Here is a 44,061-nt window from a genome sequence, read left to right as displayed (position 1 = left end):
AACGACGGGGACCAGGAACCCGAAGGGGACCGTCCCGACAACGACGGGGACCAGGAACCGCCCGTGAGTCCGAAGGGCCGCCGGGCACGTGTCCCGCGGCTGACCGAGGACGAGATCGTCGAGCTGGTCCGCCCCCACATCCCCAAGCTGCTGGAGCGGGACGGCAACGAGACCGTCACCCGCGTCCAGCTCAGGGGGATCATGCGCGAACACAAGATCCCCATCCGAAACGACCGGTTGACCCCGGTCCTGGCCCGCCTGCGTACGCCGCAGGCCGCGACCGCGAGGAGCGCTCGATGAAGACCTGTCCGAAGTTCGACCGACTCCGGGCCAAGTACCTGCAGGAGACCGCCTACCTGCTCAACCACGCCGCCCGGCACCAGGGCTCGCACACCGCACGAGCCAGCACCGACCTGGCCAGGAGCAGCAAGCAGCGCATGGCCCGGGGTCTGTCCGGGCACGTCGCGCGCTGCCTCGAATGCGGATAGCCCCAAGAGGGGGGGCCCGGCAGACTGCCGGGCCTCCCCGTTCCGCCCAAGCCGCTCCGGTATCGAGACCGGGGCGGCCCCGTTCTTTCCCGACTCGAAGGATCCGAACACCGTGACGAACCCGCACCACATCCCGGTCCCCGCCGACAGCGAGCAGGCATCCAACTCGGTCTGGCGGGGAGCAAGTTGGGGCGGAAGCGTAGCTTCCGCCGAGCCCGCCCCCGAGGGGACGGGAGAGGACCTGCACCAGGGGGCGCAGGTCCGGGAGGCTTCGACTGGGGGCGGATCGAAGCCGGGGGAAGAGCAGAAGCCGACACCGCGCCGTCGCGAGCGCCGTGCGCGCCAGCGTCCGCGTCAGCCGCCCGCGAAGAAGCGTCTGCGCCAGCCCAACACCCGTTTCAACGAAGACGAGTACGCGCTGATCGTCTCCGCCGCCGCTGCCTGCAACCTGTCCGTCGCCGGCTTCCTCGCCCGTGCCGCGCTCGCCGCAGCCCGCGATCTCGAGCGTACGAGCGCCGAGATCGCCGACGACCGTGAAGTGATCACCGCCCTGTTCGACAGCCGGCGCAAGCTCGGCTGGGCCGGCAGCAACCTCAACCAGGCCGTGAAGGCTCTCAACTCCGGCGCGGACGCACCTCAGCTCCAGACGACCCTCGCGGCCGTACGACGCGCCGCTGAAGCCGTCCATGATGCCGCGACCGCGGTTCTCGAACGGCAGCAGGCGGCATGATCCCGAGCGTCAACGACCCCGGGGACCGGACCATCGGCCTGCTCGCCTACCTCTACGGCCCCGGCAAGCGCGAGGAGCACGTCGACCCGCACCTCGTCGCCTCGTTCGACGGCATGGCCCCCGACCCCGGCCGCGATCCGAACGCGACGTTGAAGGACCTCCAGCAGCTCCTGGACCAGCCCGTCCAGGCGCTGCCCAAGCACGCCCGGCCGGCCCAGCACGTCTGGCATACCTCGGTCCGCACCGCGCCCGGCGACCGGGTCCTGTCCGACGAGGAGTGGGCCGAGGTGGCCCGCCGGATCGTCGCCGCCACCGGGATCGACCCGGGCGACGGGCAGCCTGGCTGCCGCTGGGCCGCCGTACGGCACGCGGACGACCATATCCACATCGTCGCCACCCTCGGGTGCGAGGACGGCAGCAGCCCGGACGACTTCCGCTCCGGCACGCGCGCGCAGGCCGAGGCCAGGCTCATCGAGAAGGAGTTCGGCCTGCACCGGGTCGCGCCCGGCGACGGCACCGCCGCCCAGCGACCCACCAGCGCCGAGCGGCACAAGGCCGAGCGCCAAGGCCGCGAGCGCACCGCCCGCGAGGAACTGCGCGAGACCGTACGGCGGGCCGTGGCCGGCGCCCAGGGCGAGGAGGAGTTCTTCGACCAGCTGGCCGCCGCCGGTCTCCTGGTCAAGAAGCGCATCGCTCCGTCCGGCGACCTGCTCGGCTACAAGGTCGCGCTGCCCGACGACCGCAACGCCGAGGGCGAGCCCGTCTACTACCCCGGCGCCCGCCTCGCCCCCGACCTGTCCCTGCCCCGCATCCGCGAACGCTGGTCCGCAGACCCCCCACACCGAGACGACATCGCGGCCGAGGCGCCGAGGCCCGCCGGGCCGGGAACGCCGGCCGCCGCGCGCCGGCGGACAGCGACGGCGGCCTGGCAGGCCGTTCTGGTCATCGAGCAGGGCGACGACGCGGTCGCCGCCGCGCACATCGCCGCCGCCGGCGAGGTCCTCGACGCGCTCGCCAAGACCTCCGCCGCCCACACCCGGCGGGAACTGCGCGAGGCTGCCTGGGCGTTCGAGCGGGCCTCCCGCTCCCACGTCCGCGCCGTACGCGGGCACGACCGTGCCCTGCGCCAGGCCGCCCGCGACCTCGTCCACGGCGGGCCGGCCCTCGGCCGCGGAGAGGACGGCGCCACCACAGCCATGGCAATCGACATGCTGTTCTTCCTGATCACCGCCGCCGCGCACTGGCACGCCAGGAAGAACCACGCCCAGCAGGCCGAGGCCGCCCACCGGGCCGCCGAGCACCTCCGTACCGCCTACCGCGCCGCCGCCAAACACCCGCTCGCCGCCCTCCACCAGCGCGGCCGGCACCTAGCCCGCCCCCTGCTGCAGCGGCACAGCGCCGTCGTACGCAGGGCGATCCCCCATCTCGCCGAGCAGGTCCTGGCCGAATCAGGCTGGCACGCCCTGGCGGCCACCCTCGCCGACGCCGAGGCCGCCGGCCACGACCCGGCCGCCCTCCTCACCGACGCCGCCGGCCGGCGCGAACTCGACACCGCCGAGCAGGTCAGCGACGTGCTCGTGTGGCGACTGCGGCGGGCCGCGGATCTTCCCGCCGACGCAACCGGGATGAGCCCCGTCAGGCGAGCGTCCTCCGGAACAGCGCGCACAGCGTCCAGGGAGCAGACCACTGCTCGGCGCCCGAACCGATAGGGCCCTGCTCTGACAGCCGCGCTGGTCCGCCTGCCGACCTACCCGCATCAGGACGGGCAGGTCCGCGCGGCTGTCAGGGGCTCATCCGGGGGGGAGCACAGTCGGTGGAGGTGACATTGACATATCTCAGAGTTGAAGCGGAGGGGCGCCTCCGGGCACGATCCTGTCTGCTCGTGACAGACCGGCAAGAGGGGGAACTGTGTTCGGACGCAGGCGTACGGCCCGGCAGTACCGCGAGGCGTGGCAGTCGGTAGAAGAGCTGAGCGCGACACACGTCGAGCCCCCGCTCGCGGCTCCTGCTCAGGCCCGCGAGCAAGTGGCGGGGCTGATGATGCTGCACCCGCAGCCGCTCGTGATCGATGGACAGGTACGGACGTGTGACGGGTGCGGCGCCTACCGCGACTGGATCGTGATCAGCATCCACTGCGCGGTATGGCTGCGCTGTCCTGCCGGGCACGAGCAGCCCGAGCCCCGCCTCGACACTGCCTGGTACGACCAGCACAGCGGCCCGATCACGCACCAGTACGACTCCTACGAGGACGGCCTGCGGCACCTCGGCCACTGACCCACCCCCTGCCTCTACCTGTATCGCCGGAGGAGAACCCGTCCCGGGTCCGGCCCAGTCAGCCCTCCCGACCCTCGAAGGGATCCCCGTGCGCCGTCGCGCCTCCACCACGCTGTCCGCCGCCCTCCTCGCCACGCTCACCCTCTCCAGCTGCGCCGGCAGCAACACCGCCGCAGGAGACCCCGGCTCCTCGCCCACCGCCCCGGGGAAGCCGGCCCCGGTCGCGAAGCCCTCCGTGCCGCTCACCTCGGCGGCCCTGGCCGGGCGCCTGCTGGACGAGACCGACCTCGGCCAGGGCTACACCCGCAAGCCCGAGACCGACAGCAGCCGGGACGACGTCACCGTGATCGGCTGCCCCGCCCTGGAGAACCTCGGCGGCGACGCAGCGGCCGGCGGGAACCTGGACTTCCCCAACAGCGCCAAGGCCACCTTCGCCTACACCCGCGGTACGGACTCGGAGGTGGCAGAGGAGCTGTACAGCGACACCGAGGACAAGCTCGGCCCCGGCACGAAGACCGTCTTCAAGGCCATGACCAGCTGCCCGATCTATCAGGTCGTCGTGGGCGACGCCCCCATCGCCGTCGCCACGCAGAAGCTGCCGGCGCCCGCCCTGGGCGACGAGGCATGGAGCCAGCTGCTCACCTTCACCGCCGGCGGACGCGACACCGTGATGAAGCAGACCGCCGTCCGCGCCGGTTCCGTGCTCGTCGTCGTCTCCGGCTCGCCGGCCCTCGTCGACACGCACCTGACCCGCGCGGTCGACAAAGCCCGCGGCTGACACCGGCTCCCGGACATAGGAAAGCGGCCCCTGGCTCTCGGAGCCAGGGGCCGCCCTCATTCGCCACCCGCGACCGGTACGGAGGCGCGTCCCGCCGCAGGAGCAGTCCGCGCCCCGACGTCCCCTGCCGACGTACTACGACGTGCGGGATTTTGCGCTCATGGCGACCGGCTTCGGACGCAAGAGATGCCCGGACCAAGCAGACCCCGCATGCCCCGGCCGAGCATTGGAAAGAGATCGTCCATGCCCATCATCGGCCCCGGCCCCAACGATCCCGAGAACGACAACTGGGACCCCTCCTGGGAAAACCAGGACACGCCGTTCCGGCGCTGGCTGTACGAAAAGCTCACCGCAGCCAGATGTGAGCACGCGGCCGACGCTGCTCACACCTACGCACCCGCCAACCGGTACAACGGTCTCGACGACACCGAAACGGGCCTCCTCGCCGTCCTCGCCGACGTCGACTTCGACACCGTGCGGGCTGCGCACAAAGCCGACCTCGACGATTGGGCACGTGAACAGCAGCTTCGAGACCACCCCGACCTGGTCGTTCTCGACGCAGACCTAGACCGCATCCGGCGCCGCTCCTGATCTGAGAACAACGGGACAACCGCGCCGCGCCGGCTGATCGTCATAGTGCCGGCGTGACGACGAGGCGGCCGTCGGCGTTCTCTGGCGGGTTGCGGCGCAGGACCGGGACGGGCGAGGCGAGGGAAGCTGCGAAGGCGGCGACGAGGTCGTGGGGGACGCTGGCGCTGAAGGCCGCGGTCCACTGGCAGGGCTCGCCGATCACCGGCTCGGCCCACGCCTGCCAACCGCACAGGCCCGGGCGCGGGTCGCCGTCGCGGACCCGCTCGGGCAGTTCCCCCCAGGCGAAGCCAGCGGACATGCCCGGGTCCCACACACGGCTGCCGGGGGTGTCGATGTCACGGGCCCACCCGAGCGCGCACAGGGCGTCGAGGACGGCATCGCGTCCGCCGTAGTTGACGGCCGGGTCAGTGCGCGCCTCGACGGCGAGGAGGAAGTCGCCGATCGCCTCGGGTGGCGTGCCGGTGGTGAAGTAGGCGTTCCACTCCATCACGGCGCTGCCCGGATGGGTGCGGGCGGAGATGTGCCAGGCGACCGGGAGTTCCCCGAGGAGGAAGTCGTGGGAGCCGCGGACCCACTCGGCGCCGGCGAGGCCCCGGGGGCTGAGGTGCAGCAGTGTGCTGCGTGCCGTCGTCCAGCTCGTCCAGCCGACCTCCGCAAGCACGAGGGAGACGCGGTCAGCGAGTTCGTCGTCGTCGCCGGCCAGGTGGCGCGGGTGCACCCAGTACGCGGGGCGGGGAGGGTAGAGGGGATGGTGCGGGTTCAGGGGCGCCTCCAGGTGAGATCGGTGTGCTGCTGCTTCCCCGCAACGGCGGAACGTCGGCGGCGCGGGGCCTCGGTCGGCTCATGCCAGCCCGCGCCGACGGTCACGGCCGGCGGGACAGGACCGAGCTGCTGGCCGCTCTCCACGACGTAGAGCACGGCGTTGCCGAGCGCGTCGGTCGTGGCAAGGACACCAGCGATGGTGTGCTCCAGCGGAAAGAACGGGTTGACGGCAAGGCGTACGGGGGTGTCGGGGTCGACTGCGGACAGCCGGTCGATGAGGTCGCGGGCGGTGAGAGTGGAGGACAACAGCAGCTCCTGTCAGGTGGGGAAGGGGGATCCGGGATGCGGGCGGGAGGCGGGCGCGGACGTGGTCAGCACGCTGCTGACGGCCGCGACGACGACGGCCGCAGGGGTCTCCCTGTGGAAGGAGACGCAGTAGCCGGGCACATCTGCGGTACCGGTGACCGCGAGTTTCCAGCCCTCTGCGTCGGTGCCGGGCCGACCGTCGGCGAACCAGCCGAGGTAGAACCGACCATCCCGCGAGTTGATGTGTACGTCGGCCCGGTCGTCGATGACGACCTTGAAGTCGGCGTCGGTGAACAGGTTGATGACGTCCATCGGCTGTCCCCGACCAAGCAGCCATGTCCGCAGCCGCAGGTCTGCGACGGTGGTGGAGAAGCCTGGTCTCGCAGCATCGACGGTCATGGGCAATCACCTCTCTGACCTGGTGCTTTCGGGAAGGGGTCCACGGTGACATCCCTTGCCGCCTGTCCACCAGTCCTTCCGCGTTTCTTCCTGTCTGCCTCCGGCGAACTGGAGAGTTCCACTCTGATGTGGGCTCTCAGAGGAAGATCGGACTTAACGTCCACTTAGGACAGTTCCAACAGCTCTGCGCTGATCCGTTCCCATTCCGGCCGGGGACCGTCGATCGGTCGTACGGCTGTAAGCAGCCGACCGTCGAGGTACGTGTCGAGCCGGTCTCCCGTCGGACTGGCCAGTCGCTCGAGCTGGGCACGACGGTCCAGTTCTACGCGCTCGCCCAGGACTCCGAGCAGTACCTCGTGCCGGGCCTCGCCCAGGAGGTCACCGCGGATCCATCGTCCTCGGACGGGTACGCCGGCGAGCATGCCAAGGGTGTCCTCCTCGCGGCTGAAGGCCCGGTCCATCGCCTCCTCGGCCGCCGGCCCCACCCGGTTGATCGCCCTGGTGGCAGCGCCCTCACCGCTGAACGCTGGGAGCGGAAGGTCGACCACGAGGTCCCCGTCGGGCTCCGGGCTTTCCGCGCTGCGGCGATCGGGCCGGGGGACGAGGAACTGCCAGGGCTTCGCGTCGTCTCCCGGTACGTCGATCCATCCGGTTTTGAGGCCCGTCAGCGCGGCCGAGCCATCGGGCAGGAAGATGTCGACGTAGACGCCACCCGCGCCGAGCCAGACCCAGCTCATGAAGTAGGAGTGATCGCCGTGGGCGACGGACCATCGAGCAAGCTTCTCCAAACGGTCCCTCTGGTCCGTGGTGCCCTTACCCGGCGGGAACATCTGCGGGCCGTCCCGTCGCCGCCCCCGTGCCGCTCCGGCGACCGGCCCCGCGGCCAGGTCGTACAGGAGGTCCGGCCGCACACCGGTCTTCGCGTAGACGCCGCGGAGCTTTCCCGGCAGCACGTCAAAGCTGCTCAGGCCGCTGGTCCCGGGCTTCCAGTCAAACAGGGCCTGGCTGGCTGCGCTCATCACGCCGAGCCCGGTGCACTCGCTGACGAAGCGCTTGATGTGGAGGGCACTGGAGTCGAGAGCGGTGCACTCGACTCCGAGCGGTCCCTTGCCCGCATCGCCGAGGATGTAGCTGAGCAGCAGACGGATCTCGTGATCGCGCACACGCTGGTCGACCGTCTTGCGAAGATCGCAGGCAAGGGCGTTGACGTTGACCATCGCGGCCAGGGAGATCGGAAGCGGGCCCTGCCCGATCTCGACAGCCTGGACTGACGGTGTGAGGTCCCGCGAGATCTTGGACAGTCTGGTTCCAGGAGATACTGGACGTCATCAGGAGATGTTGGACAATCGGCGGTCAGTCCCGGGTGCGAGCGGTGGCCCTGAACTGGGTGACCGGCTTGTCGCTGGTCCGGGCGTGTGTCGTCAGCTCGACGTCACCGTCGAGGACGCGGAAGACGGTGTCCTCGATCAGGATGACCACGGTCTTCCCAGCGTGGCTGCGACCGACCCGCAGCCGTTGGCCGGCCACCATCACCACGCCGTCGACAGGTACTCGCCGGTGGGCTCGCAGAGCCTGAGCTGAAGGTGGGATGACGGCGGTGCGAGGAGCTCGAGCGCCGCTGATCTGGGCCCGTCGCTCGACGGGGACTGGTGCGGGCAGGGTCTTGACGACTTTGCCGTCGGCGATGACGTGCATCAGCTGGCCGTCGAGACGAAGGGTGACCTGCTGGCCGGCGAGGTGGGAGGCGAGCTTGACCCTTTCGCCGCTGAGGCCGACGTCACCGTCCCGGCCGACGATCCGGTCGACCTCGACCACTGCGAGGGGCGGTGCTGTCGCACCGGTTGCCAGAGCGGAGGCAGCGGGTTCGGGTCCGGCGATCCGCCCGCCGCGTTTCACGAGGGCCTTCAAGTCTGTCGGGGTGAACTGGGAAGGGCGGGTCCGCAGGAGTTCGCCGTCGAGGAAGACGTGAATGCTGCGGTTGTCGGCCCAGAGGGTCACCGTTCGTCCGCCGAGGGCGGCGGGGAACTTCATCTGCTGGCCGCCGGGCAGGCACAGCCGTCCGATCGGCGACATGAGGGCCTCGAACTCAACGGCCCTGATCTGCGACTCATCGACCGGGAGCCGCGGCGAGGGCAGTAGTGCGGGCAGCCGCGGCGCCATGAGCTCGTCGACCACCGTCGTCGCCGGCTGGTCCGGGACGGGCAGGCAGACCTGGTGCTCCTGCTGCGGCTTCTCCACCGGTGTCGGGCGGAAGACGCTGGCCGGGGTGGCCATGGCCAGCGACTGGTGGGGACGGGTGTGGTTGTAGGCGTGGACCCAGGCGTCGATCGCGGCCTGGGCGGTGCCCTGGTCGGCGAACTGGCCGACATGGTCGAGCAGCTCGCGCCGAAGTGTCTTGTGGAATCGTTCGATTTTCCCGGTCGTGGTCGGCGAGCGGGGTTTGGTCAGCCGGGCGGTGATGCCGTTCTCCCTGCAGACGCGTTCGAACAGCACCTCCGCCGGCGCCGGTTTGGTGAAGCGGCCGGTGAACTGCTTTCCGTTGTCGGTCAGGACTTCCGAGGGCACCCCGTATGCGGTCATGGCCTCGGCGAAGGCGGTGCAGACGGCCCGTCCGGACGGCTCGGCGACCACCTTGGCGATCACGATGAACCTGGAGTGGTCGTCGATTCCGGTGACGAGCTTGCACTCCCGGCCGCTGGCCAGGAACACCCCGCCCATGAGGTCGAGCTGCCACAACTGCATCGGAGCGTCCCGCTGCCAGCGCCGATAGACGCGGCGGTGGTTCTGCTCCTGCTGGTTGACCAGCCCATGCCGGGTCAGGATCCGGTGAACGGTCGAGCGGCCGGGCGCCGGCACCAGTCCGCGCTGGCCGAGCTCGTGGGCGATGCGACGGGCACCCCACCGTGGATACGAGCGGCGCAGTTCGCAGACCAGGGCCTCGACCTCGGCGGCCACCTGGTGCGGTGAGGTATGGGGTCGTCGGGACTTGTCCACCAGAGCGTCCAGCCCTCCGGCGTGATACCGGTCCACCCAGGAGTACACGGACTGACGCGAGGCGCCGGCCTGGCGGGCCACCTGCGCGACCGGTGCCCCGTCGAGCACCTGGAGCACCGCGCGGTACCGGTGCTCTGCCATCCAGCGCCGGTCGTCCACCGGGTCTTGCTCGCGCTCGTCAGCCACACCGGATTCAACGAGCAGCAGCCGTCCAGGATGTGCCGGGACCGTCAAGCATCAACCGTGACGGATCTGTCCAACAACTCGTGGGACTGCACACCGTCAGTGGGCCGACGCGAACGGCCTCAGCAGGGAGCAGGGTCTGCTCCTCGCGTGGGTGGTCGGCGCGCTCGCCTCGGTGGCCGTCATGCGCGTCTGACGCTGTAGCGGAGCTGATCGGGACGGCCTCCGCAGACGTGCCGAAGGCCCCGGGAACCATGGGGTGGTTCCCGGGGCCTTCGGGCTGGGTTGAGGGTGGGCTGATGGGAGACCTACCGGTACCGGGTCTCGTGCCTCAGCGTCTGGCCGTCCCCTCGGGTCAGCTGGCGGTCGTGCTCTCCGCCTCGTCCTCCGCCTTCTTCCGTCGTGCCGCGATCAGCGCCCCGCCGCCGGCCACGATCAGCAGGCCGCCGGCCGCGAGGAGCCAGGTGTTGGAGTCCGCCCCGGTCTGCGCGAGCGAGCCCTTGGTGGGCGGGGTGCTCGGCGTGTCCGTCGGGGGTGCCGGTGCGGTGGAGGTGGACTGGCTCGGGGCCGGCGGGTTCTGGGTGCTCGGCGGAGTCGTCGCAGGAGTGGTGGGCGGAATGCTCGGGGTGACCGGAGGCGTGACCGGAGGCGTGGTCGGCGGCGGGGTCGTCGGCGTGACCGGAGGCGTCGTCGGCGGCGTGGTCGGCGGGGTCGTGGGAGGCGGGGTGGTGTCCTTCTTGGTGTTGGTAAAGGTGGCGGTGGTCTTCGCGGCAGGCTTCGCGGTGATCTTGACCGGGGTGGTGTCGAGCTCGTAGCCGGCGGGGGCCTTGGTCTCGATGCCGGTGTAGGCGGTGCCGTTGCGGGAAGAGACGGGGAGCTTGGTGGTGGCGGTGCCGTCCGTGCCGGTGGTCAGCGTGATCACCTTGCCCGTACCAGTGGTGGGGGTGATGTTGATGACGGCGCCGGCCAGGGGCTTGCCGGTCTTCTTGTCCGTCTTCTTCACCAGCAGCTCGGCGGGCTTGAAGGTGTCGATGATCGTGAGCTTCGCGGTGTGCTCAGGGGTGACGATGACGTCCTGGTCGGGAGCCACCTCGTGGAGGGGGCTGCCGGAATCGGTCTCCTTGAGACGGTAGGTGCCGGGGTGGACGTTCTCGAAGCGCAGGATGCCGTCGGCGTTCGTCTTGCCGGTCAGGGCCTTCGTGCCGTTGAGGGTGTCGAGGAGCGCGAACGCTGCTCCGGCGAGCAGGACGCCGTCCGGGTCCTTCTTGGTGATCTCGACGGCACCGGGCGGGATGTCAGGGGCCGAGGCGAAGGCGGTCGGGGTCCAGATCAGGGAGCCGGTGGCCAGGGTGGTCGCGGCGATCGTGGCCGCGGTACGGCGGGAAGCGCGCATGAAGAAGGGGTTCTCCTGGTTGATGGTGTGGTGTTGAAGCCGCCGCGTGGGCGGAAGTCAGTGGGCGCGGGCGGTGGACCGGACGGATGCAGCCGCCGGGAGGGCCGGGGACGGGCTCGGACGTCGGGCTGCGGGAATGGTGCCGCCGTGCCGCCAGGCGGCTGCTTGGACGAGGGAGCGCTGTTCGTCCAGCGGCATGCCGGAGATCCGGTCGAGGGCTGGGGCGGTGTCGGGGCCGAGTCGGCGTCCGGTCAGCTGGGTGACGGCGGCGGCTTCGGCGAGCATCCCCTGGTCGAGGGGCAGCCCGAGGATATCCATGACGTAGAAGCGGGCGTTGTGGAGGGACTCGGAGACGGTCATGCCGTCGTAAGTGCTGGCCTCAGCGAGGTCGAGCACGGCCTGCGTCGCCTCATGGATCCGGACGAGCGTTGCCGGGTCGCTCGCCCAGAACTCCTCATGCCAGCGGACCGCCCAGAGCGCGGGTTCCGCCTGCGTACGCGGGGTGAGCAGAGCAGGGCACCAGATCCGCGCGAGGGCTTCGACCGCCTGGCGCAGGCCGGAGAGTTCCGCACCTGCCCAGGGCCGGCCGTCCTTGTGCCAGTCACGGATGACGCCGTAGCCGTCGGAGCCGGGATGTTTATCGCGGGCGGTGTCACGCTGGGTGAAGGTGCCGTGATCGGCGAAGGAGAGATGCTGCGTTTCCAGGGCGCCGCGCTCGGCGTGGGTAAGGGTGAGGCGGAGGCCGCCGTACTCCCCTGCCCTGATCGTCCGGGCGAACTCGATCCGCAGCCGCAGCGGCGAGTCCCCCGCCGGGGTGGCGTAGTAGGTATCCCCGACGACGGTGCCGGAGGTGAAGGGGAGAGCGAGTTCGTCGAAGAACTCCTTGACGTGCAGCGGCACGGGAACTCCAGATGGGGCAGGGGGCTGTGGTCACCGCTTGTGTCCAGGTCCGGGCTCGGGTGGAGGCGGGGCAGGACGGGCTGGGGCGTTTCGGCGTGGCAGCAGGACGGTTGAGGTGTAGCGGCGAGCAGCCGTCCGCAGGATCTGCTGCTGCATCCCCGCGGGCATGTCTCCGATGCTGCGGAGGGCCTGCCTGGTGGCGGGGCTGACGTACGAGTCAACGGGCAGATCCACGGATCGGAGTATCCGGTTGACGGCTTCGGCTTCGACGATCGGGCCGTACACCGCGGGCACGCCGAGCAGGTCGGGTGCAAAGGCGTGAGCGCCGGCCAGCGCCTCAAACAGAGGGAAGCCGTCGTCGATCATGTTGTCCGCCAGCTCGAGCCATATCAGCGTCGCGTTGTGCAGCCGGAGGGCGAAGTCGTCATCGGCGAGCCAGAAGCCTTGCGGGCCGACAGGATGCGGGGCTGTGTCGGGTGAGGTGGTGTGGGCCTCTCCCTCGCTCGCTTGGGGCACATAGCCTCCCTAAAACGGCAGCGGGCGGTCGATATCTGTCATTTACGGGCGTGTTCGGTCCCGCTGCGGCGGTTGTGCGTGACATGCGGGGAGGTGCGGTCCGCACAGGTCGACGCCGCTCTCCAGCAGGCAAGGCGGACGGGTTCCGACGAAGCCCTTCGCGTGCGGTGGGACCGGAACGCCCGGTCAGCGGCGTACCGCACGTGCCGGTGTCGGAGCTGCGGCAGCTGGGACAGGGGTGGAGGTGTTCCACCGGGGCACGCTGCGTGTGGTGAGCATCGGCGGCCGGCGCAGGGTTCGCTGGACGTCGAGCGGGGTGGGGGTCGGAGGCTTCGGTGGGGTGACGGGGGTGAGGTGGGCCAGGGCCGCGAGTCGTGGGGAGAGGTGCTCGCGGTAGCGCAGGACCGGGGCCGGGTCGGTGAAGGCCGCCGCGGTGGCGGCGATCAGGTGGGCCGGGGTGCTGGAGGTGAACCGGGCCTCAGCGCGGGTGCCCCAGCCGGGCGGTCCGGCCCACAGCTCGACCGTCTCCTCGTCCGGGTGCTGGCTGAGGGTATCGATGGACACGCCCGCGTTGCCGTCGGGTGCCACGAACTCGATCTCCCCGTGCCGGGAAGGTTCGCGGGTCCAGCCCGCGTCGATCAGGGGCTGGATTTTGGGGCGCCAATGCCACGAGGGCGATTCGAGGAAGCGGTCGTTGCCTTCGACCCAGTCCTGTGCGAGGGCGGTGGTCAGGCCCGCGACGAGTTCGGCGGGGGTGACGTGGTTGAAGTTCGCCGCCCAGCGTGTCGGACCGGAGGCGTCCTCGCAGGCGGTAATCTTCCACAGCTCGAAGTCGTCGCCGTACCAGCCGATGCGGATGCGGCCGTCCGGCGAGCTGACCAGCAGCTGGCAGGGGCCGTCGTCGAAGTCGTGGCGGGGCCAGTGGGCGACGGGGGCGAAGCCGGCATCACCGATGCCGTTGGATCCGGCCAGGTAGCGCGGGGAGACGTACACGTCGCCTTCGGGCGGGTAGATGCGGCGGGGCAGATCGTCCGTCACGCGGCGGCTCCCGCGGCCTTGGTGGCGGGCTGGACGGTGAGGGTGATCTGCCGTGCGGTCTCGGCAAGGCGTTCTTCGACCTTGGCGGCGTCGTAGCCGGTGACGACGTAGAGGCCGGCGCGGGCGACGTCGACGTCGCCCTCCGGGGGCAGGACGATCCGGTCGCCGACGGTGCCGATCCACTGGACGAGGTCGAGCCACCGGGTGCGGTCGATAAAGCCCCGGTCGATGGAGCGGTGGGTGAGGGTGCCGGAGGTCTCCGGGTAGAGGAGGGCGATGCCGGCGGCGCGCAGGCGGGTGCGCTCCAGGCGGGGGGTAGTGCCGCAGGCGAGGTCGGCGGCGATGCGGGGCAGGTCGAGGCCGGTGGCGAGGCGGACCAGGTGGCCGATGAGGTCGCCGCCGATACGGCCGTTGATCTCGATGATCCGCGGGCCGGAGGTGGTGAGGCGCATCTCGACGTGCTGGATGCCGTGGTCGATGCCGAGCGCGCGGATCGCGGCGGCGGCGATCGGGGCGACCCGGGCGAGCAGCGGGTCGGCGGCGTCGACGGTGTGGCCGGTCTCCTCGAAGTACGGCTCGAAGCCGAGCTTCTTGCGGGTGACGGCGACGGCGTGGGTGATGCCGTGCTGGGTGACGCACTCGACGCTGATCTCCGGGCCGTCGAGGTACTCCTCGACCAGGACGTCGGTGTTCTGGCCTCCGGCCAGCGCGGCGCCGGCGGCGGCGAAGTCGAAGGCGGAGGCGAGGTCTTCGCTGTTGTCGACGCGGATGACGCCGACGCTTCCGGCCTGGCCGGCGGGCTTGAGGACGACCGGGTATCCGATGTCCTCGGCCAGGATCGTGGCCTGCAGCAGGTCGACGACGCGGCCCGAGCGCGCCGAGGGAATCCGGTGGGCGGCCAGGAGGCGGCGGGTGGCGTGCTTGTCGCGGCAGTTCTCCATCACGGACGCCGGGTTCGTGCACAGGCCGAGGTGCTCGGCGAGGCGGGCGGTGTGGACGAGCAGGGGCTCGTTCCAGGTCAGGACGCCGGCGAGGGTATGCCGGGCGGCGAGCGCCTCGCCTGCGGCGAGCAGCTGGTCGAGCTGGTGCGGGTCGGCGACTTCGTGGTCGACGACGTGCTCCGCTTCCCAGGTGAGGGTGTGCGGGGTGATGGCGACGACGTCGTAGGCGGCGGCGACCTGCTCCAGGCAGTAGCCCCGGTACACCTGGTCGCCGGGGGCGACGATCAGGACCGTGGGGCGGCCGGTGGTCTTCTGCGGGGAGGAGGCCGGAGAGAGGGTCACGGAGGGGTCCTTGTCTTGGCGGGTGGTGGTGTGGCGGGCGGCGGCGTGCAGCAGGCGGCGCATGTCGGTGGCCAGGCCGCCGGGGGCGAGGAGGTGGCCGGCGAGGCCGTTCGCCTCGGTGGCGGGCAGGGCGGTGAGCCGTTCGGCGAGGCCGCGGACGAGGGAGGAGGCGCACAGGGCCTGGTCGGCGCTGAACTGCGACAGAGGTGTGGTGGTCATTGGGGCTGGGGTGCTCCGGGCGGTGGGGCCGTGTGGGCGGTGCGGCGGGCTCGCATGGCGGGTTCGCGGCGCAGACGCCAGAACGCGGCGGTGAGACCAGCGGCCTGGAGGACGGCGCAGGCGGTCAGGACGTGGCCGATCGCGGTGGCGGGGGTAAGGGCGACGAGGATGCCGGCGAGCGGGAAGGGCAGGAGCATCACGAGGATCGTGACGGCGAGGGTGGCACCGAAGACCGGCTCGGGGATGAGGTGGGAGCGCAGGGTGCGCAGGACGACGGTCATGCCGCCTTCGCCGGCCATGAGGACGGCGATCAGGACGAGGAAGTGGGTGTAGTCGCCGGCCTGGGAGACGGCGAGCCCTGCCAGGGCGGCGACGGCCGCGCTGGCGGCCCCGGCCGGCCACAGACCGAGGCGGTCGATCGCGAAGCGACACAACGCGACAGCGAGCAGGGAGGCTGCGGCGGCTGCGGACCAGATCACGCCGACGGCGGCGCTGGACTGACCCATGTGCTGCACCACGATGACCGGGGCCGCGGCCTGCAGGAACCCGGTGGCCAGGTTGGAGACGGTAAGTCCGGTGATCAGCCAGGCGAGCGCCGGGAGGGAGATGAGCGTCCGCCAGCCCGTGCGCAGTCCGGCGAGCGCGGGGGCCGCAGGCGGAACGAGCCGGGGTTCGCGGTGCCAGGGAGCGAGCAGCGCGCCGAGCAGGGAGCAGGCGGCCATCGTGAGCAGGGTGCCGGTGACGCCGACCCCGTGCAGGAGGAATCCGGCGAGTGCGGGCCCGGCGAGGGTGGCGGTCTGGTCGATGCCGAGGAGGACGGACTGCACCCGGTGCGCGCGGTCGCCGGCGTCCTTGCTGGCGGTCGCGCCGGCGGTCTCGGCGGCGATGTACGAGAACTCGGTGACGACGCCGGTGATCGCGGCGAGCGCCATCACCGTGACGGTGGCGCCCACCCCGCCGGCCTGCGTGGGCAGGACGAAGGCGGCGGCCACGACCACCAGGGCGCGCAGGACCGAGGCGATGCGGAAGACCCGCTTGGTGCCGTGCCGGTCCACGACCTGTCCGGCGAGCGAGAACGCGGCGAGGCGGGGCACCCACTCCAGGGCGAACGCGATGCCGGTGAGGGTGGCGGACTGGGTGGTGGCGAGCACGATGAGCGGGATGCCGTAGGTGGACATCGCGAACGCGGCGGCGTCGGCCGTACGGGGAAGGTAGATCCGCCGCAGCAGGGACAGCTGGGGCAGCAGGGCGTGCCGGGGGCCGGCGATCACGAAGTCGTTCATGTGCTTTCGTCGGGAGAAGGAAGCGGCCCACCCGCCGCGCGCGGGTGAAGAAATGAAGAAGGCGGAGAGGGAGAGGGCTACGGCCCGCCGCGGCGGGGTGCGGGCAGGCGGGGTCTCGGGGGCGGCTTGGGTGCGCCGCGCAGGTCGGCGTAGCTGGTGGTGAGCGTCCGCAGGAGCTGGATGCCTTCGCCTCGGCGGGCGACGAGGGTGTCGATCTCGGTGCCGAGGGACTGCAGCAGTCCGTCGGTGGAGCCGTGCCGGTACCGGTCGCGCCCCAGGGTCACGGACTGGAGCTGGCGGATGGCCATGTCCGCCCGCTGCAGGAGTTTCTGCTGTACCTCGTCCACGTTCGCGGCCGTTTCGCGGATCAAGCTGGCGAGGGTGGCGAGGGCGGTGCCGGGCGGGTGGGAGCCGAGGGCTAGGCCGCGGGCGGCCAGGGCGTCCCGGGCGGTCTTGCTCCCGAGGGCCTCCACCGGCCCGGGCTCGGTGGTGTCGCTCATCGGCGTACGCCTCCCGTCGGCGCCGGGACCGGCCGGGCGATGGGCGGGTGGGAGAACAGGTCGCCGGACTTCCAGGCGGGGCTTGCCGAGCTGGTCGCCAGCACGGCACCGGCGGCCTTGACCGCGGAGCCGGTCTGCGTGGGCACGGGAGCCGGCCGTGGCGCGGCTGCAGGGGCGGCGGGTCGGCCGGTGGCCCAAGCGGTGAGAGCCCGGTAGGCGGGGGTCAGGGCCCGGCCGGCGGCGCTGAGCGTGAACTTGCGTTCACGGTCCCGCGTGACGAGGCCCTTCGTCACCAGGTGGTTGAGCGGATAGTAGACCGCCGTGGGGTGGGCGTCGGGCAGCACGGAGGAACCCAGGGCCGCCGCGGTGGAGGCGCCACGGTCCCGCAGCGCCCACAGGATCGCGGTGGCGTGCCGGGGAGAGATCAGCGCGAGGGCGTCCTCGATCTCCTCGGCCTTGGCCACCGGACGGGGCGTTTCCTTCCTGGTGACGGGATCGGTCACGGTGGGGCGTTCCAGGTGCTGCTGGCCCCACTCGGCGAAGGCGTCAAGAACGGGCAGCAGGCGGGTGCCCCGGTCGGTGAGCCCGTAAACGACGTGACGCCGGGTGTGCTCGGTGCGCTGGACCAGGCCGTCGGACTCGAGGAGGCGGAGCTTGGGCTGGAACTGACCGTCGTGCAGCCACGGCATGCGGGCCTTGAGGTCCATGTAGCGGGCGGGGGTGGTCAGGCTCATCAGGATCCAGGCGTTCCACCTCGGCGAGATCGTCTCCAGGACCTGGACGACCTGGTCGAGTTCACGGTGGGCGGGGCCGGGCGGGCCGGATGCAGGCATGGGTGTACTCCTGGAAGGGGGGCGGGGCGGTGTTCAGCGAGTGCGCGCGGCGCGGGCGGTCGCCGCCGGGGCGACCGGTGTGGTGGCGGGGACCGGGGCGCGGTGGAGGCTTTGGATCACGGCGGTGGTGTGACGGGCCTGGGTGTCGCGGATGGTGACCGATTCGGCGATCCGGCGGCTGCAGTCGAGGAGGTGGCCGGCGGCGGCGGGGCCGATGTCGCGGCCCGGGTCGGCGAGCTGAAGAAGGCGCTCGCGCTGGAAGGCGATGTTCTTCTCGGCGAGTTCGACGGTGGAGCAGGCGTCGAGGAGGGCGGCCAGCATGGTCGGCCGGTCGGTGGCGGCGGCGTGGGCTTCAAGGTCGGCCCGAGGCCGGCCGTAGAGGGCTTCGATCCGCTCGGTGAGCGATTGCGATACGGGGTGGGGCAATCAGCGTCCTCTCGCCGGGCGCGCCGTCGTCTCCCCGGACGTCGGGATCATTCGGGCAGTGATGACCGGTTGGGCGAACGTCACCGGCCGGGGTGGTTCGGGTGAGGGCTCGGCGCTAAGGACCTCGTCGAGGGCGGTGAGGTAACTGCGGCGGGTCGTGAGCGCGGCCTCCATCCAGTACGTGTCCATCCGCAGCTCGTCCTCCGACAGCTCGTCCATGCTGCGGTCGGGGGCGCTGCGGGCGTGGACGCGGTCTCGGACCCGGTCCACTTGCTCCTCCGTCAGGGCCAGGTGGGAGCGCAGCTCCAGGGCGTTGCGGAGCCGGGTGTCGGTGTCGGCCGCCTGGTACAGCTGGTCGACCGGGGCGCCGAAGACCTCGGCAAGACGGTCGTCCTGGCTGCTGGGCTTGGTACGTACGCTCATCGACGGCTCCTGACGGGGACGGATACGGCGGGGGGTGCGGCCCTGGGCACCGCGGTGGTGGTCAGGACGGGCCCGCTGCGGCGGGCAACACGGCTGGTGGCCGGCTGCTCGGGCAGGGGATAGTCCTCCAGGAGGTGGCGGACGGTGAGCGCGCGGCCGTCGCGGATGGCGAGCGCGGTGTAGACACGCTGCGCGAGCGTCATGACGTGCTCGTCCAACTCCCCGGCCGGGGCGCGTTGCAGGGCTTCGACGAGCTCGTCCTCGGCGGCAGCGAGCAGGCTCTGGGCCTCTTCGAGGTCCTCGTACCAGCGCACCACCGCGCTGGGCAGGAACGACGGGGCGGGGCTGGCGCGCACGGTCTCGCGCAGCACCTCGACGCTCACGCCGAAGTGGTCCTCGATCTGTCGGGCAACAGCGACAAGAACGTCGTCGTCGGCTTCTTCGGGCACGGGCAGACTCCTCTCCTTGAAGCGGGCAGGCGGGAAGGGCCGGAAGCAGTCGCTCCGGGCTGGTGACATCAAGGATCCGGAGAAATCCCGGTTTACCTAACCGGGATTTTGCTGCTACCTTTCGCCGCTCCCGCCGCCCGGTCAGCGGGTACGGCCCCGGGCAGAAGCCGGTGCCGCGGGCCCTGCCGGGAGGCCGCGGATGGTGGTGGGGGCGGGTGCCGGCAGCGGGGTGCTGCGGTCCTCCAGCCAGACGCGGGCCGCCTCCGCGGTCTCGAAGGCTCCCTCGCGCAGCCGGCGGGTGCCGGCCTGAAGGTCGGTGACTTCGAGCAGCAGGCGGTAGGGGTACGTCTGGTCGGGATTCACGGCCTTCAGCAGCACCATGGTCTCCAGCGTCGGGTATCCCTCGCCGACGTGGCTGTCCACGAGCGTGTACCGGTTGCCCGTGTGGAGGAGGCGCCGTTCCAGGGCCGTGGTGGTCTCGTCGGCGGGCAGCGTGCCGAGGCCGTCTGGCAGGTCGACGGCGCCGTCAGGACAGCCGCGCTGGACGAGCCAGGACTGGGCCAGTGTCAGAAGGGGCAGCCGCTCGCTGTCGAAGGTGAAGGTCCGGCGGGCCACGTCCCGCGTGAGGTGCAGGGCGACCAGCGGCGACTCGCCGGGGACGCCGTAGATGGTGGAGTCGTCGTGCAGGACGAGGAAGCTGTGGCGGCCGTCGGCCGTGTGGTGCTTGGCCAGCGTGGTCAGCTCGCCCAGTGAGATGCGGTCGTCGAAGTCGTGTCCGACTTCCGCGGTGGCCGGCCGGTAGCCGTTGAGCCGGAACTCCAGGTCGTACAGGTGCTGGGGCAATGGGGTCCTTGAGGGGCTGGAGGCGGCCTAAGCGGCGGGTTCGTGGGGCGGTGGGCCAGGCGCCGGGGCGCGGGGCGGGGCGGGCGGTGACCGGGTCTGCGGGCCGGGCGGTGAGCGCGGCTCGGCCGGCGTCGGTGAGGGTGACCGGCTGGCCGGCGTGCAGGGGACGGGAGGTGTCGCGCTGGACGAGGCCCGCCCGCTCCAGCCGCTCGTAGTCCTGCTGAGTGATCCTCGTGCCGGAGCCGGTGACCACGGACAGCCGCTGTGTGAGCAGGTGCTCGTGCAGCTTCGCGCCCTGGCTGATGGCCAGGAGCAGGGCGACCTCGCGGGCCTTCAACTCCGCAGTGCCCGCTCGGGTTTGGGATGCCTGCGCCTCGACGGGTTCGAGCGCGGCGACAGTCTGCTGCTCGCGGGCGTCGCGGATGGCGACGGCCTGCTTGAGCTGCTGGACCGTGCGGTCGAGGCGGGGGAAGAGGGCCTGGTCGATGGCGTACTCGCCGCCGGTCAGGCGCTGGAGCAGGACGCGGTAGAAGGTCACCGAGGTCACCGCTTGTGCCAGGGCGCGGTGGGCGGTGGCGAGTCGGGCGGCCGGCTCGTCGAGCAGGCCGCGGTCGTCATCGCGCCACAGACGGTCGACACTGAAGCCGACGGCGAGTTCGACGCGGTCATCGAGCGGGGTCAGCGCCTTGGAAGGTGCCGGTTCCGTGGGATGGTTCAAGGGCTCCGCCGTATCCGGGTCAGTGCCGCCGGCAGGCGCGCCACGGCGCCGGGCCCCGGGTCTCGCCCTTGTCGTCCTCCTCGCCCTTGTCCGGGTCGCAGGCCGGGGAGCAGCTGGTGGTGTCCGTGTGGCCGGCTTCCTCCTCGTCCGGGCAGCAGCAGGTGGTGGACAGCAGGGCGGCGAGTTCCTGGCCGACGGCGAGGCGGTCCAGGAGGAGGACGGTGCACGCGTGCTCCCCCTCCTGTCCGCTGTTCGGGTGGGGTGCGAGCATGGCAGCCAGGAGCCGGGCCTCCTTGTGCCGGACCTCGGCGTAGGTCTCCAGCAGGGCACGGTGGTGGGGGTTCTCCGCCTGTGCGGGGGCACCCAGGACCTTGGTGGCGTAGTGGTCGAGGAAGTTGGGGAAGGTCGTCAACGTGCGGCTTTCGTGGTGAGAGCGGTGGTCTGGGCGGGCCGGGGCAGGATCGGGGGCGGTCCGGGCTTCGGGACGGTGCGGTAGGCGTCGATCTGGGTGGAGCGGGTGCGTGCGGCGTACGCGCGGGCGCCGAGCGGGCGCGGGGCGATGCCCAGACGCTTAGCCGCGGTGTCGTACACGTCGTGGTTGGCCCGGGGGCGGACGGCCACGACGTGGATCTCCATGGGGAACGCCGAGTTCGCCGGGGCTGGCCGGAGCGCGTAGACGATGCGCCAGGCGCAACGGTGGTCGACGTAGAGCTTGCGCAGCCCGGCCAGTTCAGCGGTGAGCTTGCTGCCGTGGCGGTCGGCGTTGACGACGTCCTGCAGCAGGGCGAGGGACAGGTCGCGGATGTCGCCGGGGGCCTGGAGCAGGTCCGTCAGGGCGCGGGGGTCGAAAGTGAGGCCGAACGCGGGCCGGCCCTCGATGCTCATGCCTCCGCCTGCCCCGCCTCCGCGTCGCGGGCAACCGCGCGCACGGAGCGGCCGGGTCCGCGAAGGAGGCGGTGCGAGGGACGCTCGGGGTCGGTCTGGCACGCCGACAGCGGCCCGCCCGGGGCGCGGACGGCGGCCATGGCGTGGGTGAGGAAGTCGCGGTGCCACACGAACGGTCCGGCCGGGCCGGCTTCGGGGTCCTTGTGCTGCAGATAGGCCATCCACAGGGCGTGGAGCCAGGCGACGACGTCGAGGTGCTCCTGCCACTGGTCGCACCACGGGGCGGCGGTGGTGACCTCCGCCCCGTAGATGGGCATGAGGTAGTCCTCCACCCAGTCGGTGAGCAGGTCGAGCTCGCTCTCGTACGCCTCGCCGTCCAGCTCCAGGATCGGCCGCGGCTCGGGCGGCAGCGCCGCCGCTCCGGGCATCGGCGGCATACCGAAGCCAGGGAACGGAGCCGATGCCGGGGCGGGTGCGGCGGCGAGATGGTCGAGCTGGCGGGCCTGTTCGGCGGACCGGTCGAGCAACTTGCGGACCGTGGCCTGGATGCTGTCCAGATCGCCTTCCGGCAGGCGCACCGGGTCGAATTCCCCGGCAGCGTCGCCGAATTCTTCTATGGGGTCGTGCACCAAGAAAGGCTCCTCCCCGGCACGTGTGAGTGCCGGGCATCTGAGAGAAGGAAGAGGTCGGGGAATTCGTTCCCGGAATACCGAGACGGCCCGCGCCGGGGCGAGAGGGGCGGACCGCCCCGGTGTCAGGCGGTCAGGGTGAGATCGTCCTGCGAGAGGGTCTGGTGCAGGGTCTGCGTCAGGCGGTCGGAGGCGATCTCGGCGTAGTGCTTGGTCTTCTCCACGCCGATGAAGTCGCGGCCCTCCAGGAGAGCGGCCACGCCGGTGGAGCCGGAGCCACAGGTGAAGTCCAGGACGGTGCCGCCCGGCGGACAGATCTTCACCAGCTCGCGCATCACCTCGACGGGCTTTTGCGTGATGTGCTGCCGGTTCTTGCCCGACGGCTGCGAGGCCGAGTAGAGGCCGGGCAGATAGACGGGGTTGTGGGAGGCGTCGATCGGTCCGTTCGACGCCCACACGACGAACTCGCAGTTCTGCGTGAAACGCCCCTTCTGCGGGCGGGCCTGCGGCTTGTGCCAAGCCAGGACACCGCGCCACAGCCAGCCGGCCGCCTGGATCGCGTCGGTGGTGATGGGCAGCTGCCGCCAGTCGGTGAACAGCAGCGCCGTCCCGCCCGTGCGGGTGAGGCGGTGGGCCTCGGTCATGATCTGGGTCAGCCAGAAGCCGTAGGAGCGCTGGTCCATGTTCTCGCCGGGGAAGTCCTGGAGAGAGTGGCCGGCGTCGGCGGAAGTGTACTTCTGTCGGGCGGTCCGGGAGGTGCGCTCCTTCGCAGTCCGGCCGCCGGAGTTGTACGGCGGATCGGTGATAACCGCGTCCACGCAGTCGTCCGGGAGACCGGCCAGTACACCAAGGGCGTCGCCGTGGTGGAGGGAAAAAGGCAAAAGGGTACCCCGATTCGGGTCACAGAAAGGAAGAGGGGAATCCCGGCTCGCGCAGAGAAACCGCCGCGGCAAATGCGTGCACAACGAAACGGGCACGCCGCATGGGGGGCGGTGGGCGAGCGGGGAAGCCACACTGTAGGACACGATTCCCGGTTGACCCCCTCCAGACGAGAAATTAGGTGAACCGGGAATCGGGCCCTACAGTCTGACAACCGCCCGGCCCCAGCGGCCTGGTGGCCTTCCCTCCCCCTGCCCTCATGGAGGCACACCCATGTCCCGACCCGTCTGACCGATGCCCCTGTCAGGCGCCGGGCCGGCGAGCGGCAACTCGCCTCCGGCCGCCCCAGGGCTCCCCGATCACCTCACCCCGGCCCCTTGCGTCCTTCTCACCTCGTACCAGCGCGGCCGGGCTTCACCCGAAGGACTTCCTGTGACACCGCCGTACCCGTCCCTGCCCCGAACAGCCCGCACCGCCCCCGTCGCCTCAGGGGGCGCGCCGGATTGAAGGGCATAGCCGCCGCCGTCGGCGTTCTGTGCCTGTCCCCTCTCGTCCTCGCCGGCGCCGCCGCCACGGCAGGTGCCGCCAGCAGCGCCGCTGCCCGCGCTTCCGAGTGCGCCCCCGGCGACACGGTCGACACCGACGCCGTCGCCCGGCAGGTCGCCGGCATCCTCGGCGGCAACGGTGCCGACCCGGCCATCCGCATCGAGGGCCTGGAGCTGCCCACCGAGCAGATCCCGCACGCGAAGACGATCGTCGCCACCGGGATCGCCATGAAGGTCCCCGAACGCGGCCAGGTCGTCGCGCTAGCGACCGCGATCCAGGAGTCCCGGCTGCGCAACCTGCGCTACGGGGACCGGGATTCACTCGGGCTGTTCCAGCAACGCCCGAGCCAGGGCTGGGGAACGGCCGAAGAGATACTCGATCCCGTCTACGCCGCCACGAAGTTCTACGAGGGACTCCTCAAGGTCCCGGGGTGGCAGCAGATGACGCTCACCCAGGCCGCCCAGGCCGTCCAGCTCTCCGGCTTCCCGGACGCGTACGCGCAGTGGGAGCCGCTCGCCCGCGCCCTGCAGCAGGCGATCGTCACCACCCTCCCCGAAGGCGGTGGCGACGCCGGAAGAGGCGCTGCGGACGGAGGCTGCCGGCCGGGCGAGGACGGGGCCGCCTGGGGTGAGATCTCCGAAGGCGCCGTCCCCGCCGGCTATGCGATCCCGGCCGACGCCTCTGCGAAGGCGCGGGCGGCGATCACCTGGGCGATGCACCAGCTCGGCACCCTCTACCAGTGGGGCGGCACCTGCACGAACGCCCACGGGCCGGATCCGATGGGCCGCTGCGACTGCAGCTCCCTGATGCAGCAGGCATACGCCCACGCCGGCGTCTCCCTCACCCGGACCACGTACACCCAGGTCAACGAGGGTGTACCGGTCCCCGCCGACGCGCTCGAGCCGGGTGATCTGCTCTTCACCCGCGGCACCGCCGCCGTCCCCGAGCACGTGGGCATGTACATGGGCGCGGGTCTCGTGATCAACGCGCCGAAGACCGGGCGCCCGGTGCGGATCGAGAAGGTCGCCGACTGGCAGATCCTCGCCGTCCGCCGCATCCCCGCTCTCCACTCCTAGCGCTCCCCGCCCGACCCGGGCCACGGGCCGCTTTCACCGGCCGCCGCGAGCCGCCTGCGCCGCCGCGTGCCGCTTCTCCCCTTCCTTCTCTTCCCGCTGGGCTATCTGGCCTGCGCTCGCAAGGAGTTCGACCATCCCCACCCTCGCTCCCCTCATCGATCTCACGGACCGCGTCCTGTACCTCGCCTACGACCCCGGCGTCTCGCCGAAGGGAGGCGGTCTGCCCGGCCTGGAGGTGCTGCGCAACGTCGTCAACAGCATCAACCTGTTCGGCATCATCGCCGTGGTCGGTGCGCTCGCCGTCTCCCTCGGCGTGTGGGCCTGGGGCCACCACACCGGCGGCCACCAGGCCGAGGCCAACGGCAAGAAGGGCGCCGTCGTCAGCGCGGGCGCCGCGCTCGGCCTGGGTGCCGCCAACGGCATCGTGGCCTTCTTCTCCACGCTCGGCTCGCAGGTCCACTGATGGGCAAGCGCTCCCGCCCCCGACTGGGCGCCTCCACCGCGCACTGGCCGACGGGCCGGCGCATCGCCGTCCTGGCCGCCGTCCTCGCCGTCCTGCTCGCCGTCGCCGCCTACCTCACCCAGCGCGCCACCAGCCAGGACGCCGGGCCCTCCAGCCGGCCGACCGCCTCGGTCAGTTCCCCGGCCGACCGGTCCGGCAAGCCGGCCGGACCGTCACCGGGGCCGGGGGCGGGGGCGGGGGCGGTCTCGCCACCGCCGCACCTTGCCGATCCCCTCGCCTACGGCCGGGCGGCGGCGGTGATGCTCTGGTCCTACGACACCCGCACCACCACCCGTGACCAGCAGCTCGTCGGCATGCACGCCTGGATGACGAGCGAGACGAAGTACACCGACTGGGCCTCGATCAAGGCGCAGGTGCCCGATCCGCTGCTGTGGTCGCGGATGGGTGACAACGCCCAGTACGCCACGGCCACCGTTACCGAGTCGCACTTCCCCTCCGCGTTCAAACAGGCCCTGGCCGAGGACCCGGCCGCGCTGAGTGAGGCGTACATCTACGCCGTCACCGTCACCGGCAAGCAGTCCATCACCTGGAAGAACGGCGGAGGCGGTGCCGAGGACCGCTCGGTCACCCTCGCCGTCCAGTGCCGGCCCAGTACGGACTGCGCCCTGGTGGCCATCGCGCCGAACACCGCCCCCTGACCCGCTGACCGAAAGGAGAAGTCCCCCATGGACTTCTGCGCCCTTCCCGTCGCGGGCAAGCTGTGCGACGCGGCCGACGCGATCGACTTCATCTCCGACCCGGGCAAAGCGATCACCGAAGGCATCGGCAACTGGATCGCCAAGTCCTGCGGCGAACTCGCCGCCGCCGCGGCCGACCTGGCCGCCGAGGCGGTCAACACCACCACCAGGATCGACCTCAACGCCGGCTGGTTCCGCGACAACTACGAGCTGCTGCTGCCGATCGGGCTAACGATCCTGGTCGCCACCTTCTGCGCCCAGCTCATCCGGGCCGCGCTGAAACGCGACGGCCAGGCTCTCGCCCAGGCGTTCACCGGCACGGCCTCCGGGGTGCTGTTCTGCTTCGCGGCCATCGCCCTGACCACGGTCGCGATCGAAGTCGTCGACGCCCTGTCCGACGGGCTGTTCGCCGCGGCCGGCACGTCGATCGAGGACGCCGTACGGCGCATGGTGAAGGTCTCCCAGATCGCCGCGATCTCCCCGCTCGGCTGGCTGGTGGCCGCCCTCGCGGCCCTCGGTGCCGCCGTCGGCGCGATCCTCTACTGGTGCGTGATGATGGTCCGCAAGGTCGGTGTCCTCGTGCTCGTGACCCTGGCCGTCTTCGCCGGTGCCGGCGGCGGATGGGAAGCCGCCCGCCGCTGGCGGCGCGGCTGGATCGAGGCGACCGCCACCCTGATCGTCTCCAAGCTCCTGATGACCGTGATCTTCCTGCTCGGCATCTCCGCGATGGGCAAGACCGACACCGACGGCGGACTCGCCGCGCTCGCCGACGTCATGGCCGGCATCGTCATCATGCTCCTGGTGATGCTCTGCCCGTACGCGACGTTCAAGTTCGTGCATTGGGCCGCGGAGTCCACGGACGGCGAGTCGCTGCACCGCTCCGGCGGGGCCGGGGCGCAGATCGCCAAGCAGCACGCCGAGAACGCCAGTCGCAAGGCCGCAGCCGCGGCGGCCACCGCGGGGACCGGCGGCGCGGCGGCCGGAGCCGGAGCTGCGTCGCCCCAGGGCCCGGCCTCGGTGCCCGGGCAGTTCCCCGGCGACATCGCCGCCAACCCCTCCTCCGGCAGCGGCGGCAGTACCGGCGGATCGCCCGCCATGGACAAGGCCAAGACCGGGCTGGACCAGACGGTGCGGTCCATGCCGACCAGCCCTGGCCAGGACGCGGGCAATGCTTTCGGGGCCGCCAGCGCCTCCGGCGCTCCGGGTGCGGGTGCCACCCCGCGCAGCACGCAGGACGCACCGGCCCCGAGTGCGGGTGCTGTCGGCGCCGCAGCCGGCTCCGGCAGCGGTACGGGTGGCAGTCCGTTCACGACACCGCCGTCCCCGGCCGGCCCCTGACCCCTCCTTGCCCCGTCATCCGGGCGGGGGCACCAGCCTCCCTGGTGTCCCCGCCCGGGACCACCGCCGCCCCGCTGCTGAAAGCCTTCCGCCTTGTCTGACCTCACGCTCACCCCGCCGATGACGGTGAAGTTCCCGTCCCGGTCCCGGCGCGGGATCCTGCTCGGCCTCTCCCTCGCCCAGCTCGTCCTCACCGCCGCCGCGCTCGCCGTGCTCCTGGTCACCGTGGTGACCACCGGACTTGCCGGCGCCGTCGCCCTCACTCCGCTGTGGGCAGCGGTCGCCGCGCTCGTGGCCGTACGCCGCAGCGGCCGGTCTCTGATCGACTGGGCCCCGATCGTCGCCCGCTACGCCCAGCGTCGCCGCACCGGACAGACCCTCTACCTCGCCCGCCCGGTCACCCGCCCCCGCGCCGAGGGCACCCTCCACCTGCCCGGCACCGCCGCCTCGATCAAGGCGGTCACCCCGGCCGACGGGCAGGCCGCAGCCCTTCACGACCCGCACCGGCAGACCCTCACCGCCGTGGCCCGCATCACCAGCCGCGCGTTCGCCCTGCTCGACCCCGCCACCCAGAACTCCCACGTGAACGCGTGGGGCCGGGCCCTTGCCGGGATCGCCCGCACCGGGCACATCGCCTCCGTCCAGGTCCTGGAGCGCACCGTCCCCGACTCCGGCGACACCCTCACCCGTCACTGGAACACCCACGGCCGGCCCGACGCCCAGCTCGCCGGCCAGGTCTACAGCGACCTCGTCGCCAGCGCCGGCCCGGCCGCCGCCCCGCACGAGACCTACCTGGCGATCTCCCTCGACCTCAAGACCGCCAAGCGCCTGATCTCGCAGGCCGGCGGCGGGCTGCCCGGCGCGTTCACCGTGCTCGGCCAGGCCACCGCCTCCCTCACCCAGGCCGCTCACAACGCCGGCCTCACCGTGGGCGGGTGGCTCACCGCGCAGGAGATCGCCGCCGTCATCCGCACCGCCTACGATCCCAAGTCGCTTGCCGCGCTGCAGCAGTGGTCGCGCTCCGGCCGTGCGGAGGCCGACCCCGCCGCCGCCGGGCCCGTCGTCCAGGTCGAGGAGCACGACCGGCTCATCACCGACACCGCCCGCCACGCCACCTACTGGGTCGAGAACTGGCCCCGCACCGAGGTTCTCGCCGGCTTCCTCCACCAGCTGCTGTTCACCGCCGGAGTACGCCGCACCTTCTCCCTCATATACGTCCCCCAAGGGCTGGAGTCCGCGCTGCGCGACGTCCAGCGCACCAAGGCCACGATCATCGCCGACGCCAACGAACGCGCGCGGCGCGGCCAGGTCGACTCCGAGGCCGACGCGGTCGAGTACGGCGACGTCAAGGAACGCGAACGGCAGCTGATCGCCGGCCACGCCGACGTCGCGATGACCGGCCTGCTCACCGTCACCGCCGACACCGACCAGGCCCTGGACGCCGCCTGCGCCCAGATCGAGACCGCCGCCGTCACCGCCCAGGTCGACCTTCGCCGCCTCGTCTACCAGCAGCCCGAGGCTTTCACCCTGGCCGCTCTCCCCCTCGCCCGCACCGCCCAGGAGAAGTAGGGTCCCGCGCCCGATCCGATCCGGGCCCCACGAAGAAAGACCCACCGCTCTTGGCCACCATCACCGCGACCGACACCAGCGACGCCCACCCCTACCTGCGGGCCGCGACCGCCGGCATCCGCCACCACACCCGCGCCCTCACCCCGAGCGCCCCCACCGACCGGCGGCACCTGGACAACCTGCACGAGCACCTCGCCCGCCTGCACCTGCTCCTCGACCAGCTCGCCGACACCGTCCGGGCCGAGCACCCCGCCGCCGGACGGCACCTGGCCACCGCGCACCTGCGGCTGTGGCAGGCCGCCACCAGCGTCCACGACGCCTTCCATATGCTGCCCGCCGCACCCGACTGCACCCCTCACCGCCTCCCCGACGGCCCGCTCGTCCTGACCATCTGCCAGCGCCACCTCGCCTCCGGCCACGCCATCCGCCGCAAGACCACCCCGGCCGACCACAACACCGCCTGATCCCCGGCGCAGAAACGATCCTGCTCATGTCCCGACACCGCCCCGGCCGCCGGGCCCGCCGGGCCTCGGCCAGCCCCCTGTTCACCCCGCACGGCACCGACCGCACCAGCCGCCGCGCCGCCCGCAAACAGCTCGCCGAAGCCCAGGCCAAAGCCAAGGCCGCCGCCCTCAAGGACACCGCCGACGCCGCCGGCGAAGCCGAGATCCCCCCGCCGCTCTACCCACCGGCCGGACGCCCCGGCCCGGCCTCCGCACGCGGCGGTAGGCTGCGGCTGCCCGCCCACCGGATGACCACCGCGACCGCCTGCGGCGCCTACCCGTTCCTCGCCGAAGGCGGCCTCGGCGCCGAGGGCATCTACATCGGCCGCGACGTCCACGCCGAAGGCTCCTTCGTCTTCGACCCCTTCGCCCTGTACGGCAAGGTCGAAGTCGAAGGCTTCACCAACCCCAACGTGCTCCTGGCCGGGGTCATCGGACAGGGCAAGAGCGCGCTCGCGAAGTCCTTCGCGCTGCGCTCGGTCGCCTTCGGCTACCGCGTCTACGTCCCCTGCGACCCGAAGGGCGAGTGGACCCCGGTCGCCGCCGCGCTCGGCGGCACCTCCATCGCCCTCGGCCCCGGACTGCCCGGCCGGCTCAACCCCCTCGACGCCGCCCCGAAACCGCCGTCCGTCCCGGCGGCAGACTGGGCCGGGGAAGTCCGCAAGCGCCGTCTGCTCCTGCTCGGCTCCCTCGCCCGCACCGTCCTCGGCCGCGACCTGCTCCCCATGGAACACACCGCCCTCGACATCGCCCTCGACGGCGTCGTCCGCGCCGCGACCGCCGCCGGGAGGGCCCCGCTGCTCGGCGACATCGCCCACACCCTCGCCCAGCCCCACCTCCTCGACGCCGCCGCCGGCACCGTCTCCGGCCACCTCGGAGACGCCGCCCGCGACCTCTCCCACGCCCTGCGCCGCCTCGTCCACGGCGACCTCGCCGGCATGTTCGACGCCCCCTCCACCATCGCCTTCGACCCGGCCAGCCCGATGCTCACCATCGACCTCTCCCGGCTCGGCGGCTCCGGCGACGACACCGCGTTGGTATTGGCCATGACCTGCGCCTCCGCCTGGATGGAAGCCGCCCTCACCGACCCCGACGGCGGAAGGCGCTGGATCGTCTACGACGAAGCCTGGCGCCTGATGCGCCACCCCGGCCTTCTCCAGCGCATGCAGTCCCAGTGGAAGCTCAGCCGCGGCCTCGGCATCGCCAACCTCATGGTCATCCACCGCCTGTCCGACCTGCTCACCGCGGGCGACGCCGGATCCCAGGGCCGGGCCCTCGCCGAAGGACTCCTCGCCGACTGCTCCACCCGCATCATCTACCGCCAGGAGACCGACCAGATCCACGCCGCAGCCACCCTCCTGGGCCTGACCGCCGTCGAGACCGAGGCCATCTCCCACCTCACCCGCGGACGCGGCCTGTGGCGCGTCGCCGGCCGCAGCTTCATCGTCCAGCACCTCCTGCACCCCACCGAACAGGCCCTGTTCGACACCGACGCCCGCATGCACTGACCCCGAAAATCCCGACCCTCTGGAGCCCTATCTGAACCCGGACTTCGAGCTGTACGACAACACCGGCCGCACCACCGACCAGATCCACGCCCACCACACCGGCACCCCCACCACAGACGACCTCCACCGCTGGGCCCGCCGGGACACCGAAACGTTCCTCCAGCGCCACCCCGTCCCCGCCCCAGCACCGAACACCGTGGATCTGCGGCCCTTCGAGGCAGCGCTCGACGAAGCCGCGACGCCGGTCGAGGCCAGCGCCGTCGTCCTCGCCGCACTCGCCGCCGCCGAGCAGGTCATCCAGGACCTGAGCACCTTCCTGATACACGCCGGCTACCGCTACCCGCGAGACCGGCGAAGGACACCGGACTCGCCCCGCAGGCTCATCTGGAGCGCCTCCAGCGGACTGCTCGCCGCCACGGCCACCGCAGAAGCCGGCGTCGAGGTCGCGCTGCGCGAGGAATACGACCCCGCGTGGGGCACGAACCCGACGCAGAGCCGCACGACGCTCCCGCCGTCGCCGCCTCCCGCCGCCCCGTCGGCTCCGCGCCCATAGCTCCTGCGCTGTTCCAACGCCCTCATGTCACGTCCATCCCCATGGAGATCACCATCGAACTCGACCCGACCAACGCACTCTTCCCGATGCTCGACGAGGAAGGGCTGCAGGCCCTCGCGGACGACATCCGCACACACGGCCTCCTCCGCCCCGTAGTCCTTGACTCCGAAGGCCGGATCCTCGACGGCAAGAACCGCCTGCGGGCCTGCGAGATCGCCGGCGTCGAACCCGCCTACACCACCTACGACGGGGACGACCCCAGCACGTTCGCCCTGACCGTCAACACCCAGCGCCGCAGCCCGACGAAGGACCAGCTCGCAATGATCTACGCCATGATCGCTGCGGAAGCCGGCATCGAAACGGCGCTGCGCGACGAAGGCACCGCAGCACCGGTCAAGAGCCGTACCTGAAACGGACGCACCGGCGACTCCCTCGCCGCCCGTCCGCCTCATCCCTCTCATTCGGAGCCGTTTCCACGGCCGAAACCCCGCTCCTCGATTCCGCCCAGTAATAAGGACTGCCCCATCGAATTCCACCCGACCACCGCGCTCTTCCCGATGCTCGACGAGGAAGAGCTCCAGGCCCTCGCAGACGACATACGGGAACATGGCCTTCGCAAGCCCGTCGTCCTGGATTCCACGGGCCGGATCCTCGACGGCAAGAACCGCCTGCGGGCCTGCGAGATCGCCGGCGTCGAACCCGCCTACACCACCTACGACGGGGACGACGCCCGCGCCTACGTGCTGTCGGCGAACAGCCGACGGCGCCACCTGACCAAGGGCCAGCTCGCGATGATCGCCGCCACAGCATGTTCAGTTTCTGAACATCCGGCCTGTTCAGAAACTGAACAGACCGCCCGTTCAGTTTCTGAACAGACGGGCCTCTCCATCGGACGGGTCGGACAGGCCAGGACCGTGCTGCGTCACGCGCCGGACCTCGTCGACCGTGTGATCTCCGGGGCCGTCTCCCTGGACGACGCCTACAAGACCGCCCGCGAGACCAAGGCCCAGGCGGACTCGGCGGAAGCGCAGCTCGCCCGCCTGCGCAGCGAGGACCCCCAGCTCGCAGACCGCGTCGTCGAGGGCACCCTCACCGTCCAGGGAGCCTGGGCAGAGCGAAAAGCCCGGCTCGAAGAGGAGCTGCGGCAGCGCCGGGTCGCCACGAACCTGCTCTGCGAGATCCTCCCCGCCCTCGCCCAGATACGCGGCAGCCGCACCTTCGCCCAGTACGACCCCGAACTCGCCCCGCCCGGCCGTGCCGTCACCCGCGAGGTGATCGAGCACGCCGCCACCGCCCTCGCCGAAATAGCCGCCGTATGGAAGGACCGCAACCTCCCGTGAAGTACTCCTCCGACCCCCACCTGCGCAAGCTCGCCCTCGAAGCCGCCCAGTACATAACCAACGACGCCGGGCGCATGCACAAGGAGGACCTGCTCGACGACCTGTGCGCCCGGATCCGCGAACGCGAGGACCTGGAGGCCGCGGTCGTCAGGAAGGCCGCCCAGGGCCTGATGCGGGACCTCGGCGAGCGCCGCAGCCCGCGCCGCAACAAGAAGACCGGCGACCTGTACCACCCCGACAGCATCCTCAAGCTCGGCGGCGGGATCTGGGTGTGGATGAAGAACACCACCCCGACGGACATGACGCAATGGGGTCTGATCTCCTCCCGTAACACCGTCCGCACCATCACCGCCGACGCACGAACCCAGCGGTACGTCCACGAGCGCACCGACGCATTCCGTGCCAACCCCGGATTCTCCAGCCTCCACGCGCTGGAAGAGGCCGTCTTCCACTACCGGCAGGACACCCTCGACGACGTGGACTGGGACCTCGACCACGACGAGCAGTAGACCGTGACACCCCGACTTCCGAGCAGTGAAGGACCGGTCATCGCCTCCGGGCCCCTGAGCTCACCCCCGACGCCCCTTTCCGACTTCGCGGTCGAGCTGGTGTCTCGGCTCCCCGGGACGTGGAGGAGCGAGTACCACCGCCACACCACGTACAGCGACCAGTTCCCGGCAGCGGAGCGCTTGTGGGACTCCGGTCACGTCGACTGGACCGTGAGCGAATACGTCCTCGGACATCACGCCGTCCTGTCCGGTCCAGCCGGCGAAGAGCTCTACCTCATCGAGCGGCCCCGCCACCGGGGCCAGTTCCTCGTCGCCGCGCTGGAACCCGCCGGCTTCCAGCCGCATCACTTCCGTGGCGTGCCCGAGCCGAACGGCATCGTGGTCAGCGCCGACGCGGTGCGGGCCGCCGCCGCGGTCAGCCGTCGGCTTCTGCCCCGGTATACAAGGGCCGTCGAGGCAGTCCGCGCGCAGGCCCGGGTCCGCCCGGATCCGCCCGCTCACCGCCAGGCCCCGGCGGAGACGGCGAAGGCGGTCACGCTCACGCGGTACGGCGACGGCGCCCTGGGAACCCCGTATGCGAGTGTCCCGGCCGAGGCCCGTGACGCGCTGTACCTCTCCGGATTCCAGTACGTCCCCGACCAGGGAGCGTTCCTCCTCCCTCCTGGGTACGGGCCCGTCGCCACCGCCGTTCGGATCCAGGTCCTCGCCGCCCGGCTCGCTCAGACCAACGTGGGGCTCAATCTCCGCCACGCCCCTACGGGCCGCCACGCCGCTGCGTCCGCGCCTCCGGCTCCCGCGCCCCGGGCGTACCACGCCCCGACGGGTCCTGCCGTCCCGTCCGCCGCGTCCGGTAGTCCGCAGGCGGCGCACCGCTCTCGGTGACAACGGCCCGGCACAGGCCCGAGGCAGCCCACGCTCACCTCCCACCTTCGGAGATCAACTCGCCGACATCGCACACGCCCGCTTCCGGCTTGCCCTCGGCCTCCGCGGACGAGCCGGACGCTCGCTTCCCGTACGGCCGTCTCCTCTTCGCTCTCACCGCACGCGTCAGTGCCTCCACCGACGAGCGGCAGATCGCCGCCCTGCTCCACCAGGTCCTCGACGGCAACGACGGGCTGCTCACCCGGCTCGGCGAATTCTTCGACGCCGCCGCGGACAAGGCCCGTGCCCGCGACCGCAACGACGGCGACGACGACGCCTTCTACCTGGCCAAGGACCTCGCCGAGGCTGCCACCCGGCTGCGCAGGCTCGGGGAAGACCTCCACGTCGTCCCCGAGCGCATGGCCGGCCTCGCCGCCGGTTCCCCGGCCGAGCCCTGGCGGCCCCTTTCACCCGGGGCGATGACCGCCTCTTTGCCGACGCCGCCCGCGCCGGCCCCCGGCCGTACTCCCTAACCCCCTTTTTCTGGAGCGTCTTTGGGAACTCCCGCCTTCATCGCCCGCCCCACCACCACCGGATACGAGGGCGTCCACGTTCAGTTCGACAGCAGCCCCCGCAACATGCTCCCGCTGCTGCTGGCCGCCTACCAGTTCCGCTTCGGCCGGGACATCGAGGCCCTGAGCCGGTACCTGATCGACGACGTCGTCTTCGCCTGGGACGAGATCGGCACCGACCTTCTCGACGGTTCCCCGCCCGGACTGCTGCAGCGGCTGACCGGCGGCGAGCAGTGGCCCAGCCGCGAGATGACCGGCGTCGTCAATCTCGACGGCACACCCGCCGAGCGGGAGACCGTGACCCAGGCCAACTCCGGCGGCCATCACTGGGGCTACATCCTCCATCCGGCCGGCATCGAAGTGATCAGCCGGCAGGTCGACCTGCGCGGACCGGTCGTCTCCTGGGACACCGACCCTCGCGCCCGTTTCAGCGACGCGTTCGAAGGGTGGATGCCCGGCAGCCCGCCGCCGATCGCCCTGCCCCGTGATCTGCCGAAGCTCACCCCCGTCCCCGCCCAGCCCCCCGCCGCTGCCCTGACACCTGCCGCCAGGCCGCAGCGCCGCTGACCCGCCCCGTCAAGGAGTCCTCCTGAAGCAGCACTTCACCTTCGGCCAGCATCCCGAGTACGGATTCGTCGCCGCCCCCACCGCGAACACGGCGCCGCACCTCGCCCACTGGTATCTGACGGCAGAGCAGTTTGAGCCCGTCCCCGGCGTGGAGGGCCTGTACCGGCTGACCAGCCCCGAGTACGACGGCGTGCGCCGCACCCGCCAGGCCGTCCACGACCTGCGCCGGCGCGGCTTCGACGTCCACGCCGACTACACCCTGGATCCCGCCCAGAGCGCCGGCCCGCCCCGGGTCCAGCCCCGGGCCGGACTGATGGAACGCCGCTCCCGCATCGCCCAGGCCGCCGGCATCCGCTCCACCCAGTACCGGCCGGCCGCCCCCGCCCAGGCCACGCCCGCCTCCCCTCGGCCCGCCAGTGCGCTCACCGCCCTCGGACAGGGGCGCGGGCAGTGACCGGGAACCCGATCAGCATCGTCCGCGGCCGGGGCGGCGAGGTGGAGGCAGTGGGACCGATCGACTCGCTCGCCTCCGAACTTCTCGCCCGCGCCGCGTTCATCCGCCAGGACACCCTGCGCGGCACCTGGCACCGCCTCCCCTTCGACCTGGGCGAGGAATGGGAGAACGACCACGCCTCCCATGCCGCCGAGATGCTGCGTGCCGCCCGCTACCCGGTCCGTCTCGATCCCTCCCTCTCCCCTGCCACCCCGCCGCAGGACACCGCCGGGGACGGTGCCCCGCCCTCCGTACGAACGGCGTCCCAGACCTTGCGGACCTGGGCGCAGCACACCGACGGCCTGCGGCAGCCGTACGAGGCGGGGCGGACACTCGCCGTCCTGGCCCAGGGTGACGACAGCCTCCTGCGGCCCGTGGCCGACCTGCTGCTCGGCACCGCGTCCGCCGTCTCCTCTCTCCCCGGCGCCGCGCACGACCGGGACGCGCGGCGCCTGGCCGAACTCGCCGGGGTCCTGCGGGTCGTGGAGATCGAGGTCGACCGGATCGCCCTGCGTCTGCAAGCTGCCCCCGACCTCCCGGCCCCTGCCACCAGGCAGCGGTCGAACGCGGTGGTCGAGGCTCCCCCGAAGCTGCAGGCCCTCGTCCACCGCCTCGCCGAGAAGCGAACGCGGGAGTACGAGGCCCATCTGCTCCCGCCTGCGGTCCCGGCACCGGGCGGCGGGGACCGGGGGCGGGGCCGGTGAACCCGGACCGTCCTGAGGCGCCGTCCGGGACCGAGCTGCGCCGGCGGGCCCGCGCCGAGGCCCTCCCCTTCCTCGCCGCGCTCGCACTGCCCGATCCGGCCGAGACCGTACGGGCCTGGACACAGCACCTGCCCACCGCGCGGTCCGCCGCCCAGGTCCACGTCCTGCTCGATGCCCTGACCGGCACCGACACGAGCACGCTCCTGGCCCTGCGGGACGTCCTTCGGACCGCTGGCTCCTGGTGCCGCGAGCACGGGCAGCCCGCGCTCGCCGAGCGCTACCTGCGCGCCGGCGACCTTCTCGACATCGCCGACCGGCAGCTCTACCCGCTCGGCATCGACCTGCTCACCGCCTTCCACGCCCAGGCCAGCGCGCCCGGGCGCCCCGCCGAGAGGAATATCCCCGCTGAACCCCAGTGAACTTACGCGCCTCACCGGCAGCCCTGGCAGCGCCGTCGCGCACTCCTCCACCCAGATCACCTTGTTCACCAGCGATCGCGACGGTGTCGTCGGACACGTCGACGGCGACAACTGGCGCTGGGCGGGCACCCTCATGGAGCTCGCCGGGTTCCAGAAGGCCAAGAGCGGTTACCACGCCCTGCCGCTGGACGACCTCGACCGTGCCCGCGAGGTGATGCTCGCCCTCCGTGTCCTCGCCGAGACCGCCGGAATACAACTGGCCCCGAGCCCCGAGCGGTACATCGGGGACTTCGCCCTCGACGTGATCGAGCACCTGCCGGGAGCGTGGACCGCCCGGGTCGAGAACTACTCGCTGCGCGTGTGGCAGGAGGACCTCGCGGCCTGCCTGTGGAGCACCGGGCACGTCGCCGACACGCTGGACCATCACCGCGTGCCGCGGGCGGCCATCCTCAAGCGCGACGACGGAACCGAACTCGTCGTTCTCAAGGACCCCCGCCTCGACGTCTACCACGTCGGCGCTCTCCTGCCGATCGACCTCAGCCACGAGCTGCTCGTCACCCCGCCGCCTGGCGTGACCGTGCAGCCGGATGCTCCCTCGGCAGCACACCTGATCCACACCCGTCTCCTCCCGGTCTACACGCGCGCTGTGCTCCACACCCGTGCCTCCGATATGGCCGACACCCTCGCCTGGGCGCACGAGACGTTCCCGGACGGCACCGTGCCCGACCCCGCCCCGCCGCTCCTCGTCGACGCCTTCGCCCGGTTCACCGACTCCGCGCCGATCGTCATCGCGGCCGTGCGCGACCTGGGCACACTCGACGAGCACGAGACGGCCTTCCTGCAGCAGGCGGACGACATCGCCGTCGCGCCGGACACCGGCACCGGTCCGGTGCCGGTCGCGCCGCATCCCGACCTGCTGGCCTGGTGGCTGGCCGAGGGCGGCGACCGACTGGTCGAACTGGCGCTGCGCACCGTCGAGAACACCCAACCGGCCGCCGCGAAGGCCCCCCTTGCCGCCGGTCCCATGCGGGCGCTGCCGCCCGCACCCCGCTCTTCCTCCCCAGCACCACGCCGGTGACCCGGCCCCCATTCGACCTTACGGAGATTCCATCAGCTCACCGCCCGCCGCCGAGGCCGCGATCGGCGCCCTGACCACTTACGCCGCCCGGTACTCGGAGCTCAAGTCCCGCGCCGACAAAGCCGCCAGACAGGCCCGGTACGGCATCGGCTGGCCCGACCACGTCGCCGTGGAGCGGAAGATCGAGGCCGAACGGTACCGGGAGCAGACCGAGGCGTTCGCCGACCTGCTCCCGCACACCGCTGTTCTCATCGACCGTGCTCGCGCCGCCCTGCGGCTGCAGCCTCCCTCACGGCACCTTGCCGGATGGGACCTGCTCGTGGACGACCTGGAAGCCGCCGCGGACCTGGCCCGCGACCGCCTCCCTCACCAGACCAGCGACGGCACCGCGGTCCTGCACCAGTGCCAGGCCACCTGGGCCGAGCGCGCGACGTTCCTCAAGGACCTCGCCGTCCAGGACACACCGCCGCTGCCCGGGCCCGAACTCCCCGCCGCCGAGGAGGAACTGTGGGCCGCCCACGCCCAGGACATCCGGCGCCGCCACATGATGTACCTGTACGAGTCCCGGTACGACGCCTCGGGCCGACAGCTCACCGTCGTCGGGGTCCCGCACCTCGACGAGCCCGCCAAGGACTGCGTGCTCATCGTCGCCGGGGACGTCGACAGCACCACGATGCGGGTGCTTGGCCGGTACGACACCTACGACCAGGCCCTGGCCGCCCTGCCGCCGCCCGTCCAACCCGGCGTCCTGCACCCGCGCGGACGATTCTCCAAAGGCGCGGGCACGATTCCGGCGCTGGCCGATCTCATCGAGGGCGTCGTCGGCGCCACGCACAGCCAGGCGGTCGCCGAGGCCATCGGCCATGTGGCCAGCGACGGCACCGGCCCCTGCCACCTCTCCCAGCTCTCCGACCTCCTCGGCGAATGCGCCGACTTCGCGCTTGCCACCGAGACGGTCGCCGGCCGGGACCTCTCCGTGCGGCTGCGGGGCCTGATCGTCCAGACCGACCTCCTGGACCGCCAGCTCCGGCAGGCGCTGGACGCCTTCGAGGACACCATCGCCGTCCTGCCCCCGCACCGCACCCCGCAGCCCCGGCACATCAAGCCCCCGCCCACCGGGCGGACCACCCCGCCGCCCGCACCCGCCACGGCCACACCGCCCCGCGTCCCGCGCCGCCGCCTGTAGACCAGCCCCGGCCGCGGTGAGCCTCCGCCTCCGCTCCTCCCGGAAAGTCCCCGCTCGCCTTGCTCCTGGCCGAACGCCCCACCCCCGCCCCGCCGCCCGTGACCTACCGGGCCGTTCTGGGCACGCGCCACGTCGTACGCCTGCTGGCCGGCACCCTGACCGGCCGGATGCCCAGCGGCATGATCCCCGTCGCCCTGGTGTTGTGGGTGACCGCCGCCGGCGGGTCGCTGACGGCGGCCAGCACGCTCGCCGCCGTGTACGGGCTGGCGTCCGGCCTGGCCCAGCCGGTCAAGGGCCGGCTCATGGACCGGCACGGGCAGACCCGGGTGAGCGCACCTGCCGCTGCCGTCGCCAACGGCAGCCTGCTCGCCCTGCCCGTGATCGGAGCGGACGGCAGCATGTGGGCCGTCGCCGCCACCGTCGCGCTCGCCGGCGTGGCGAGTCCGCCGTTGGAATCAGGGTTGAGGTCTTTGTGGCAGACGGTCGTGACCGACCCGGGGCAGAGGAAGGTGATCCAGGCCCTCGACACCGGCTCCCAGGGCCTGCTCTATGTCACCGGCCCGCTGCTGGCCACCTGGCTCGCTGCCGCGTACGGCGCCGACGCCGCCCTGCTCGCCACCGCCGTGCTCGGCCTGCTCGGGGCCACCGTCGTCCTCACCTCCGCACCCTCGCGTACCTGGCGCCCCCGCCCCATCGGCGAGGCCGCTGTCCGCCGAGGGGAGGGGCCGCGTCTGGCGAGCGGTGGTCTGGTGCTGCTGTGCACCGGGCTTGCCGGCATCGGCTTCGCCCTGGGCGCGCTGACCGTGTGGGCCGCGGCCATGGCCGAGGCGCACGACACCGGCTGGCTGACCGGCGTGCTGCCCGCCGCGTTCTCCACCGGTTCGTTCCTCGGTGGGCTGCTCTTCGCCCGCCTTCCCCGCCGAGCCGCGCCCGGAACGCAACTCATCGTCACCGCAGCCCTGTTCGCCGCTGGATGGCTGGGCCTCCTCGCCCAGCCCGGGCCGCAGGCCGCGATCGGCGCCGCCGCTCTTCCGGGGCTGTTCCTCACCATGGCCATCACCTCCGGGTTCGAGACGGTCGACACCCTCGCCCCCGCCTCGCGGGCCACCGAGGCGTACGCGTGGCTGATCCTCGCCGTCGGCACCGGGCAGGCCGCCGGCACCGCCCTCGCCGGCAGGTTCGCCGGCCATCTCCTGGTCCTGTCCACGCTGCCCGTCGCCGGCGCCGTCCTCGCCGTCGCCGTCTTCGCGCTTTCCCGACCCGCGCTCGGCCCCCGCCGCCGGCCCGGCCGCCACCGCCGCACCTCCACCCCGCCGTCCCGCTCTCACCCCGCTCGTCGAAGGAGAAACGTTCATCGCCGTTGTTACGGCCTGTCCGGCGGATCATGGGATAGCTGAGGGCTGCGGTTCGTTGGCCTCGTATGGGACGAGGTGATCTGACGAATGCAGAGTGGGCCCGGCTGGAGCCGCTCTTACCCCAGATGGGCCGGCGGGGTGGGCGGTGGAACGATCACCGCAGGGTGATCAACGGGGTGCTGTTCCGGTTGCGCACGGGTGTGCCGTGGCGGGACCTGCCCGCGCGGTTCGGGAGCTGGAAGACCGTCTACGAGCGGCATCGACGCTGGTCGGCGGACGGCACGTGGGACAGGATCCTGCACGCGCTGCAGGCCGACGCGGACGCCGAGGGTCGGCTGGACTGGAGCATGGTCAGCGTGGACTCCACCGCCTGCCGCGCCCACCAGCACGCCGCCGGCGCCCGCCGCACAACGCCCCGCGTCCCGGGAAAAGGACGACGCCCCGCCACCACCGCCCCGATGAGGCACTGGGACGCTCCCGGGGCGGACTGCCGAGTAGCCGGGAGGAATCTCACCTCCCGGCTCTCACAGATCCGTGCGTAACAGTCTCCCGTTACACGGCTCTTGTCGTTCTGTTCGTCAGGTCATCACGGCTGCAACGGTGCAGCGCCAATGAGCGAACATGCGGGGATATCTTCGGGCGATCTCCTGCATCTTCGCGATGGCTCTCCGTTCAGCCGCAAGCCGCTTGTACTTCTGGCGGATCCAGCGCACCAGGTAGGCGTTGATGCGCATCAAGAAGGGGTTCAACTCCCACAGCCTGAACCGGCCGTAGTAGTTGATCCAGCCGGCCACGACAGGGTTAATCCTGCGGGCAAGCTCCTTGAAGGAAAGATCCGAACGGGTGTGCAAGTGCCAGGAGCGCACTTCCCGTCCCATCTTGTTCAGGGCGTCCCTACTGACAGCAGGATCGAACGACTGGAATGACTTGCCGTAACGATCCCGGTTCTGTCTGGCTCGGAACGTGTAGCCGAGGAAGGTGAACGCCGTGTGCTCGAAGGAGCCGCGACGTCTGCCGTCTTTGCAGTACACGAGCCGGGTCTTGGCCGGGTGCAAGCGCAGTCCGACCTCGGCCATCCTGTCCATGAGCGCCGCCAGTACCTGCCGGGCCTGACGCTCGGTGACGCAGTGCAGGACCGCGTCGTCCGCATACCGTTCGAACCAGATGTTCGGGAACTCCCGTGCCATCCAGGCATCAAACGCATAGTGCAGGAACAGGTTCGCCAACACAGGAGAGACCGGCGCCCCTTGCGGGGTTCCGCACTCCCGTTCCAGCAGAGAGCCGTCGGGCATGGCGAGCGGTGCATGGAGCCACCGCCGCACATACAATTTCACCCAAACGGCGTCAGTGTGAGCTTCCATCGCCTTGACCAGCAGGTCCCAAGGCACGCTGTCGAAGAACTTGGTGATGTCGAACTCCACCACCCAGTCCCGCTTCCAGCAGCGCTCCCGGCACCTTTCCACTGCGTCCAAGGCGGACCGTCCGGGCCGGTATCCGTAGCTGTCAGGGTGGAAAATTGGATCCACCCTTCGCATCAGATGCCGGGCCACCACGGTCTGGGCCACGCGATCGGCGACAGCGGGAATACCGAGTATTCTCGTGCCACCGCCGTGCGGCTTGGGAATCTCCACCCCGCGCACCGGAGGCGGGAAGTACGAGCCCGATGACATTCGGTTCCAGACCTTGTAAAGATTGTTCTTCAGGTCCTTCTCGAAGTCTTCGATGCTCTGCCCATCCACACCGGGTGCACCCTTGTTCGCCCTGACTTCCTCCCACGCCTCCTTGACTTCCCACTTCGAGATATCAAACGGCTTGATCTGAGACTTCAACTGGCCCATCGCACTCCTCCCGGACGCAGTCCGGTTGATGTGATCAACACAGTCACGAACGACCCGGCCCCTTCGCTCCACCCCCGTTACAGGGGCTTCGTCACTACTACGAGCCGGTCCGCCAGCAGGTCCCGCGTCGGTACTCGACCCCTTGCGGTGTCCGCCACTTGGGGCACTCCCTCTCCCCCGCGACATGGCGGGGCGTGTCGGGACCTGCCTTCTCCTGTTCCATGCGAAAGCAGCAGACTGGACTCGCGTCGCCTACATGCCGGGCACCACCTGGCCAATAGACGGGCACCCGCCAGGCTCATCCCGGGATTCTGGTCACACCCCGGTTTCGATGCCGCCTTTATCTTTTTCGACACGTCAGCAGCGATTCACTTGCGTTCGCCTTTCCAGTCCCCACCTGACGCCTCTTACGACGCCTTTTCCTCATCGCTCACCACGACGGTCTTCAGCCAACGCAGCATGAGGCGGTTTGGAGCCTCCCCCCGCAGGGCGACTCCGAAGGGCCAAACCTTCATCTCTCGCACAGCACCATTTCCAGAAGCTGTCCTACTACCAACTCCCTTTGATGTTCAGGACACAAGACCAGCAAAATCCACCTGGCCGGAGAAGGCGGCTGCCGCCCGCTGGCCCTGCTCGTCACACCCGGTCAGTGGGGCGACGCCCCGCAGCTGATCCCGGTCCTGGAGCGCATCCGCGTCCCACGTCCGGGCGGCGGCCGCCCCCGCACACGACCCGACCACCTCGGTGGCGATAAGGCCTACAGCTCCCGCCGCAACCGGCGTCACCTGCGCCGACGCCACATCAAGCACACCATCCCCGAACGCCGCGACCAGCGGGCCCACCGCCAGCGCCGCGGCGGCCGGGGCGGCAGGCCCACCGGCTTCGACCAGGAGATCTACAAGCGCCGCAACGAGGTCGAGCGCACCATCAACCGACTCAAGACCTTCCGCGCGGTGGCGACCAGGTACGACAAAAGGGCCTACGTCTTCCACGGCACCGTCACCGTCGCCGCAATCCGATTATGGCTCCGCACATGATCCACCGGACAGGCCGTAGTACACCCAGCCATCAGAACGTGCGGAAAGGCGAGTCAGACAGGTGCGGGGCGGTGAGACCCGCCCTGGAGCAGCTCGGCAGTCATCGCCCATCGTTTGCGGTCCAGCCACGCGCCGTTGATGTGCTGGAACCTTCGGGCCCGCGCGTTCGCCCAACACCCCACCGCTTCCCCGCCACCGCCGATAGGAGATCCTCCTTGCCCGAAGCACCAGTAGATCCGTTCATGACGATCCGGCACTCCATCACCGGTGAGATCACCACCACCGGCTACAACGCCGCCGCCCGGCGGATCCTGCTCCAGGACGGCTTCGAAGAGGCGCCAGGCTGCGCCTGCCGAGCGACACAACCCGGTACGGAGCAGGCGCACGGGTCTGCTCGGCAGTCAGCGAGCTGCTCGCCGGTCATCCCCTGCACCTGTACCGAGCCCTCGGTCGGCCGGTGAGCGCCGACGGTACGCCCCGGTTGGCCCGGTCTCCGGTGTCGGCGCAGTCCGTGATCCGCTCCGAGAGCGGCCAGCCCCTCCAGCGCATCGCCAGCCCCGCCCGCGCCCATACCTGTTGAAGGGACATCGTTTTGACCACACCCGGAGCGCCTACCAGTCCAGCGCGGACCAAGGGCGGCGAGCTGAGGGCGAAGGTGGCCCGTCTGCTGGCCGACCGGCCGGCGGACGCGCTCACCATCGGGGACATGGCCAGGCAGCTGGGCCACTCCCACGGCGCCGTCCGCAACGCCGCCCTCACCCTGGTGCGACGCGGCGAGGCCGACCAAAGCGGAACCGGGCAACCGCAGTTCCGCGCGAACGCGAAGACCGCCGCAGCCGCGCAAACCGCTGTGATCAGCCCACCGGGCACCCACGCTCCCCGCGCCCAGGCGGCCACGGCCCGCACGACCACTCCCGCAGCAGCCACGCCCAGGTGGACCGGCCCGATCCGCCGCGCGGGGGGCCAGCTCTACCACCCGAGGGAGCTGGCCGATCTGCCCGACGTCGAGGCGCTGAACCGGCTGCGCGACGCCGACGTGCCGGTGCTGCTCTACGGCCCTCCGGGCACCGGCAAGACCAGTCTGGTC

General features: G+C 71.5%; 49 protein-coding genes and 4 pseudogenes. 30 read left to right on the top strand and 23 right to left on the bottom strand.

The window, feature by feature from the left end:
• From QK442_RS33115 to QK442_RS33085, 7 genes and pseudogenes are all read left to right on the top strand, one after another.
• A pseudogene (locus QK442_RS33115) lies at positions 1-300 on the top strand (hypothetical protein); the annotation flags it as partial.
• A complete protein-coding gene (locus tag QK442_RS33110; protein WP_282697816.1) occupies positions 297-488 on the top strand; it encodes a hypothetical protein in 192 nt (63 codons plus the stop codon). The pseudogene QK442_RS33115 and the gene QK442_RS33110, both read left to right, overlap by 4 nt.
• Positions 489-600: 112 nt before the next feature.
• Complete coding sequence (locus QK442_RS33105; protein WP_282697815.1) at positions 601-1,218, top strand: hypothetical protein; 618 nt, start codon at positions 601-603, stop codon at positions 1,216-1,218.
• Entirely contained in the window at positions 1,215-2,927 is a 1,713-nt protein-coding gene (locus QK442_RS33100; RefSeq protein ID WP_282697814.1) for a mobilization protein, read from the top strand. The genes QK442_RS33105 and QK442_RS33100 overlap by 4 nt, the downstream gene beginning before the upstream one ends.
• 199 nt (positions 2,928-3,126) lie before the next feature.
• Positions 3,127-3,492 carry a hypothetical protein gene (locus tag QK442_RS33095; RefSeq protein ID WP_282697813.1) on the top strand — a complete coding sequence of 122 codons (366 nt, stop codon included), beginning with the start codon at positions 3,127-3,129 and terminating at the stop codon, positions 3,490-3,492.
• Positions 3,493-3,580: 88 nt separating this feature from the next.
• Complete coding sequence (locus tag QK442_RS33090) at positions 3,581-4,270, top strand: hypothetical protein (RefSeq protein ID WP_282697812.1); 690 nt, start codon at positions 3,581-3,583, stop codon at positions 4,268-4,270.
• A gap of 243 nt (positions 4,271-4,513) precedes the next feature.
• On the top strand, positions 4,514-4,861 hold the full coding sequence (locus QK442_RS33085) for a hypothetical protein (RefSeq protein WP_282697811.1): 348 nt from the start codon (positions 4,514-4,516) through the stop codon (positions 4,859-4,861).
• 40 nt (positions 4,862-4,901) lie between these two features.
• Here QK442_RS33085 and QK442_RS33080 read toward each other — a convergent pair whose 3' ends face one another.
• The 21 genes from QK442_RS33080 to QK442_RS32980 form a co-directional block, all read right to left on the bottom strand.
• Complete coding sequence (locus tag QK442_RS33080) at positions 4,902-5,579, bottom strand: DUF317 domain-containing protein (protein WP_282697810.1); 678 nt, start codon at positions 5,577-5,579, stop codon at positions 4,902-4,904.
• A 41-nt stretch (positions 5,580-5,620) separates the two neighbouring features.
• Positions 5,621-5,929, bottom strand: a complete 309-nt coding sequence (locus QK442_RS33075; RefSeq protein WP_282697809.1) for a hypothetical protein — start codon at positions 5,927-5,929, stop codon at positions 5,621-5,623.
• A gap of 12 nt (positions 5,930-5,941) precedes the next feature.
• Positions 5,942-6,328 carry a DUF317 domain-containing protein gene (locus tag QK442_RS33070; protein ID WP_282697808.1) on the bottom strand — a complete coding sequence of 129 codons (387 nt, stop codon included), beginning with the start codon at positions 6,326-6,328 and terminating at the stop codon, positions 5,942-5,944.
• 164 nt (positions 6,329-6,492) lie between these two features.
• Entirely contained in the window at positions 6,493-7,545 is a 1,053-nt protein-coding gene (locus tag QK442_RS33065; RefSeq protein ID WP_282697807.1) for a hypothetical protein, read from the bottom strand.
• 136 nt (positions 7,546-7,681) lie between these two features.
• Complete coding sequence (locus QK442_RS33060) at positions 7,682-9,463, bottom strand: IS481 family transposase (RefSeq protein ID WP_282697821.1); 1,782 nt, start codon at positions 9,461-9,463, stop codon at positions 7,682-7,684.
• A 397-nt stretch (positions 9,464-9,860) separates the two neighbouring features.
• Entirely contained in the window at positions 9,861-10,898 is a 1,038-nt protein-coding gene (locus tag QK442_RS33055; RefSeq protein ID WP_282697806.1) for a SpaA isopeptide-forming pilin-related protein, read from the bottom strand.
• A gap of 57 nt (positions 10,899-10,955) precedes the next feature.
• Positions 10,956-11,798 carry a hypothetical protein gene (locus QK442_RS33050; RefSeq protein WP_282697805.1) on the bottom strand — a complete coding sequence of 281 codons (843 nt, stop codon included), beginning with the start codon at positions 11,796-11,798 and terminating at the stop codon, positions 10,956-10,958.
• A gap of 30 nt (positions 11,799-11,828) precedes the next feature.
• Positions 11,829-12,314 (bottom strand): hypothetical protein, encoded by a 486-nt coding sequence (locus tag QK442_RS33045; protein ID WP_282697804.1) that lies wholly within the window; start codon positions 12,312-12,314, stop codon positions 11,829-11,831.
• A 186-nt stretch (positions 12,315-12,500) separates the two neighbouring features.
• The gene (locus tag QK442_RS33040) at positions 12,501-13,352 is read right to left on the bottom strand and encodes a DUF317 domain-containing protein (RefSeq protein ID WP_282697803.1); all 852 of its coding nucleotides are present in this window, start codon (positions 13,350-13,352) and stop codon (positions 12,501-12,503) included.
• Positions 13,349-14,854, bottom strand: coding sequence for an ATP-grasp domain-containing protein (locus QK442_RS33035; RefSeq protein ID WP_282697802.1), 1,506 nt, complete (start codon positions 14,852-14,854; stop codon positions 13,349-13,351). Before QK442_RS33035 ends, QK442_RS33040 begins: the two co-directional genes overlap by 4 nt.
• Positions 14,851-16,137 carry an MFS transporter gene (locus QK442_RS33030; RefSeq protein WP_282697801.1) on the bottom strand — a complete coding sequence of 429 codons (1,287 nt, stop codon included), beginning with the start codon at positions 16,135-16,137 and terminating at the stop codon, positions 14,851-14,853. Before QK442_RS33030 ends, QK442_RS33035 begins: the two co-directional genes overlap by 4 nt.
• Before the next feature lie 77 nt (positions 16,138-16,214).
• A complete protein-coding gene (locus QK442_RS33025; RefSeq protein ID WP_282697800.1) occupies positions 16,215-16,637 on the bottom strand; it encodes a hypothetical protein in 423 nt (140 codons plus the stop codon).
• Positions 16,634-17,470, bottom strand: a complete 837-nt coding sequence (locus QK442_RS33020) for a helix-turn-helix domain-containing protein (protein ID WP_282697799.1) — start codon at positions 17,468-17,470, stop codon at positions 16,634-16,636. The genes QK442_RS33025 and QK442_RS33020 overlap by 4 nt, the downstream gene beginning before the upstream one ends.
• Positions 17,471-17,503: 33 nt before the next feature.
• A complete protein-coding gene (locus QK442_RS33015; RefSeq protein WP_282697798.1) occupies positions 17,504-17,896 on the bottom strand; it encodes a hypothetical protein in 393 nt (130 codons plus the stop codon).
• On the bottom strand, positions 17,897-18,319 hold the full coding sequence (locus tag QK442_RS33010; protein ID WP_282697797.1) for a hypothetical protein: 423 nt from the start codon (positions 18,317-18,319) through the stop codon (positions 17,897-17,899).
• Positions 18,316-18,768 (bottom strand): hypothetical protein, encoded by a 453-nt coding sequence (locus QK442_RS33005; protein ID WP_282697796.1) that lies wholly within the window; start codon positions 18,766-18,768, stop codon positions 18,316-18,318. The genes QK442_RS33010 and QK442_RS33005 overlap by 4 nt, the downstream gene beginning before the upstream one ends.
• 141 nt (positions 18,769-18,909) lie before the next feature.
• Positions 18,910-19,611 carry a hypothetical protein gene (locus QK442_RS33000; protein WP_282697795.1) on the bottom strand — a complete coding sequence of 234 codons (702 nt, stop codon included), beginning with the start codon at positions 19,609-19,611 and terminating at the stop codon, positions 18,910-18,912.
• Positions 19,612-20,348: 737 nt separating this feature from the next.
• A complete protein-coding gene (locus QK442_RS32995; RefSeq protein ID WP_282697794.1) occupies positions 20,349-20,741 on the bottom strand; it encodes a hypothetical protein in 393 nt (130 codons plus the stop codon).
• Positions 20,738-21,214: a hypothetical protein gene (locus QK442_RS32990; protein ID WP_282697793.1), complete on the bottom strand. Its 477-nt coding sequence runs from the start codon at positions 21,212-21,214 to the stop codon at positions 20,738-20,740. Before QK442_RS32990 ends, QK442_RS32995 begins: the two co-directional genes overlap by 4 nt.
• Complete coding sequence (locus QK442_RS32985; protein WP_282697820.1) at positions 21,211-21,792, bottom strand: DUF4913 domain-containing protein; 582 nt, start codon at positions 21,790-21,792, stop codon at positions 21,211-21,213. The genes QK442_RS32990 and QK442_RS32985 overlap by 4 nt, the downstream gene beginning before the upstream one ends.
• Before the next feature lie 176 nt (positions 21,793-21,968).
• Positions 21,969-22,724, bottom strand: a complete 756-nt coding sequence (locus tag QK442_RS32980; RefSeq protein ID WP_282697792.1) for a site-specific DNA-methyltransferase — start codon at positions 22,722-22,724, stop codon at positions 21,969-21,971.
• A 501-nt stretch (positions 22,725-23,225) separates the two neighbouring features.
• Here QK442_RS32980 and QK442_RS32975 point away from each other — a divergent pair.
• The 11 genes from QK442_RS32975 (at position 23,226) to QK442_RS32925 (ending at position 32,864) form a co-directional block, all read left to right on the top strand.
• Positions 23,226-24,344: a C40 family peptidase gene (locus QK442_RS32975; RefSeq protein ID WP_282697791.1), complete on the top strand. Its 1,119-nt coding sequence runs from the start codon at positions 23,226-23,228 to the stop codon at positions 24,342-24,344.
• Positions 24,345-24,498: 154 nt separating this feature from the next.
• Positions 24,499-24,807 (top strand): DUF6112 family protein, encoded by a 309-nt coding sequence (locus QK442_RS32970; protein WP_282697819.1) that lies wholly within the window; start codon positions 24,499-24,501, stop codon positions 24,805-24,807.
• Positions 24,807-25,505, top strand: a complete 699-nt coding sequence (locus QK442_RS32965; RefSeq protein WP_282697790.1) for a hypothetical protein — start codon at positions 24,807-24,809, stop codon at positions 25,503-25,505. The genes QK442_RS32970 and QK442_RS32965 overlap by 1 nt, the downstream gene beginning before the upstream one ends.
• 27 nt (positions 25,506-25,532) lie before the next feature.
• Positions 25,533-26,882: an ATP-binding protein gene (locus QK442_RS32960; protein ID WP_282697789.1), complete on the top strand. Its 1,350-nt coding sequence runs from the start codon at positions 25,533-25,535 to the stop codon at positions 26,880-26,882.
• Between the two features lie 93 nt (positions 26,883-26,975).
• Positions 26,976-28,451: an SCO6880 family protein gene (locus QK442_RS32955; RefSeq protein WP_282697788.1), complete on the top strand. Its 1,476-nt coding sequence runs from the start codon at positions 26,976-26,978 to the stop codon at positions 28,449-28,451.
• 50 nt (positions 28,452-28,501) lie between these two features.
• The gene (locus QK442_RS32950; RefSeq protein WP_282697787.1) at positions 28,502-28,915 is read left to right on the top strand and encodes a DUF6238 family protein; all 414 of its coding nucleotides are present in this window, start codon (positions 28,502-28,504) and stop codon (positions 28,913-28,915) included.
• A 26-nt stretch (positions 28,916-28,941) separates the two neighbouring features.
• Complete coding sequence (locus QK442_RS32945) at positions 28,942-30,462, top strand: ATP-binding protein (protein WP_282697786.1); 1,521 nt, start codon at positions 28,942-28,944, stop codon at positions 30,460-30,462.
• 196 nt (positions 30,463-30,658) lie between these two features.
• Entirely contained in the window at positions 30,659-31,015 is a 357-nt protein-coding gene (locus QK442_RS32940) for a hypothetical protein (protein ID WP_282697785.1), read from the top strand.
• A gap of 41 nt (positions 31,016-31,056) precedes the next feature.
• Positions 31,057-31,425, top strand: a complete 369-nt coding sequence (locus QK442_RS32935; protein WP_282697784.1) for a ParB N-terminal domain-containing protein — start codon at positions 31,057-31,059, stop codon at positions 31,423-31,425.
• 147 nt (positions 31,426-31,572) lie between these two features.
• Positions 31,573-32,355, top strand: a complete 783-nt coding sequence (locus QK442_RS32930) for a ParB N-terminal domain-containing protein (RefSeq protein WP_282697783.1) — start codon at positions 31,573-31,575, stop codon at positions 32,353-32,355.
• A complete protein-coding gene (locus QK442_RS32925; protein ID WP_282697782.1) occupies positions 32,352-32,864 on the top strand; it encodes a hypothetical protein in 513 nt (170 codons plus the stop codon). Before QK442_RS32930 ends, QK442_RS32925 begins: the two co-directional genes overlap by 4 nt.
• A gap of 60 nt (positions 32,865-32,924) precedes the next feature.
• On the opposite strand, the gene QK442_RS32920 is transcribed toward QK442_RS32925, so the two are convergent.
• Positions 32,925-33,614 (bottom strand): hypothetical protein, encoded by a 690-nt coding sequence (locus QK442_RS32920; protein ID WP_282697781.1) that lies wholly within the window; start codon positions 33,612-33,614, stop codon positions 32,925-32,927.
• Positions 33,615-33,835: 221 nt separating this feature from the next.
• On the opposite strand from QK442_RS32920, the gene QK442_RS32915 reads away from it, so the two are divergent.
• From QK442_RS32915 to QK442_RS32875, 9 genes and pseudogenes are all read left to right on the top strand, one after another.
• Positions 33,836-34,258, top strand: coding sequence for a hypothetical protein (locus QK442_RS32915; RefSeq protein ID WP_282697780.1), 423 nt, complete (start codon positions 33,836-33,838; stop codon positions 34,256-34,258).
• A 21-nt stretch (positions 34,259-34,279) separates the two neighbouring features.
• The gene (locus QK442_RS32910) at positions 34,280-34,864 is read left to right on the top strand and encodes a hypothetical protein (RefSeq protein WP_282697779.1); all 585 of its coding nucleotides are present in this window, start codon (positions 34,280-34,282) and stop codon (positions 34,862-34,864) included.
• A gap of 148 nt (positions 34,865-35,012) precedes the next feature.
• The gene (locus QK442_RS32905) at positions 35,013-35,318 is read left to right on the top strand and encodes a hypothetical protein (protein ID WP_349239703.1); all 306 of its coding nucleotides are present in this window, start codon (positions 35,013-35,015) and stop codon (positions 35,316-35,318) included.
• A complete protein-coding gene (locus QK442_RS32900; protein ID WP_282697778.1) occupies positions 35,315-36,061 on the top strand; it encodes a hypothetical protein in 747 nt (248 codons plus the stop codon). Before QK442_RS32905 ends, QK442_RS32900 begins: the two co-directional genes overlap by 4 nt.
• The gene (locus tag QK442_RS32895; protein WP_282697777.1) at positions 36,058-36,480 is read left to right on the top strand and encodes a hypothetical protein; all 423 of its coding nucleotides are present in this window, start codon (positions 36,058-36,060) and stop codon (positions 36,478-36,480) included. Before QK442_RS32900 ends, QK442_RS32895 begins: the two co-directional genes overlap by 4 nt.
• A gap of 61 nt (positions 36,481-36,541) precedes the next feature.
• Positions 36,542-37,558 (top strand): hypothetical protein, encoded by a 1,017-nt coding sequence (locus tag QK442_RS32890; protein ID WP_282697776.1) that lies wholly within the window; start codon positions 36,542-36,544, stop codon positions 37,556-37,558.
• A complete protein-coding gene (locus QK442_RS32885) occupies positions 37,491-38,744 on the top strand; it encodes a hypothetical protein (protein WP_282697775.1) in 1,254 nt (417 codons plus the stop codon). Before QK442_RS32890 ends, QK442_RS32885 begins: the two co-directional genes overlap by 68 nt.
• A 59-nt stretch (positions 38,745-38,803) precedes the next feature.
• Positions 38,804-40,141 carry an MFS transporter gene (locus QK442_RS32880; protein ID WP_282697774.1) on the top strand — a complete coding sequence of 446 codons (1,338 nt, stop codon included), beginning with the start codon at positions 38,804-38,806 and terminating at the stop codon, positions 40,139-40,141.
• Between the two features lie 23 nt (positions 40,142-40,164).
• Positions 40,165-40,595: pseudogene (locus QK442_RS32875) on the top strand (IS5 family transposase); the annotation flags it as partial.
• Positions 40,596-40,677: 82 nt separating this feature from the next.
• On the opposite strand, the gene ltrA reads toward QK442_RS32875, so the two are convergent.
• Entirely contained in the window at positions 40,678-41,937 is a 1,260-nt protein-coding gene (gene ltrA, locus QK442_RS32870) for a group II intron reverse transcriptase/maturase (protein WP_282697773.1), read from the bottom strand.
• Between the two features lie 581 nt (positions 41,938-42,518).
• On the opposite strand from ltrA, the pseudogene QK442_RS32865 reads away from it, so the two are divergent.
• The 3 genes and pseudogenes from QK442_RS32865 to QK442_RS32855 all read left to right on the top strand — a co-directional run.
• Positions 42,519-42,974, top strand: a pseudogene (locus QK442_RS32865) (IS5 family transposase); the annotation flags it as partial.
• A 242-nt stretch (positions 42,975-43,216) separates the two neighbouring features.
• Positions 43,217-43,435 (top strand): hypothetical protein, encoded by a 219-nt coding sequence (locus QK442_RS32860; RefSeq protein WP_282697817.1) that lies wholly within the window; start codon positions 43,217-43,219, stop codon positions 43,433-43,435.
• Positions 43,436-43,629: 194 nt separating this feature from the next.
• Positions 43,630-44,061 (top strand): annotated as a pseudogene (locus QK442_RS32855) (hypothetical protein); the annotation flags it as partial.

Origin of the sequence: Streptomyces sp. CC208A, assembly GCF_030010625.1 — a bacterium.
Lineage (GTDB): Bacteria > Actinomycetota > Actinomycetes > Streptomycetales > Streptomycetaceae > Streptomyces.
This window is presented reverse-complemented; position numbering and strand designations above follow the sequence as displayed.

Bases quoted from the DNA above. Each gene is read 5' to 3' on its own strand.
- QK442_RS33110 (WP_282697816.1), top strand. From the start codon at position 297: ATGAAGACCTGTCCGAAGTTCGACCGACTCCGGGCCAAGTACCTGCAG.
- QK442_RS33100 (WP_282697814.1), top strand. From the start codon at position 1,215: ATGATCCCGAGCGTCAACGACCCCGGGGACCGGACCATCGGCCTGCTC.
- QK442_RS33085 (WP_282697811.1), top strand. From the start codon at position 4,514: ATGCCCATCATCGGCCCCGGCCCCAACGATCCCGAGAACGACAACTGG.
- QK442_RS33070 (WP_282697808.1), bottom strand. From the start codon at position 6,328: ATGACCGTCGATGCTGCGAGACCAGGCTTCTCCACCACCGTCGCAGAC.
- QK442_RS33065 (WP_282697807.1), bottom strand. From the start codon at position 7,545: ATGGTCAACGTCAACGCCCTTGCCTGCGATCTTCGCAAGACGGTCGAC.
- QK442_RS33060 (WP_282697821.1), bottom strand. From the start codon at position 9,463: ATGGCAGAGCACCGGTACCGCGCGGTGCTCCAGGTGCTCGACGGGGCA.
- QK442_RS33055 (WP_282697806.1), bottom strand. From the start codon at position 10,898: ATGCGCGCTTCCCGCCGTACCGCGGCCACGATCGCCGCGACCACCCTG.
- QK442_RS33035 (WP_282697802.1), bottom strand. From the start codon at position 14,854: ATGACCACCACACCTCTGTCGCAGTTCAGCGCCGACCAGGCCCTGTGC.
- QK442_RS33030 (WP_282697801.1), bottom strand. From the start codon at position 16,137: ATGAACGACTTCGTGATCGCCGGCCCCCGGCACGCCCTGCTGCCCCAG.
- QK442_RS33025 (WP_282697800.1), bottom strand. From the start codon at position 16,637: ATGAGCGACACCACCGAGCCCGGGCCGGTGGAGGCCCTCGGGAGCAAG.
- QK442_RS33020 (WP_282697799.1), bottom strand. From the start codon at position 17,470: ATGCCTGCATCCGGCCCGCCCGGCCCCGCCCACCGTGAACTCGACCAG.
- QK442_RS33010 (WP_282697797.1), bottom strand. From the start codon at position 18,319: ATGAGCGTACGTACCAAGCCCAGCAGCCAGGACGACCGTCTTGCCGAG.
- QK442_RS32990 (WP_282697793.1), bottom strand. From the start codon at position 21,214: ATGAGCATCGAGGGCCGGCCCGCGTTCGGCCTCACTTTCGACCCCCGC.
- QK442_RS32965 (WP_282697790.1), top strand. From the start codon at position 24,807: ATGGGCAAGCGCTCCCGCCCCCGACTGGGCGCCTCCACCGCGCACTGG.
- QK442_RS32960 (WP_282697789.1), top strand. From the start codon at position 25,533: ATGGACTTCTGCGCCCTTCCCGTCGCGGGCAAGCTGTGCGACGCGGCC.
- QK442_RS32945 (WP_282697786.1), top strand. From the start codon at position 28,942: ATGTCCCGACACCGCCCCGGCCGCCGGGCCCGCCGGGCCTCGGCCAGC.
- QK442_RS32935 (WP_282697784.1), top strand. From the start codon at position 31,057: ATGGAGATCACCATCGAACTCGACCCGACCAACGCACTCTTCCCGATG.
- QK442_RS32930 (WP_282697783.1), top strand. From the start codon at position 31,573: ATGCTCGACGAGGAAGAGCTCCAGGCCCTCGCAGACGACATACGGGAA.
- ltrA (WP_282697773.1), bottom strand. From the start codon at position 41,937: ATGGGCCAGTTGAAGTCTCAGATCAAGCCGTTTGATATCTCGAAGTGG.
- QK442_RS32860 (WP_282697817.1), top strand. From the start codon at position 43,217: ATGACGATCCGGCACTCCATCACCGGTGAGATCACCACCACCGGCTAC.